The organism is Pseudonocardia sp. NPDC046786 (assembly GCF_040645415.1).
GTDB classification, from domain to species: domain Bacteria; phylum Actinomycetota; class Actinomycetes; order Mycobacteriales; family Pseudonocardiaceae; genus Pseudonocardia; species Pseudonocardia kongjuensis.
The window spans coordinates 1-57,671 of the sequence record NZ_JBEYYF010000007.1 but is presented as its reverse complement, the minus strand read 5'-3'; the positions used below and the strand labels follow the sequence as shown (position 1 = coordinate 57,671).

At 75.4% G+C, this 57,671-nt stretch carries 49 protein-coding genes and 1 pseudogene (1 of these 50 running past the window's edge); 29 read left to right on the top strand and 21 right to left on the bottom strand.

Features of this window, described 5'->3' with window-relative positions:
- Positions 1-392 carry the 5' portion of an Ig-like domain-containing protein gene (locus ABZ881_RS10885; protein ID WP_358483669.1) on the bottom strand. 865 nt of this gene lie to the left of the window's left edge, so 392 of the gene's 1,257 nt are visible here — the first part of the coding sequence; its start codon is at positions 390-392; the stop codon falls past the left edge of the window.
- A gap of 80 nt (positions 393-472) precedes the next feature.
- On the opposite strand from ABZ881_RS10885, the gene ABZ881_RS10880 reads away from it, so the two are divergent.
- From ABZ881_RS10880 to ABZ881_RS10850, 7 genes are all read left to right on the top strand, one after another.
- Positions 473-1,672 carry a cysteine desulfurase-like protein gene (locus ABZ881_RS10880; protein WP_358483668.1) on the top strand — a complete coding sequence of 400 codons (1,200 nt, stop codon included), beginning with the start codon at positions 473-475 and terminating at the stop codon, positions 1,670-1,672.
- 24 nt (positions 1,673-1,696) lie between these two features.
- Entirely contained in the window at positions 1,697-2,872 is a 1,176-nt protein-coding gene (locus tag ABZ881_RS10875; protein WP_358483666.1) for an ABC transporter substrate-binding protein, read from the top strand.
- Positions 2,869-4,008, top strand: coding sequence for an iron ABC transporter permease (locus ABZ881_RS10870; RefSeq protein WP_358483664.1), 1,140 nt, complete (start codon positions 2,869-2,871; stop codon positions 4,006-4,008). Before ABZ881_RS10875 ends, ABZ881_RS10870 begins: the two co-directional genes overlap by 4 nt.
- On the top strand, positions 4,005-4,811 hold the full coding sequence (locus ABZ881_RS10865; protein WP_358483663.1) for an ABC transporter ATP-binding protein: 807 nt from the start codon (positions 4,005-4,007) through the stop codon (positions 4,809-4,811). Before ABZ881_RS10870 ends, ABZ881_RS10865 begins: the two co-directional genes overlap by 4 nt.
- A 73-nt stretch (positions 4,812-4,884) precedes the next feature.
- Positions 4,885-5,712: a uridine kinase gene (locus tag ABZ881_RS10860; protein WP_358483661.1), complete on the top strand. Its 828-nt coding sequence runs from the start codon at positions 4,885-4,887 to the stop codon at positions 5,710-5,712.
- Positions 5,709-6,491, top strand: a complete 783-nt coding sequence (locus ABZ881_RS10855) for a molybdenum storage protein subunit alpha (protein ID WP_358483659.1) — start codon at positions 5,709-5,711, stop codon at positions 6,489-6,491. The genes ABZ881_RS10860 and ABZ881_RS10855 overlap by 4 nt, the downstream gene beginning before the upstream one ends.
- A gap of 231 nt (positions 6,492-6,722) precedes the next feature.
- The gene (locus ABZ881_RS10850) at positions 6,723-8,048 is read left to right on the top strand and encodes a solute carrier family 23 protein (protein WP_358483658.1); all 1,326 of its coding nucleotides are present in this window, start codon (positions 6,723-6,725) and stop codon (positions 8,046-8,048) included.
- A 3-nt stretch (positions 8,049-8,051) separates the two neighbouring features.
- Here the strand turns inward: ABZ881_RS10850 and ABZ881_RS10845 are convergent, their stop codons facing one another.
- The 3 genes from ABZ881_RS10845 to ABZ881_RS10835 are packed head-to-tail and all read right to left on the bottom strand — an operon-like array spanning position 8,052 to position 10,696.
- Positions 8,052-9,071, bottom strand: coding sequence for a DUF4185 domain-containing protein (locus tag ABZ881_RS10845; protein WP_358483657.1), 1,020 nt, complete (start codon positions 9,069-9,071; stop codon positions 8,052-8,054).
- A gap of 9 nt (positions 9,072-9,080) precedes the next feature.
- Positions 9,081-9,830, bottom strand: a complete 750-nt coding sequence (locus ABZ881_RS10840; RefSeq protein WP_358483656.1) for an enoyl-CoA hydratase-related protein — start codon at positions 9,828-9,830, stop codon at positions 9,081-9,083.
- The gene (locus ABZ881_RS10835; RefSeq protein ID WP_358483654.1) at positions 9,830-10,696 is read right to left on the bottom strand and encodes an alpha/beta hydrolase; all 867 of its coding nucleotides are present in this window, start codon (positions 10,694-10,696) and stop codon (positions 9,830-9,832) included. The genes ABZ881_RS10840 and ABZ881_RS10835 overlap by 1 nt, the downstream gene beginning before the upstream one ends.
- Before the next feature lie 150 nt (positions 10,697-10,846).
- On the opposite strand from ABZ881_RS10835, the gene ABZ881_RS10830 reads away from it, so the two are divergent.
- The 7 genes from ABZ881_RS10830 (at position 10,847) to ABZ881_RS10800 (ending at position 20,850) form a co-directional block, all read left to right on the top strand.
- Positions 10,847-12,139 carry an MFS transporter gene (locus ABZ881_RS10830; protein ID WP_358483652.1) on the top strand — a complete coding sequence of 431 codons (1,293 nt, stop codon included), beginning with the start codon at positions 10,847-10,849 and terminating at the stop codon, positions 12,137-12,139.
- Between the two features lie 410 nt (positions 12,140-12,549).
- Complete coding sequence (locus ABZ881_RS10825) at positions 12,550-15,048, top strand: FAD-dependent oxidoreductase (RefSeq protein WP_358483651.1); 2,499 nt, start codon at positions 12,550-12,552, stop codon at positions 15,046-15,048.
- Between the two features lie 37 nt (positions 15,049-15,085).
- A complete protein-coding gene (locus ABZ881_RS10820) occupies positions 15,086-15,643 on the top strand; it encodes a DUF4334 domain-containing protein (protein ID WP_358483650.1) in 558 nt (185 codons plus the stop codon).
- On the top strand, positions 15,640-16,248 hold the full coding sequence (locus ABZ881_RS10815) for a TetR/AcrR family transcriptional regulator (RefSeq protein WP_358483649.1): 609 nt from the start codon (positions 15,640-15,642) through the stop codon (positions 16,246-16,248). Before ABZ881_RS10820 ends, ABZ881_RS10815 begins: the two co-directional genes overlap by 4 nt.
- A 25-nt stretch (positions 16,249-16,273) precedes the next feature.
- A complete protein-coding gene (locus tag ABZ881_RS10810) occupies positions 16,274-17,473 on the top strand; it encodes a cytochrome P450 (protein WP_358483648.1) in 1,200 nt (399 codons plus the stop codon).
- Between the two features lie 145 nt (positions 17,474-17,618).
- A complete protein-coding gene (locus ABZ881_RS10805; RefSeq protein ID WP_358483647.1) occupies positions 17,619-18,320 on the top strand; it encodes a TetR/AcrR family transcriptional regulator in 702 nt (233 codons plus the stop codon).
- A gap of 55 nt (positions 18,321-18,375) precedes the next feature.
- Complete coding sequence (locus ABZ881_RS10800; RefSeq protein WP_358483646.1) at positions 18,376-20,850, top strand: Tex family protein; 2,475 nt, start codon at positions 18,376-18,378, stop codon at positions 20,848-20,850.
- A gap of 134 nt (positions 20,851-20,984) precedes the next feature.
- On the opposite strand, the gene ABZ881_RS10795 is transcribed toward ABZ881_RS10800, so the two are convergent.
- A complete protein-coding gene (locus ABZ881_RS10795; RefSeq protein WP_358483645.1) occupies positions 20,985-22,265 on the bottom strand; it encodes an MFS transporter in 1,281 nt (426 codons plus the stop codon).
- Positions 22,266-22,656: 391 nt separating this feature from the next.
- Between ABZ881_RS10795 and ABZ881_RS10790 the strand changes: the two genes are divergently transcribed.
- The gene (locus ABZ881_RS10790) at positions 22,657-24,474 is read left to right on the top strand and encodes a DEAD/DEAH box helicase (protein WP_358483643.1); all 1,818 of its coding nucleotides are present in this window, start codon (positions 22,657-22,659) and stop codon (positions 24,472-24,474) included.
- Between the two features lie 70 nt (positions 24,475-24,544).
- Here the strand turns inward: ABZ881_RS10790 and ABZ881_RS10785 are convergent, their stop codons facing one another.
- On the bottom strand, positions 24,545-25,006 hold the full coding sequence (locus ABZ881_RS10785) for a L,D-transpeptidase (RefSeq protein ID WP_358483642.1): 462 nt from the start codon (positions 25,004-25,006) through the stop codon (positions 24,545-24,547).
- A gap of 179 nt (positions 25,007-25,185) precedes the next feature.
- Here ABZ881_RS10785 and ilvD point away from each other — a divergent pair, with 179 nt between their 5' ends.
- Positions 25,186-26,862 carry a dihydroxy-acid dehydratase gene (ilvD, locus tag ABZ881_RS10780; RefSeq protein ID WP_358483640.1) on the top strand — a complete coding sequence of 559 codons (1,677 nt, stop codon included), beginning with the start codon at positions 25,186-25,188 and terminating at the stop codon, positions 26,860-26,862.
- A gap of 50 nt (positions 26,863-26,912) precedes the next feature.
- Here ilvD and ABZ881_RS10775 read toward each other — a convergent pair whose 3' ends face one another.
- A complete protein-coding gene (locus ABZ881_RS10775; RefSeq protein ID WP_358483638.1) occupies positions 26,913-27,287 on the bottom strand; it encodes a hypothetical protein in 375 nt (124 codons plus the stop codon).
- 154 nt (positions 27,288-27,441) lie between these two features.
- On the opposite strand from ABZ881_RS10775, the gene ABZ881_RS10770 reads away from it, so the two are divergent.
- The 4 genes and pseudogenes from ABZ881_RS10770 to ABZ881_RS10755 all read left to right on the top strand — a co-directional run bounded on the left by ABZ881_RS10770 (position 27,442) and on the right by ABZ881_RS10755 (position 32,658).
- On the top strand, positions 27,442-29,541 hold the full coding sequence (locus ABZ881_RS10770) for a histidine kinase (protein ID WP_358483636.1): 2,100 nt from the start codon (positions 27,442-27,444) through the stop codon (positions 29,539-29,541).
- Positions 29,529-30,176, top strand: a complete 648-nt coding sequence (locus ABZ881_RS10765; RefSeq protein ID WP_358483634.1) for a response regulator transcription factor — start codon at positions 29,529-29,531, stop codon at positions 30,174-30,176. The genes ABZ881_RS10770 and ABZ881_RS10765 overlap by 13 nt, the downstream gene beginning before the upstream one ends.
- A 189-nt stretch (positions 30,177-30,365) precedes the next feature.
- Positions 30,366-31,079: pseudogene (locus ABZ881_RS10760) on the top strand (Asp/Glu racemase); the annotation flags it as partial.
- A gap of 997 nt (positions 31,080-32,076) precedes the next feature.
- The gene (locus ABZ881_RS10755) at positions 32,077-32,658 is read left to right on the top strand and encodes a class I SAM-dependent methyltransferase (RefSeq protein WP_358483632.1); all 582 of its coding nucleotides are present in this window, start codon (positions 32,077-32,079) and stop codon (positions 32,656-32,658) included.
- A gap of 6 nt (positions 32,659-32,664) precedes the next feature.
- On the opposite strand, the gene ABZ881_RS10750 is transcribed toward ABZ881_RS10755, so the two are convergent.
- Positions 32,665-34,392 (bottom strand): serine/threonine-protein kinase, encoded by a 1,728-nt coding sequence (locus ABZ881_RS10750; RefSeq protein ID WP_358483629.1) that lies wholly within the window; start codon positions 34,390-34,392, stop codon positions 32,665-32,667.
- Between the two features lie 234 nt (positions 34,393-34,626).
- Between ABZ881_RS10750 and ABZ881_RS10745 the strand changes: the two genes are divergently transcribed.
- The 3 genes from ABZ881_RS10745 (at position 34,627) to ABZ881_RS10735 (ending at position 40,172) form a co-directional block, all read left to right on the top strand.
- A complete protein-coding gene (locus ABZ881_RS10745) occupies positions 34,627-38,325 on the top strand; it encodes an ABC transporter ATP-binding protein (RefSeq protein WP_358483628.1) in 3,699 nt (1,232 codons plus the stop codon).
- Positions 38,322-39,323, top strand: coding sequence for an ABC transporter substrate-binding protein (locus ABZ881_RS10740; protein ID WP_358483627.1), 1,002 nt, complete (start codon positions 38,322-38,324; stop codon positions 39,321-39,323). Before ABZ881_RS10745 ends, ABZ881_RS10740 begins: the two co-directional genes overlap by 4 nt.
- Before the next feature lie 129 nt (positions 39,324-39,452).
- Positions 39,453-40,172, top strand: coding sequence for a TetR/AcrR family transcriptional regulator C-terminal domain-containing protein (locus tag ABZ881_RS10735; RefSeq protein ID WP_358483626.1), 720 nt, complete (start codon positions 39,453-39,455; stop codon positions 40,170-40,172).
- Between the two features lie 3 nt (positions 40,173-40,175).
- Here the strand turns inward: ABZ881_RS10735 and ABZ881_RS10730 are convergent, their stop codons facing one another.
- Genes ABZ881_RS10730 through ABZ881_RS10715 form a run of 4 tightly spaced genes read right to left on the bottom strand, consistent with a single transcriptional unit; the run spans position 40,176 to position 42,213 of the window.
- The gene (locus ABZ881_RS10730) at positions 40,176-40,976 is read right to left on the bottom strand and encodes a methyltransferase domain-containing protein (protein ID WP_358483623.1); all 801 of its coding nucleotides are present in this window, start codon (positions 40,974-40,976) and stop codon (positions 40,176-40,178) included.
- 20 nt (positions 40,977-40,996) lie between these two features.
- Complete coding sequence (locus ABZ881_RS10725; RefSeq protein ID WP_358483621.1) at positions 40,997-41,116, bottom strand: DUF2256 domain-containing protein; 120 nt, start codon at positions 41,114-41,116, stop codon at positions 40,997-40,999.
- 43 nt (positions 41,117-41,159) lie between these two features.
- Positions 41,160-42,008, bottom strand: coding sequence for a shikimate dehydrogenase (locus tag ABZ881_RS10720; protein WP_358483620.1), 849 nt, complete (start codon positions 42,006-42,008; stop codon positions 41,160-41,162).
- A gap of 31 nt (positions 42,009-42,039) precedes the next feature.
- Entirely contained in the window at positions 42,040-42,213 is a 174-nt protein-coding gene (locus ABZ881_RS10715; RefSeq protein WP_358483618.1) for a hypothetical protein, read from the bottom strand.
- 159 nt (positions 42,214-42,372) lie between these two features.
- Here ABZ881_RS10715 and ABZ881_RS10710 point away from each other — a divergent pair, with 159 nt between their 5' ends.
- The 3 genes from ABZ881_RS10710 to ABZ881_RS10700 all read left to right on the top strand — a co-directional run bounded on the left by ABZ881_RS10710 (position 42,373) and on the right by ABZ881_RS10700 (position 45,518).
- The gene (locus ABZ881_RS10710) at positions 42,373-43,119 is read left to right on the top strand and encodes an SDR family NAD(P)-dependent oxidoreductase (RefSeq protein WP_358483616.1); all 747 of its coding nucleotides are present in this window, start codon (positions 42,373-42,375) and stop codon (positions 43,117-43,119) included.
- Positions 43,120-43,249: 130 nt separating this feature from the next.
- Complete coding sequence (locus ABZ881_RS10705; RefSeq protein WP_358483614.1) at positions 43,250-44,374, top strand: NDMA-dependent alcohol dehydrogenase; 1,125 nt, start codon at positions 43,250-43,252, stop codon at positions 44,372-44,374.
- Between the two features lie 67 nt (positions 44,375-44,441).
- Positions 44,442-45,518: a dipeptidase gene (locus ABZ881_RS10700; RefSeq protein WP_358483613.1), complete on the top strand. Its 1,077-nt coding sequence runs from the start codon at positions 44,442-44,444 to the stop codon at positions 45,516-45,518.
- A 32-nt stretch (positions 45,519-45,550) separates the two neighbouring features.
- Here ABZ881_RS10700 and ABZ881_RS10695 read toward each other — a convergent pair whose 3' ends face one another.
- Positions 45,551-47,068: a GDSL-type esterase/lipase family protein gene (locus ABZ881_RS10695; RefSeq protein WP_358483611.1), complete on the bottom strand. Its 1,518-nt coding sequence runs from the start codon at positions 47,066-47,068 to the stop codon at positions 45,551-45,553.
- Between the two features lie 62 nt (positions 47,069-47,130).
- On the bottom strand, positions 47,131-47,649 hold the full coding sequence (locus ABZ881_RS10690) for a DUF309 domain-containing protein (protein ID WP_358483610.1): 519 nt from the start codon (positions 47,647-47,649) through the stop codon (positions 47,131-47,133).
- Positions 47,650-47,793: 144 nt separating this feature from the next.
- Here ABZ881_RS10690 and ABZ881_RS10685 point away from each other — a divergent pair, with 144 nt between their 5' ends.
- A complete protein-coding gene (locus ABZ881_RS10685; protein ID WP_358483608.1) occupies positions 47,794-48,522 on the top strand; it encodes a hypothetical protein in 729 nt (242 codons plus the stop codon).
- An 8-nt stretch (positions 48,523-48,530) separates the two neighbouring features.
- Here the strand turns inward: ABZ881_RS10685 and ABZ881_RS10680 are convergent, their stop codons facing one another.
- The gene (locus ABZ881_RS10680) at positions 48,531-49,448 is read right to left on the bottom strand and encodes a TIGR03854 family LLM class F420-dependent oxidoreductase (protein ID WP_358483606.1); all 918 of its coding nucleotides are present in this window, start codon (positions 49,446-49,448) and stop codon (positions 48,531-48,533) included.
- 131 nt (positions 49,449-49,579) lie between these two features.
- On the opposite strand from ABZ881_RS10680, the gene ABZ881_RS10675 reads away from it, so the two are divergent.
- On the top strand, positions 49,580-49,915 hold the full coding sequence (locus ABZ881_RS10675) for a DUF3817 domain-containing protein (RefSeq protein ID WP_358483604.1): 336 nt from the start codon (positions 49,580-49,582) through the stop codon (positions 49,913-49,915).
- Positions 49,916-50,201: 286 nt separating this feature from the next.
- Here the strand turns inward: ABZ881_RS10675 and ABZ881_RS10670 are convergent, their stop codons facing one another.
- From ABZ881_RS10670 to ABZ881_RS10655, 4 genes are read right to left on the bottom strand one after another with little or no spacing between them, the layout of a single operon-like run.
- Complete coding sequence (locus ABZ881_RS10670) at positions 50,202-51,056, bottom strand: SWIM zinc finger family protein (protein ID WP_358483602.1); 855 nt, start codon at positions 51,054-51,056, stop codon at positions 50,202-50,204.
- Entirely contained in the window at positions 51,049-54,135 is a 3,087-nt protein-coding gene (locus ABZ881_RS10665) for an SNF2-related protein (protein ID WP_358483601.1), read from the bottom strand. The genes ABZ881_RS10670 and ABZ881_RS10665 overlap by 8 nt, the downstream gene beginning before the upstream one ends.
- Before the next feature lie 9 nt (positions 54,136-54,144).
- Positions 54,145-54,765, bottom strand: a complete 621-nt coding sequence (locus ABZ881_RS10660) for a phospholipase (protein ID WP_358483599.1) — start codon at positions 54,763-54,765, stop codon at positions 54,145-54,147.
- Positions 54,765-55,718: a VOC family protein gene (locus ABZ881_RS10655; RefSeq protein ID WP_358483598.1), complete on the bottom strand. Its 954-nt coding sequence runs from the start codon at positions 55,716-55,718 to the stop codon at positions 54,765-54,767. Before ABZ881_RS10655 ends, ABZ881_RS10660 begins: the two co-directional genes overlap by 1 nt.
- 93 nt (positions 55,719-55,811) lie before the next feature.
- Here ABZ881_RS10655 and ABZ881_RS10650 point away from each other — a divergent pair, with 93 nt between their 5' ends.
- Positions 55,812-56,864: a helix-turn-helix domain-containing protein gene (locus ABZ881_RS10650; RefSeq protein ID WP_358483596.1), complete on the top strand. Its 1,053-nt coding sequence runs from the start codon at positions 55,812-55,814 to the stop codon at positions 56,862-56,864.
- Here ABZ881_RS10650 and ABZ881_RS10645 read toward each other — a convergent pair.
- Positions 56,828-57,259 (bottom strand): SRPBCC family protein, encoded by a 432-nt coding sequence (locus tag ABZ881_RS10645; protein WP_358483594.1) that lies wholly within the window; start codon positions 57,257-57,259, stop codon positions 56,828-56,830. The two genes, ABZ881_RS10650 and ABZ881_RS10645, sit on opposite strands and share 37 nt — an antisense overlap.
- Positions 57,260-57,312: 53 nt before the next feature.
- Positions 57,313-57,671: transposase (locus ABZ881_RS10640; protein WP_358483592.1), on the bottom strand; the 359-nt coding region annotated here is incomplete at its 5' end.

Here is a 57,671-nt window from a genome sequence, read left to right as displayed (position 1 = left end):
CTGCCGAAGTCCAGCGGCGCGGACGCGGTCCAGCTTCGGCCGTCCGGCGACAGCACGCCGGGGACGGGGCCGTCGTCGCCGGTCAGCGCGACGCCCTCCAGGTGCCCGACGCTCGCCGCGACCCGCACCTGACCGCGCGGGGCGACCGGCGGGCCCGGCCGGGGGCTGGTCGTGACGAACGCGGGTACCTGCGGCTCCGGCGCCGCAGCCCCGGCGAGGTTGCGCGCGATCGACTCGCCGAAACCGCCGCCGGCGACCGCCGCGGTGGCGCCGGCGACCGAGGCGACCAACACCAGCAGCCCCGCGGTGAGCAGGGCGAGGCTGCGGCGGTGCAGCGACCGCCGCCGGCGCGGTGTGTGCCGGCCGCGCGAGCGCTCCCAGGACCTGGACATGAGGAGATGATCCCCCGTGCGTCACCCACACGGGGTCACCGACACGTCACCGTTCGATCACCGGATGCGAGGCTGGTGCCATGAGCTACGACGTCGCCGCCATCCGCAGCCGGTTCCCGGCACTGCGGGCCGGTATCGCGCACTTCGACGGCCCCGGCGGCTCCCAGGTGCCCGACGTGGTCGCCGGTGCGGTGGCCGGCGCGCTCACCTCCCCGCTGGCCAACCGGGGCACGATCACCGTCGGCGAGCGCGCCGCGGACGCGATCGTGCACGGCGCCCGGGCCGCGATCGGCGACCTGCTCGGCACCGACCCGCGCGGCGTGGTGTTCGGCCGCAGCATGACCGCGCTGACCTTCGACCTGGCCCGCACGCTCGCGGCGACCTGGGCGCCGGGGGACGAGATCGTCGTGACCCGGCTCGACCACGACGCGAACATCCGGCCCTGGGTGCTCGCGGCGGAGGCGGCGGGCGTGACCGTCCGGTGGCTGGACCTCGACCCGGACACCGCGGAGCTGGACGACGTCGCCCCGTTGCTGTCCGACCGGACCCGGCTGGTCGCGGTGACCGGCGCGTCGAACCTGGTCGGCACCCGCCCGGACGTCCCGGCGATCGCCGCGGCGGTGCACGCCGCCGGGGCACTGCTGATGGTCGACGGCGTGCACCTGACCGCGCACGAGCCGATCGACGTGCGCGCACTCGGCGCCGACCTCTACGCCTGCTCGCCGTACAAGTTCCTCGGCCCGCACTGCGGGGTGCTCGCCGCCGATCCGGCCCTGCTGGAGACGCTGCACCCGGCCAAGCTGCTGCCCTCCTCCGACGCCGTGCCGGAGCGGTTCGAGCTGGGCACCCTGCCCTACGAGCTGCTGGCCGGGACGACCGCGGCGATCGAGTTCCTGGCCGGCCTCGACACCGGCGCCCGCGGGGACCGGCGGGCCCGGCTGCAGGCGTCGATGACCGCGGTCGCCGCCCACGAGCTGGCGCTGCGGGAGCGGATCGAGGCGCACCTGGCCGGGCTGCCCGGCGTGACCGTGCGCTCGCGGGCCGCGTGCCGGACGCCGACCCTGCTGGTCACCGTCGACGGCCACCCGCCGGAGCAGGTGTACCGGTACCTGGCCGAGCGCCGGATCGCGGCCCCCGCCTCGTCGTTCTACGCGCTGGAGTGCTCGCGCCGGCTCGGCCTCGGCGACACCGGGGCGCTGCGGATCGGACTGGCCTGCTACACCGACGACTCCGATGTGGACCGCCTTCTCGACGCCCTGTCCGGGCTCGTCGGGGCCTGACCCGATGTATGTGAGACTGTTCAGGTGATTCGCCTTCGGTGGCTCGCCGCCGCGTCGCTGTCCCTGTTGCTGCTCGCCGGGTGCTCGGCACCGGCCGTCCCCCCGGAGCAGGCCGCCGGATGCGTCCCCGGGGCGGGCGACGCCCCCACCACCGGCGTGCCGTTCTCCTACGCCACCAACGTCGAGATCGCCGGCGGCGACGGCTACCGGGTGCTGACCGTCCGGCAGCCCTACCCGGGCGGCGCCCTGCAGTCGGTGGTGCTGCTCGGCTGCGAGCAGGACGCCCCGGTCCTCCCGGCCGAGCTGACCGACGCCCCGGTGCTGCGCACCCCGGTCGCGGGCATCTTCGCCTACTCCACCACCCAGCTGCCGATGATCACCGAGCTGGACGTGCTGGACCGGCTGACCGGGGTCGGCTCGCTCGACCTGATCAGCGACCCGGCGGTGCGCGCGCACGTCGAGTCCGGCGCCGCCGTCGAGTTCGGCCGGAACTTCGCGATCGACGCCGAGCGGGTCGTCGCCGAGGACCCGCCGGTGCTGCTCACCGGCGGCGAGGACGACCCGGCCCTGCCCGCGCTCGCGGCGGCCGGCATCCCGGCCGTCGGCTGGGCCGACTACCTGGAGACCGGCCCGCTCGGGCAGGCCGAGTGGATCAAGGTGATGGGCGCGCTGACCGGGCGGGACGCCGAGGCCGCCGCCGCGTTCGACGGCATCGAGCAGCGCTACACCGAGCTCGCCGCCCGGGTCCGCGGCACCGAGCCGACGTCGATCGTCGCCGGTCAGCCCTACCAGGGCAGCTGGCCGGTCGCCGCGGGCGACTCGACGGCCGGGATCCTGTTCCGGGACGCGGGCGCGTCCTGGTCGGGGGAGCGGGCGCAGAGCACCGGGCGGCTGCCGCAGACCCTGGAGTCGGTGCTCGCCGAGGACGGCGACGCCCGGATCTGGCTCGCCGACGGCCCGTGGCGGACCACCGCCGACATCGCCGCTACCGATCCCCGGCTGACCTCGATCGCGGCCGCCGGCCCGGACGGGCAGGTCTGGACCCGGGACCGGTTCCTCGGCCCGACCGGCGGCAACCAGATCTACGAGCGGGGCGTGCTGCACCCCGACGAGATCCTCGCCGACTTGGTCGCGATCCTGCACCCGGAGCTGCTGCCCGGTCACGAGTTCGTCTACTACCGGCAGGTGCCCACCGGATGACCGGTGCCGCGCCCCGGCGCCCGGTGGCCGGCGCCACGCCGTCCCCGGTACCCGAACCGGACCGCTCCGCGCAGCGCTCCGGCGGCCGCGCCGCCGTGGTGCTGGGCCTGCTCGCCGCCGGGGCGCTGCTGCTGTTCGCGCTCGCCGTGTCGACCGGCTCGGTGGTGATCGGCCCGGCCCGGACGCTGTCCGCGCTGCTCGGCGTCGGCTCCCCGGATCCACGGCTGGACCTGCTCGTCACCGACCTGCGGGTGCCGCGCGCGGTGACCGCGGCGCTGGCCGGGGCGGCGCTCGGCACGGCCGGGCTGCTCACCCAGACCCTGTTCCGCAACCCGCTCGCCGAGCCCTACGTGCTCGGCGTCAGCGCCGGCGCCGCGCTCGGCGTCGCGCTGATCACCACGCTCGGCGCGGCCGCCGGTGCCGCCGCGTTCGCCACCGGCGGGCTCGGCGCGGCGCCGGTCCCCGGCGGCCGGCTCGGCATGGTCGGGGCGGCCGCGGTCGGCGCCGGGCTGGTGCTCGGCCTGGTGCTGCTGCTGTCCCGGTTCGCCCGCTCGGTGACCGCGCTGCTGGTGATCGGCGTGATGATCGGCTCGGCGATCACCGCCGTGGTCAGCCTGCTGCTGGTGTGGACCGACCCGGACACCGCCCAGCAGTTCCTGATGTGGGGCCTGGGCAGCGTCAGCGGGGTGGCCCGCGGGGAGCTGCCGGTGCTCGCCGCGGTCGTCGGTGCCGGGCTGCTCGGGGTGCTGCTGCTCGCCAAACCGCTGGACGGCCTGCTGCTCGGCGACGACTACGCGCGCACCGCGGGCGTCGACGTCGGCCGGGTGCGGCTGAGCGTGCTGGTCGTCGCGGCCGTGCTGGCCGGGACGGTCACCGCGTTCTGCGGGCCGATCGGCTTCCTCGGGATCGCGGTGCCGCACCTGGCCCGGATGGCGGTCGGCACGTCGCGGCACCGGGTGCTGGTGCCCGCGACCGCGCTGACCGGGGCGGTCGTCGGGCTGGCCTGCGCGATCGTCGCGCACCCGCCCGGGTTCGGCACGGTGATCCCGCTGAACGTGGTGACCTCGCTGGTCGGGGCGCCGGTGGTGGTCGCGGTGCTGCTGCGCTCCCGGCGGCTGGGCGGGGGCGCCTGGTGAGCGGGCTGGTGCTGGCCGGGCTGACCGTCGGGTACCGGGCCGAGCGGGCGCTGCGCCGCGGCCGCGGCACGCCGGTGCTGTCCGGCGTCGACGCCGTCGCCGGGCGCGGCGAGCTGACCGTGCTGCTCGGCCCGAACGGCGCCGGGAAGTCCACCCTGCTGCGCACCCTCGCCGGGCTGCAGCCCGCACTCGGCGGTTCGGTGACCCTGGACGGCGACGACCTGCTCGCGCTGCGGGCGCCGGCCCGGGCCCGGCGGGTCGGCGTGGTGCTCACCGACCGGCCCGACCCGGGGTTGCTGACCGGCCGCGACGTCGTCGAGCTGGGCAGGCTGCCGCACACCGGTGCCGGTGGCGTGCTCGGCCCCGCCGACGACGCCGCCGTCGACTCCGCGATCGACGCCGTCCGCGCCGGGCCGCTCGCCGGGCGCCCGCTGGTGCGGCTCTCCGACGGCGAGCGGCAGCGGATGATGGTCGCCAGGGCGCTGGCCCAGCGGCCGTCGCTGCTGCTGCTCGACGAGCCGAGCGCCTTCCTCGACGTGGCCGCCCGGGTGGCCCTGCTCGGGCTGCTGCGCCGGCTGGCCCGCGAGCAGGACCTGTGCGTGCTGCTGTCCACCCACGACCTGGAGCTGGCGCTGCGGCTGGCCGACCGGGCCTGGCTGCTCGACGGGGCGGGCGGGATCGTCACCGGCACCCCGGGCGAGCTGGCCGCCTCCGGGGCGGTCGGTGCCGCCTTCGACACCGACGAGCTGGTCTTCGATCCGGGCTCGGGCACGTTCCGGCTGCGGTCCGGCGCCGGGGCCTGACCGCCGCTGCGGCCGCGGCCGGGCGGGCCTAGGTTCGTCGTGAAAGTGTCCCCTGATCCCGAGGAGATCCACGATGCCCGACGCCGCGACCGCGGCCGATCTCGAGGCGCTGCTGCTGACCCGGTCGCTGGACGACCCGGAGCTCGCCGCGGCCACCGAGCGGACCGCCGACACCCCCGTGCTGCCCGACGTGTCGGTGGTGAAGGTCGGCGGGCAGAGCTTCGTCGACCGCGGCCGCGCCGCGGTGTTCCCGCTGGTGGAGGAGCTGCTGCAGGCCCGCGCCGAGCACCGGCTGCTGATCGGCACCGGCGGCGGGACGCGGGCCCGGCACGCCTACGCGCTGGCCGCCGAGCTGGGCCTGCCGACCGGCGTGCTCAGCTCAATCGGCAACGCCGTCGCCGGGCAGAACGCGACCATGCTCGGCTACCTGATGGCCCGACACGGCGTGCCGGTGGTCTCCGGCGGCGGGTTCGAGGCGCTGCCGCTCTACCTGACGGAGTCCCGCGCGGCGATCTTCGCCGGGATGCCGCCATACGCCATGTGGCAGCCGCTGCCGGACGAGGGTGTCATCCCGCCGTACCGCACCGACGCGGGCTGCTACCTGGTGGCCGAGACCTACGGCTGCAAGAACATGATCTTCGTCAAGGACGAGGACGGGCTGTACACGGCGAACCCGAAGACCGACCCGTCGGCGACGCTGATCCCGGAGATCGCCGCCGACGAGCTGATCGAGCGGGACCTGCCGGACCTTGTCGTCGAGCGCCCGGTGCTGCACCTGCTGCGCCGCGCCCGGCACGTCCGGTCGATCCAGGTCGTCAACGGGCTGGTGCCCGGCAACCTGACCCGCGCCCTCGCCGGCGAGCACGTCGGCACGATCATCACCGCCGGAGGTGCGCGATGAGCGGCACGTACCCGAAGGACGTCGAGTCCGCGCTGGCCCGCCAGACCCTGCTCGACCGCGACCGGGTCCGCCCGGTGGACCAGCAGCGGCCGGTGATCCGGATGCTGCCCGCGCTGCGGGTGGTGGTGCTGGGCGGGCGCTCGATCATCGACCGGGGCCGGGACGTGTTGCTCCCGCTGGTCGAGGAGATCCGGACCGCGCTCGACGGCGATCCGCTGCTGATCTGCACCGGTGCCGGGATCCGGGCCCGGCACGTGCTCGGGGTGGGTATGGACCTGGGCCTGCCGACCGGGGCGCTGGCCGAGCTCGCCGGGCGGGAGGCCGAGCAGAACGGGCACCTGGTCGCCGCGTTGCTGGCTGACCGGGGCGTCGCCTACCTCGGCCACGACACCGTCGCCCACCAGCTGCCGGTGCACCTGGCCGCGTCCAACGCCGCCGTCACCAACGGCTACCCGCCGTTCGGGGTGCACGAGTTCCCGGCGGGCACCGGGAAGATCCCGCCGCACCGCACCGACACCGGCGCCCTGCTGCTCGCCGACGCCTGGGGCGCGGCGTCGCTGACCTACCTGCGCGACGGCGACGGCGTGCCCGCCGCCGACCGCACCGCCGCCGAGCTGCTCGCCGGTCCCGCCGGGGCGGCCCCGGTCGACGTCGAGGCGCTGCAGACGCTGCGGCGCACCAAGCACGTCCGGTCGTTCCGGGTGATCGACGGCACCACGCCGGGGAACCTCACCGGGGCGCTGGCCGGCACGCCGGTCGGCGCCCTCGTCACCGCCTGATTCCAAGGCGGGCGCCCCGTCCCTCCCGGGGTGCCCGCCGCGGCGTGGTGGGCGTGTCCGTCCGTACCTGTCCGCGCTTGTCGGTGCTTGTCCGCGCTTGTCAAGGGGCGCCGCGACGAGGTTGCGGCGCCCCGGTTGGCAGGGGATGACACGGTCCCGGCCGGATCCCGCGCTGTCACACCGTCGTCATCGGAGGCAGGGAACGTCGTCGGCTCCGGGAGAGGGGAGCCCATGACCGCCACCGCACCGAAGCCGCCACAGACCGACACCGACGCGTTCCCACCGCTGCGCGAGGCGGTGCCGCTCGGCCTGCAGCACGTCCTGGCGATGTTCGCCAGCAACCTGACCCCGGCGTTCCTGCTCGCCACCGCGGTCGAGGCGACCCCGGAGCAGCGGACCCTGCTGGTGCAGGGCGCGCTGCTGTGCGCAGGGCTCGCGACGCTGCTGCAGACGATCGGGTTCTCGGTTGTCGGCGGCCGGCTCCCGATCATGATGGGCTCCGGCTTCGTGTTCATCTCGGTCGCGGTGCCGCTCGCGGCCGAGCGGGGGCTCGCAGCCGTCTGGGGCGCGGCGCTGGTGACCGCGCTGGTGCAGGTACTGATCGCGCTGAACATCCACCGGATCGCCTGGCTGTTCCCGCCGCTGGTGACCGGGACGATCATCCTGGTGATCGGGCTCGGCCTGCTGCCCTCGGCCTTCACGCTGGCCGCCGGCGGGGCGACCGCGCCGGACTTCGGCGCCGCGGGCCATCTCGGGCTGGCCGCGTTCGTGCTGGTGCTCGCCGTCGTGCTGAACCGCTGGGGGCCCGGCCTGCTGGGGACGGCCGCGGTGCTGGTCTCGCTGGTCGCCGGCTACCTGGTCGCGCTCGCGTTCGGGATGGTCGACCTGGCCGGGGTCGGTCCGGCGGGCTGGGTGGCGGTGCCGACGCCGTTCGCGTTCGGGTTGAGCTTCGACGTGATCGCGATCTTCACGATGGCGGTGGTCGGCGTGGTGAACATGGTCGACTCGGTGGGCACCGTGAACGCCGTCACCCAGGCCGGTGCGCAGCGCCCGGCGACCCGCCGCGAGCTGCGCGGCGGGATCCTCGCCGAGGGCTGCAGCGCCGCGATCGGCGCGGTCTTCTCGGCGCTGCCGACCACGATGTTCAGTCAGAACATCGGGCTGATCGCGCTGACCCGGCAGATGAGCAGGCACGTGGTGACGATCGCGGCGGGCGTGCTGGTCGCGATGGCGCTGCTGCCGAAGGCCGCCGCGGTGATCGGCGCGACCCCGCCCGCGGTGCTCGGCGGCGGCGTCGTGCTGCTGTTCGGGATGGTGTGCGCGATCGGCATCCAGATGCTGGTCACCGACGGGATCGACCAGCGGGCGCTGGTGATCGTGGCGCTGTCGGTCGGTCTCGGGCGCGGCCTGGCCGGGGTGCCGGACCTGCTGGCGCTGCTGCCCGGCCAGTGGCGGCCGCTGCTGGAGTCCGGGGTGGTGGTCGCGGCGGTGGTCGCCGTGCTGCTCAACCTGGTGCTGCCCGGCCGCCCGCGCCGGCCGGACACGGCCCTGGCGTAGCGGTCAGCCCAGCAGCTCGGTCGCGTCGGTGCGGAACTGCATCGACCGGTACGGCCAGTTCGTGGTGGTGTTCCACTGGCTCACCACCAGGTGCAGGTCGTCCAGGGTGGACCCGGGGACGACGTAGCCGCCGTAGAGCTGCGCGACGCGGCCGCGGTCGTGGTCCTCGTCGTCCCAGCCGCAGCCGTGCAGCAGCGTGGTGCGCGGGGCGGCGTGCAGGTCGGCGGTCGGCAGGTCCAGCAGCATCGCGTCGATCCGGTAGTTGCCCGCGTCGAAGAAGGTGAGCAGCAGGTGTTCCCGGCCGTCCGGGCCGGGCACCCGGCGCAGGTTCAGCTCGCCGAACGAGCCGGGGACTGTCAGGGTCGGCGGGTTCCCCCAGTCCCAGCGCTCCCCGGCGAACCCCCACGGCTCCCAGGCGTCGCGCTCGGTGATCCGGTCGGCGGGCACCCGGTGCAGCAACAGGCCGTCGCGGCGCTGGAAGCCGGTGGTGTAGGCGTAGACGTGCCCGTCGCCGCCGTGCTCCCAGGTGAGCTGCTGGAACAGCCCCTGACAGTGCTCGCCGGGCCACTCGCAGCCGGTCCGCTCCCAGCTCACCCCGTTGTCGCGGGAGGCGAGCACTTCGCTCCACAGCACGTTGCCCAGGCCCTTGTTCGCCATCACGTGCAGGTACATCGTGTCGCCGACGGTGATGACGTCGGTGGGCAGGATCGTGGTGACCCGCCGGTGCAGCCGGAACCAGTTGGTCGACGGCTTGTTCACGAGCCGGCAGGCGTACTCGGCGGCGTCGCCGCCGGAGCCGGTCCAGCGCAGGCCGGAGCGGACGCCGTCCGGGTCGGCGAACAGCACCACCGGCGAGCGCCAGCCGGGGCCGCCGACCCCGGCCCGCTCGAAGGTGTCGCCGAACACGGCGACCAGCCGTCCGTCCGGGGCGGTCGTGACGATCCCGAGATCGGTCCCGCCGATCCCGAAGCGGTCCGTGTGCCCGGGCCCGGTCAGGTCGGCGATCTTGGTGGTGACGGCCATGGCGCGACCCTACGACCGGTACCGGCCGATCGCGTCGCGGGTCGCCGGCAGCGCGAAGACCTCGGCGAACACGTCGACGCTGAGCGCGACGGCGTCGTCGAGCGGGTGGTTGCGCCAGGTCTCGAACAGGCCCTTCTGCGCCGCGACGACCTCGCGGGTCGGCGCGCCGACCCGGGCGGCGAGATCGGGGACGGCGGCGTCCAGCCCGGCCGGCGCGCCCGGCCCGGCCGGCACCAGCCGGTTGACCAGGCCGGGCAGCGCGGTGACCGGGTACAGGTCGCCGGTCAGGATCAGCTCGTGCGCCCGCGCCGCGCCGAGATAGTGCGGCAGCAGGGCCGCGTCGACCACCGACGGGATGCCCAGCTTCACCTCCGGCAGCCCGACCCGCACCCCCTCGTGCGCGACCCGCAGGTCGCAGGCCAGCGCCAGCTCGAACGCGGCGCCGACGCAGGCCCCGTTGAGCCGGGCGATCGTCGGGACCGGCGAGCGGCGCACCGTCGCCAGGCAGTCCGCGAGCCGGGTGATGATCGCCCGGCCGTCGCCCGGGGCCGCGCCGGTGAAGACGTCGAGGTGCATCCCGGCACCGAACGCGCGCTCGCCGGTGCCTGTCAGCACGATCACCCGGGTCCGCTCCCCGGCGTCGCGGACGGCGGCGGCGATCGTGTCGATGTCGGCCAGGAGCAGCGCGTTGGCCTGCCCGGGGCGGTCCAGGGTGATCGTCCGGACCGGGCCGTCGTCGGTGACCTGCGGCAGGCCCATCAGCGGGCGGCCGCGACGATCGCGTCGGCGAACACCTGCGGCGCCTCGACCGGCACGAAGTGTCCCGCGCCGTCGACGCCGTGCACCCGCACGTCGGCGAAGAACTCGCCCAGCCGGTCCGACCAGTCCCGGGGGAACAGCGGATCGTGCCCGGGCCACAGGAAGGTGGTGGGCACGGTGATCCGGTCGGCCGGGTCCGGGGCGGTCTCGGCGAGCGAGCGGGCGACCACGCCGCCGCCGGCGCGGTACCAGCCGATCGAGGCGACGAACGCCCCGGGCGACGAGTAGGCGGCGGTCAGGTGGTCGAGCCGGTCGTCGTCCGGCGTGAAGTCCGGGCCGGACCAGTGCGTCCAGAAGTGCCGCAGGTAGGAGCGGGTGGCGCCGATCTCGCCGTCGACCAGCTCGCGAGCGAGATCGAGCTGGTGGAACGACTGGTACCAGAACTCGCGCATCGGGCCCTCGCCGAGGATCCGCCGTCCGACGCCGGGCGCGGGCGGGGTGACGACGAGTGCCCGCAGCAGGTCCGGCCGGTCCCGGGCGACCTGCTGGGCGACCCGGCTGCCGACGTCGTACCCGCCGATCACGACGCCCGTCAGGCCGAGCTCGGTCAGCAGCCCGGCGACGCTGCGCGCCTGCGCGGCGGCCCCGTAGTGCTCGGCCGGGTCCCGGTCGTGCCGGTCGGACCCGCCGAAGCCGCGCAGGTCCGGGACGACGACGTCGTACCCGGCGCCGAGCCGCTCGGCGACGGCGGTCATGTCCGTCCGGTCGCCCGGCCAGCCGTGCAGCAGCAGCACCGGCGGTGCGTCCGGTTCGCCGTGCCGGTCGTAGGCGAGACGGAAGTCGTCGATCGGGTCGGACAGCGGCATCGCGGGGCTCCTCGGGGGTCGGTTCGCCACCTCCGGGGGTACCAGCTCTGCCGCACTGCGGCGACCGGAGCAGCGCGCAACGCTGCCTTCCGCAACGCAAACATCAAGGTTACTGTTCGTCGACCGCCGGGTGACCCGTCAGGGGGAACGATGTCCCAGACACCTGCCACGTCAGCGACACCACGTCACACGCTCCCCGTCCGGACGCTCGTCGCGGCCTCGATCGGGAACGCCGTCGAGTGGTACGACTGGACGATCTACGCGACGTTCTCGATCTACTTCGCGACCCAGATCTTCCCGCCGGAGAACGCCGCGCTGGCGCTGATCTCCACCCTCGCCACCTACGCGCTGGCGTTCTTCTTCCGGCCGCTCGGCGGGATGCTGCTCGGCCGGTTCGCCGACCTGCACGGCCGCCGGACGGCGATGCTGGTGACGATCCTGATGATGGCCGGCGGATCGGTGGTGATCGGGCTGCTGCCGACCTTCGCGATGGTCGGCTGGCTGGCCCCGGTGCTGTTGCTGCTGGCCCGGATCGCGCAGGGCATGTCGCTCGGCGGCGAGGTGTCGAACGCCTCGGCCTACCTGGCCGAGATCGCCCCGGCCGAGCGCCGCGGCCGCTACTCGTCGTTCTTCTACATCTCGACCGGCACCGCGGTGCTGATCGCGTCGCTGATGGGCTTCCTGCTCGCGTCGACGCTGACCGACGAGCAGCTCGCCTCCTGGGGCTGGCGGGTCCCGTTCCTGATCGGCGGGCTGCTCGGCCTGATCGGCATGTGGATGCGCAGGCAGATGGCCGAGACCGAGCAGTTCGAGGACAACAAGGAGGCCGCGGCGAAGATCCGGAACCCGCTGCTGCTGACGCTGCGCGAGCACCCGCGGGCGGTCGCCCAGCTCGTCGGCTTCACCCTGCTGTCCACGCTCTGCTACTACACCTTCTTCTCCGCGCTCACCCCGTTCGCGACGACCTCGCGCGGCGCGGACGCGACCGAGGTGTTCCTGGCGCTGTCGATCGCGACCACGATCTTCGTGCTGCTCCAGTACCCGATGGGCGCGGCGTCGGACCGGTACGGGCGCCGGCCGCAGCTGCTGGTCTGGTCGGCGTCCACGGCGGTGCTGATCGTGCCGCTGTCGTTCCTGATCGGGCCCGGCTTCTGGAACATGCTCGTCGTGTTCACGGTCGGCCTCGGGCTGTACACGATGATGACCTCGATCGCCCCGGCGGTGATGAGCGAGCTCTTCCCGACCTCGGTCCGGGCGCTGGGCATCGGGGCCTGGTACAACCTGACGGTCGCCGTCTTCGGCGGCACCGCCCCGCTGGTCGTGCAGTCGCTGCAGCAGGCCGGGCTGGCCACCCTGTTCTTCGTCTACGTCGCGGTCGGCGCGGCGATCGCGTTCGGCGCGATCCTGACCCTGCCCGAGACGCGGGGGTCGGTCCTGCGCTGACGCTCTGCTCCTGGGCGGGCGATGTTGCGTTCTCGTGTCGATGTCGGCGGCGTGTCGGAGGCGTCCCCGGGACGCGTGTCCGGCCCGTGACCTGCTGGTCGGCGACTTGTGATCGGCCGCCGCTTACGTGCCGCAACGTGTTTCGGGCCGGAAACCGGCGGATCACCGCCGGGCGCCCGGGAATCCGCTGGTCGACGGCACTCTTGACAGGGGGATTCTCCGGGTTGCACCGTGTTGCGGTCAGTACCTCGACGTTGCGTATCAGGCAACACACGCTGTCGGATCGTCTGGTGGCCGCCGGCTCAATCCGTGTGTAGGCACCCCGCCCGGGCGGGGTGCTGCGCGCTGCGCAGCGACGAATTCGCGAGCTGCCCGCGAGGGCACACGGATTCGCACGCAGGAGAACCGCCATGGCGACCACCACCCCCCGCATCGTGATCATCGGCGCCGGTGTCGTCGGCTGCGCGCTCGCCGACGAGCTGACCGCCCGCGGCCACCGGGACGTCACGGTCCTGGACAAGGGCGGCCTGTTCCGCACCGGCGGATCCACCTCGCACGATCCCGGGACGGTGTTCCAGGTCGCACCCGACCGGACCGTCACCCGGCTGGCGGCCGCGACGGTCGCCAAGTACGCGGCGCTGCGCGCGCAGGGTTCGCCCTGCCTGCGCCGGGCCGGCGGCCTGGAGGTGGCGACGACGCCGGAGCGGCTCGCCGACCTGCAGCGCAGGAACGGCTGGGCGGCGGCGGCCGGCGTCGAGGCCCGGATGCTGGAGCCGGGGGAGTGCGCGACGCTGCATCCGCTGCTGGACAAGGAGCGGGTCCTCGGCGGGCTGCACGTCCCCGGCGACGGCATCGCCCGCCCGGTGGACGCGGCCCGCGAGCAGGCCCGGGCGGCGATCCACCGCGGCGCGGTCTTCCTGCAGGGCCGCACGGTGACCGCGGTCGAGCGGCGCGGCGACCGGGTCACCGGGGTCCGGTGCGGTGACGAGCGGTTCGCCGCCGACGTGGTGTTCTCCTGCACCGGGATGTGGGCGCCGCTGGTCGGCACGCTGGCCGGGGTCGACATCCCGCTGGTCCCGATGGTGCACCAGTACGCGCGGACGAACCCGCTGCGCGCGCTGGAGACGATCCACGCCCTGGAGTCGGCGTCCGGGCGACGTGATCCGGTGCTGCCGGTGCTGCGCCACCCGGATGCGGCGCTGCACGTCCGGCCGCACGGGCACCGGCTCGGGATCGGCGCGCACGGTCACCGCCCGATGCCGGTGGCCCCCCGCGAGCTGGACGATCCCGGTCCGGGCGCGGTCATGCCCGCGGAGCGCCGCTTCACCCCGGACGACTTCGAGCCGTCCTGGGCGGCCGCCGCCGCCCTGCTGCCGGTGCTCGGCGACGCCAAGGTCGAGGAGGGCGTCAACGGCGTCCTGCCGGTCACCCCGGACGGGCTGCCGTTGCTCGGCGAGCACCCGGACCTCGCCGGGTTCTGGACGGCCGAGGGGGTCCGGCTGACCCACTCGGCCGGGATCGCCGAGGCGCTCGCCGAGTGGCTGACCACCGGCCGCCCGATGCTCGGCGGCGAGCCGGTCGACCTGTCCCGGTTGCACGTCGACCGGTTCGACCCGGCCGAGCTCGCCCCGCCGGTCGTGCTGGCCCGGGCGGTCCGGGCGTTCGAGCAGGCCGACGACGTGCGGCATCCGCTCGACCCGCCGGACGCCGCCCGGCCGGTGCGCACCACCCCGCTGCACTCGCGGCAGGTCGAGCTGCGCGCGGTGTTCACCGAGTCCGGCTCGGTCGAGCGTCCGATGTGGTTCGGCGCGAACGCCTGGCTGCCCGAGGTCTGCGAGCTCACCCCGCGCCGCGGCTGGGCCGCGCGCAACTGGTCGCCGATCGCCGGGGCCGAGGCGCTGGTCACCCGGCGGGCGGCGGGGATGTTCGACCTGTCTCCGCTGCGCCGGGTCGAGATCACCGGCCCGGGGGCGGCGGAGCTGCTGCAGCGCAGCGTCACCGGCGACGTCGACGGTCCGGTCGGGCAGGTCCTGCCCACCCTCGTGCTGGACGCCGCCGGGGGAGTCCTCACCGAGCTGACCGTGACCCGGCTGGCCGACCGCCGGTTCCTGGCGGTCGTCCCGGACCGGCGCGGGGTCGCCGCGCTGCGCCGGTGGGGGCGCGCCGGGGTGTCGGTCACCGACGTCACCGAGGCGACCGCGGCGATCGGGCTCTGGGGGCCCCGGGTGCCGGCGATCCTGGACGGGCTGGTCCCCGGCGAGGTCGCCCGGCTCGGCCCGCTGCGGGCCGCCGCGTTCCGGCTCGGCGGGGTCCCGGTGACCGGGCTGCGCAGCCCGGCGATCGGCGAGGAGGGCTGGGAGCTGATCTGCTCCGCCGCCGACGCCGAGCGGCTCTGGGACGTCCTCCACGCGGCCGGCGCCCCGCACGGCCTGGTCGCGGCGGGCGGGCACGCCCTCGACGCGCTGCGGATGGAGGCCGGCCTGCAGGCCGCCCCCTCCGCGGAGCAGGGCCCGGACGCCGCGGGCCTCGGCGACGCCGTCGCGATGGGCAAGGGCCCGTTCGTCGGGCGGGCGGCCGTGCACGCGTCCCGGGCGGCGGGCGGGCCGGCGCAGCGGCTGGTCACCCTGGTCCTCGACGACGCCGGATCGGTGCTGCACGGCGGGGAGCCGGTCTACGACCTGCCCGCCCCGCGGCGGTACTCGCGCGATCCGGTCCTGCTGGACGGGGCACCGGACCTGTCCCGGGGCCCGGTGATCGGCCGGATCACCGTCGCCGCGACCGGCTACACCACGGGCACCTCGCTGGCCCGCGCCTGGCTGCCCGCCGAGCGGGCCGATCCCGGCACCCGGGTGTCGGTGGAGCTGTTCGGCCGCAGGCTGACCGCCGAGGTGACCGACCGGGTCCGGTAGCCTCGATCGAAACGATGCCGTTTCGATGGGAGCCAGCATGACGACGGTCGAGCCGGCCGAGACCCTCCGCCGTCTCGCGCACGGCGCCACGGTCGGGGAGGCGCTGGCGTTCTTCGACGGGCTGCCCGCGGTCGAGGTGCCCGAGCTGTTCGGCAGCTGGCGCGGCGGCGAGGTGCCGACCGGCAACCCGATGGACGGCCTGCTGGAGCGCTTCGGCTGGCACGGCAAGCGGTTCGACTCCGCCGACGACGTCCATCCGCTGGTCATGGACCGGCCCGGCGGCGGGCTGTTCAGCCTGCATCCCGGTCTGGTCCCGCTGCCGGTGCTGCTGCCGCTGCTGGCGCGCCGTCCCGGCCTGGTCCGGCATCCCGCGCTGGGCCGGGTCGCCCGCCTGCTGGGCCCGGCGCTCGGCACCCGGGCGCCCAGGGCGCGGCTGCGGCGCACCGAGTACCGCGGCGTCGTCAGCGCCACCATGTGCTACGACGACCTGCCGATCCACGACGTGTTCCGCCGGGTCGACGCGGACACCGTGCTCGGCGCGATGGACCTGCGCGGGCTCGACGCGCCGTTCGTCTTCCTCCTGCGCCGCGAGTGAGCAGCCGGTTCCCGCCGGAGCGCCGCCGGGAGGTGCTCGACGCGGCCCGCCGGCTGGTCGCCGAGCATGGCTTCGAGGGCACGACCGTGGAGGCGGTCGCCGCCGCCACCCGCACCAGCAAGGCGACGCTCTACCGGCAGTGGGGGGACAAGGCGTCGCTGGTGGTGGAGGCGGTGTCGATCGGCAGCGGGATCGCGATCGGCCGGATCGACACCGGCACGCTCGCCGGGGACCTCGGCGCGGTCGCGGACATGCTGGCCGAGCGGGCGTCGGTGAACGTGCCGATCGTGCTCGGCATCGCGCGGGCCGGGCAGCGCGATCCGGCGCTGCTGGCCGCGCTGTCGGCCCGGCTGCTGCCCGAGATCGAGGCGCTGCGCGCGATCGTGGTCCGGGCGGTGGGCCGCGGCGAGCTGTCCGCCGAGCCCCCGGCCGCCCGCTACCTGCAGCACATGCTGACCGGCGCGGTGCTCGCGCCGGCGCTGCTGGAGGGGGCCGGCGCCGCCGTGGACGCGCGGCACCTGCACGGCTATCTCGACGCCGTCGTCCTCCCGGCGCTCGGATCCGGACAACGGGTGCGCGACCGGTCGGGTCCGGTTGCCGACTAAACGATAGCTACCTATCGTTACGTAGATGATCACTGCACCCCGGCTGCCGTTCGACCGCCCGAACATTCTCGAGGTCGCGCCGCTGCACGCGGTCCTGCGCCGGGAGGCACCGGTGGTGCCGGTGCGCACCCCGGTCGGCGACCCGGCCTGGCTGGTCACCCGGCACGCCGAGGCCCGCGAGCTGTTCGCCGATCCGCGGCTCGGCCGCTCGCACCCCGATCCGGAGTCGGCGGCGATGGTCACCGAGGCGGCCGTCATGAACGGGCCGAGCGGCAGCTACGAGACCGAGCAGCACGAGCACGACCGGATGCGCAGGCTGCTCGTCCCGGCGTTCTCGGCGAAGCGGATGCGGCTGCTCGGCGACCACGTCGCCGAGCTGGTCGACGGCTGCCTGGACGATCTGGTGGCGGCCCGCGACGCCGACGGCACCGCCGACCTGCACGAGCACCTGTCGTTCCCGCTCCCGGTGCTGGTCATCTGCGAGCTGCTCGGCGTGCCGTTCGCCGACCGGGAGTACTTCAGCGGACTGTCCGAGCGGGTCGCCGCGATCCGCTCCGGCGGCGACGCCGCCGAGGCGATGGCCGAGTTCCACGCCTACACCGGCCGGCTCGCCGCCCGGAAGCGGGTGGAGCCGGGCGAGGACGTCGTCACCGACCTGGTGCGGGCCCGGGAGGCCGATCCGACCTTCGGCGAGGCCGAGCTGACCCGGCTGGCCGCCGGCCTGCTGTTCGCCGGACACGAGACCACGGTCGGCCGGATCGATCTCGGCGTGCTCCTGCTGCTGACCGACCCGGCGCGCCGGGACGCCTTCGTCGCCGACATCGACGGCCGGCTGCACGGCACCGTCGAGGAGGTGCTGCGGCTGTCCGCGCCGAGCGGACTGGGCCTGCTGCGCTACGCGCACACCGACGTCGAGATCGGCGGGACGACGATCCGGCGCGGCGACGCCGTGCTGATCTCCACGGACTCGGCGAACCGGGACGCGGGCGTGTTCGACGAACCCGAGGCGTTCGACCCGACCCGCCGGCCCAATCCGCACGTCTCGTTCGGCTACGGCGGGCACTTCTGCATCGGCGCCAGCCTGGCCCGCACCGAGCTGTCGACGGTGTTCGCCCGGCTGTTCGCCCGACTGCCCGGGCTGCGCCTCGCCGTCTCGCCGGACCGGCTCGACGTCCGGTCCGACCAGGTCACCGGGGGTGTGCGGGCGCTGCCGGTCAGCTGGTGATCCCGGGCGTGTTCGGGATCGCGTCGACGGTGCCGCCACCGGCACCTACTCTCGGACCCGCCCCGCCTGGCCTCCGCTTGAACGGACGACCGCTCCCGGCCGTAGGAGCCCGGAGCCGGCTACCGGGTGCGGGTGAGGGGGAGACGTGGCGGAGGTGCGGCGCCGGCGGGCGCGTGGTGTGGCGCGGACCAGGGCGGTCCTGCTGGAGGCGGCCGCCGAGGTGTTCGCCGAGCGCGGGTACGACGGCGCCTCGGTCGACGAGATCGCCGGCACGGCCGGGGTGTCCGTCGGCTCGATCTACAGCCGGTTCGGCAGCAAACGCGGCCTGTTCCGGGCGCTGATGACCGAGTACATGGACCGCGACCTGGCCCGGGTTCGGGACGGCTTCGCCGGCGGCCCGGCGGGCGGCCTGCGCGCCCTCGACGACCTGGTGCAGGAGACGGCGGCCTCGCGGCGGGAGACCCTGCTCGACGCCGAGACCTGGGCCTCGGCCATGCGCACCCCCGCGCTGCGCTCGCTGCTCGCTGAGCACGAGAACGGCGTGCGGTCCTCCGCGGCCGCACTGGTCCGGCGCGGCCGGGCGGCGACCGGGCACGAGCTCGGCGTGCCCGACGACGAGTTCGCCGTCGTGCTCACCTCGCTGTTCCACGGACTGTGCCGCCAGCACCGGCTCGATCCCGGATCGGTCCCGCCGGGGCTCTACGCGCGCACCGTGCTCGCGCTGTCCCGCGGGCTGGCCGAGCAGGCGGGCGCCGGGCAGGCCGGCACCGGGCACGCCGGAACCGGGCAGGGCCCCGCCGAGCAGGGCGTCGCCGGACAGGCGGCCGCCGATCGGCCCGGACGCTGAGCCGGACCACCCACCCGGCGGTGGCGGCCCGGACGCCGTTCGCGACGATGGACCTGTGACAGGCACGGCACCCCCGGACACCCGCGCGGACGTCCAGCAGCACCGTTCGATCAACCAGCGGATCGCCGACGAGCTCGGCGCCCGGCCGGACCAGGTGGGGTCGGCGGTGGCCCTGCTCGACGAGGGGGCGACGGTCCCCTTCGTGGCCCGGTACCGGAAGGAGGCCACCGGCGGGCTGGACGACGCGCAGCTGCGCACCCTCGAGGAGCGCCTGCGCTACCTGCGCGAGCTCGAGGAGCGGCGCGCGGTGATCCTCGACTCGATCCGCTCCCAGGGCAAGCTCGACGAGGCCCTGCAGGGCCGGATCGAGGCCGCCGAGTCCAAGGCCCGGCTCGAGGACATCTATCTGCCCTACAAGCCCAAGCGGCGGACCAAGGCGATGATCGCCCGCGAGCAGGGCCTGGAGCCGCTCGCCGATCTGCTGCTCGGCGATCCCACCCGCGACCCGCACACCGAGGCCGCGGCCTTCGTGACCGCCGGCAGCGGTGACGACGACCCGGGCGCAGCGGTCGCCGACGCCGGTGCCGCGCTGGAGGGCGCCCGGGCGATCCTGGTCGAGAGGATCGGCGAGAACGCCGACCTGGTCGGCGGCCTGCGCGAGCGCATGTGGTCGCGCGGCAGGCTGGTCACCCGGGCCCGCGAGGGCAAGGAGAACGACCAGGCCGCGGCCAAGTTCTCCGACTACTTCGAGTTCTCCGAGGCGTTCACCACCCTGCCGTCGCACCGGATCCTCGCCGTGTTCCGCGGGGAGACCGAGGACGCCCTCGACGTCACCCTCGATGCGGGCGAGGACGAGGAGCCGACCTCCTACGAGCGGATGATCGCCGCCGAGTACGAGATCGCCGACCGGGGCCGGGCGGCCGACGCCTGGCTGCTGGGCGTCGTGCGGTGGGCCTGGCGGACCCGGCTGCAGACCGCGCTCGGGATCGACATCCGGGTGCGGCTGCGCACCGTCGCCGAGGAGGGCGCGATCGGCGTCTTCGCGACGAACCTGCGCGACCTGCTGCTCGCCGCGCCGGCCGGCACCCGCACCACGATCGGCCTGGACCCAGGTCTGCGCACCGGGGTGAAGGTCGCGGTGGTCGACGCGACCGGCAAGGTCCTCGACACCGCGGTGATCCACCCGCACGAGCCGCGCAACGACCGGGCCGGCGCGCTGAAGACGCTGACCGCGCTGTGCACCAGGCACTCGGTCGAGTTGATCGCGATCGGCAACGGCACCGCGTCCCGGGAGACCGACGCGCTCGCCGCGGAGCTGATCAAGGCCAACCCCGGGCTGAAGCTGACCAAGGTGATGGTCTCCGAGGCCGGCGCGTCGGTGTACTCGGCGTCGGCGTACGCGTCGGCGGAGCTGCCGGACATGGACGTCTCGCTGCGCGGCGCGGTCTCGATCGCCCGTCGCCTGCAGGACCCGCTCGCCGAGCTCGTGAAGATCGACCCGAAGTCGATCGGCGTCGGCCAGTACCAGCACGACCTGCCCGAGTCGGCGCTGTCCCGGTCGCTGGACTCAGTGGTCGAGGACTGCGTGAACGCGGTCGGCGTCGACCTGAACTCCGCGTCGGCGCCGCTGCTGCGCCGGGTGTCGGGGATCTCCGAGTCGCTGGCCGGGGCGATCGTCGCGCACCGGGACGCGAACGGGCCGTTCCGCTCGCGCACTGCGCTCACCGAGGTGCCCCGGCTCGGCCCGAAGGCGTTCGAGCAGGCCGCGGGCTTCCTGCGGATCCGGGACGGCGACGAGCCGCTGGATGTGACCGGTGTGCACCCGGAGTCCTACCCGGTCGTCCGGCGGATGGTGGAGCGGACCCGGCTCGACGTGTCCGCGCTGATGGGCAACGCCGCGCGGCTGCACCAGATCAAGCCGAAGGACTACGTCGACGACACGGTCGGCATCCCGACCGTCACCGACATCCTCGCCGAGCTGGAGAAGCCCGGCCGCGACCCGCGCCCGGCGTTCCGCACCGCCACCTTCGCCGACGGCGTGCACCGGATATCCGACCTGCGGCAGGGGATGCTGCTGGAGGGCGTCGTGACGAACGTGGCCGCGTTCGGCGCGTTCGTCGACGTCGGGGTCCACCAGGACGGGCTGGTGCACGTGTCGGCGATGAGCAAGGACTTCGTGTCCGACCCGCGGGACGTGGTGAAGTCCGGCGACGTCGTCAAGGTGAAGGTGCTGGAGGTCGACGAGGCCCGCAAGCGCATCTCGCTGACGCTGCGCCTGGACGACGAGCCGGGTGCCGCGCAGCGCGGCGGGAACCGTGGCGGGCCCGGCGAGCGCGGCGGGCGGCCGGGCGGCGGCCGTGGTGGTCCGGGGGACCGCGGCGGCCGGCAGGGCGGCGGGGCGCAGGGCGGCGGCGGGAACCGCGGCGGCAAGCCTGCCGGCGGGAACCGCCGGGACGACCGCAAGCAGCCCGGCCCGTCGAACGACGCGATGGCCGAGGCGCTGCGCCGGGCCGGCTTCGGCAAGGGCTGAGCAGAACCCGGTGGGCAGAACCCGGTGATCGCCGGGGTGGTGCGTCGGGCCGCGGATTCCGCGGACCTGTGCACCATCCCGGCGATCTGCATCGGGTGGCCCCCGCCGGCCGGTGGGAGCGGACAAGTGTCCGTTCAGCGACGCTGCAGTGCAGGGGGCAGCAGCATCCGGCGCGGGTCGACCAGCGCCAGCGCGGCGATGCCGACCAGCGGCAGCAGCGCCAGCTGCACCAGCCCGGCGCCCTGCCACCCGGACGCCTCCACCAGCCGGGCGAATACCAGACCGGACACGGCCGCGGCCACGTAGTAGGTCAGGATGAACAGCCCGGCGCCGCGGCCGACGTGCTCCGGGCGTACCGCCCGCTGCAGCACGGTGCTGCAGTTGGTGAACAGCACCCCGCTGGCGAACGTGCCCATGAAGAATGCCAGCACGTACTGGGCGCCGGTCCCGGTCACCACGGTGTAGCCGAGCAGCCCGGTGATCCCGGCGCCGGCGAAGCCGATCAGCAGGAGCAGCCGCTGGTCGACCCGGTCGGCGAGGTAGCCGACGGGCAGCGCGGTCATCGCGCCGAAGCCGACCAGGGACGCGGCCAGCGCGGCCTGGCCGGGGCTGAACTCCAGCTGCTCGCGCAGGAACGTGGGGTAGAGCCCCAGGAAGCCGTAGAACACCAGGCCCGACACGGCCGAGCAGATGCTGAACGCGAGGGTGTTGCGGTTCCACGGCGTCGGGGGGACGTGGTCGTAGGCGGCGGCCCCGGCGTGGCCGGAGCGGCCGGCGAGGGCCTCGGTCATCGACCGCGGGACGGCCACGACCAGGACCGCCGCCATCAGGATGCCGGCTCCGCCGAAGACGTAGAACGGGATCCGCCAGGAGTCACCGGCGGTCGCCAGGGACTGGCCGAGCACCGGCCCGAGGAACACGCCCATCCCGAAGGCCAGGCCGACGAACCCGGCCGCGAACGCCCGCCGGTGGAAGAAGAAGGCGCCCAGGATGGCGTAGATCGCGGTCGCCTGGACGCCCTCGCCGACCCCGCTGAGCAGCCGGTAGGCGGCCATGTCGACGAACCCGGCGGAGAACGGGATGGCCACCGTCCCGAGCGAGTACACCAGCACGCTGATGATCACCACGGTCTTGCGGGACACCCGGTCCAGCAGGTAGCCGGCCGGGATGCCGGTCAGCGCGAGCCCGAGCGTGAAGCCGGTGGCGAGCAGGCCGGACTGGTCGAGGGTGAAGCCGTACTCGGCCCGGATCTCCGGGACCAGCGGGTAGAAGACCTGCCGGTCCATCGCGTTGAGCATGTACGACAGGCACAGCGCCGCGAACCCGACGACCACCGCCGCTCCGGACAGGCGGGCCGGTGCTGCGGGCGGCTCGGACGCGGGCTCTCGGTCGTCGGGAACGGTGGGCTGGGCCATCGCAACTCCTGCACGCTCGGAACGTCGTTGTCCGCCTGTCGGACATATGTCCGGATTACTGGATCCTCGGTCACGGCCCGATGGGTGTCAAGAACGTTGCGATTCAGAGGAGGGGGTCGGGGGTTCCGGGGTGTCGATCACCGGCCGGAACCGTACGAGAGCGTGACCTGCGATATCGGTGGCCTCGGTCACGTCGGACCCGCCGTACGGGAACCGACAGGACGTGGAAGAATGGACATCTGACGGCCGCCGGGTACGACGGTGGCCGCGAGCCCCGGAGGTCTGGGTTCACCGGCACAACGAGTGTCGCGCGCGGGCCTGGCGGGCTGGGAGCGGGCGAGATCCGCCCGACGACACGTGCGCATCCCCATGCGCGAGCCTTGAGGACCGAGTGAACACCCTGCTGGAACAGCCCCCCTACGCCGACGCCACCGAGAACACGATGGACGACGGCATTTCCGAGCACACCCCCGAGCAGACCCCCGAGTCGGACGCCACGCCGACGTTCGCCGAGCTGGGCCTGGCGGCGCAGCTGGTGTCCGCACTGGACGGGCTGGGCTACGAGACACCGAGCCCGATCCAGGCCGCGGCGATCGGCCCGCTGATCGCCGGCCGCGACCTGCTCGGGCAGGCCGCCACCGGCACCGGCAAGACCGCGGCGTTCGCGCTGCCGATGCTGCAGCGCCTCGCCGACGGCCGGGCGTCCCGCGACCGCGGCGCCAAGCCGTTCGGCCTGGTGCTCGCCCCGACCCGCGAGCTCGCGATGCAGGTCGGCGAGGCGATCGCGAAGTACGGCGCCGGGTTGGGCGCGACCGTCGCCACCGTCTACGGCGGCGCACCGATCGGCCCGCAGCTGGGCAGGCTGCGGCGCGGCGTCGACGTCGTCGTCGCCACCCCGGGCCGGGCGATCGACCTGATCAACCGTGGCGCGCTGGCGCTGGACGCGATCGAGGTCGCCGTCCTGGACGAGGCCGACGAGATGCTCGACATGGGCTTCGTCGAGGACATCGAGACGATCCTCGGTGCCACCCCCCGTGGCCGGCAGACCGTCCTGTTCTCGGCGACCATGCCCGGCCGGATCCAGAGCCTGGCCCGGACCCACCTGAGCGACCCGGCCGACATCCGGATCAAGAAGGAGGCCACCCCCGAGGGGGAGGCCCCGAAGGTTCGGCAGACCGCCTACCACGTGCCGCGCAGCCACGTCACCGTCGCGCTGGGCCGGGTGCTCGAGATGGAGCAGCCGACCGCGGCGATCGTGTTCTGCCGCACCCGCGCCGACGTCGACGCCGTCACCGAGACGCTGACCTCCCGCGGCCTGCGGGCCGAGGCGCTGCACGGCGGCATGGACCAGGAACACCGCACCCGGGTCGTCGAGCGGCTGCGTGCCGGTCGCACCGAGCTGCTGGTGGCGACCGACGTCGCGGCCCGCGGCCTGGACATCGACTCGCTGACCCACGTCGTCAACCACGACGTGCCGTCCTCGCCGGAGTCCTACGTGCACCGGATCGGCCGGGTCGGCCGGGCCGGGCGCGAGGGCGTCGCGATCACCCTGGTCACTCCGGGCTCGGTCCGGCACCTGCGCAACATCGAGCGGCTGATCGGCGCCCCGGTGCCGTCGGCCCCGGTGCCGACCCCGCACGACCTGCGCACCGTGCGGCTGGCCCGCACCGCGCTGGCGCTGCGTGACCAGGTCGGTGCCGACGAATCCGCCGGCGAGTCGTCGGTGGACGGTGTCGACGAGCTGGTCCTCGACCTGGCCCGCGACCACGACCTGGCCTCGATCGCCGCCGCGGCGATCCGGCTGGCCCGGGCCGACACCTCGGTGCCAGACGACGAGATCGAGATCCCGGAGGTCCGCTCCCGCGGCGGGCGTGAGCGTGGCCCGGACACCCGCGGCCCGCGCCGGGACGGCCGCCCCGGCGGCGCGCGCGGCCAGGGCGCCCGCCCGCCGAAGGCCGGCACCACCCGGCTGTTCGTCTCCGCGGGCCGCGCCTCCGGCGTGCGACCGCAGGACATCGTGGGCGCGCTGGCGAACGAGTCCCGGCTCTCCGGCCGGGACATCGGCGCCATCCAGATCCACGAGCGGCACGCGCTGGTCGAGGTACCCGAGCACGCCGCCGAGGACGTGCTGCGCTCGCTGCGCGGCGCGACCACCCTCAAGGGGCGCAAGGCGAACGTCCGCCGGGACCGGGACGGCGCCGGCGCCTGATCCGGCCACGAGAAGGGCCCTGCGACCGATCCGGTCGCAGGGCCCTTCGGCGTTGCGGGGGTGGCCGCGGTCAGCGCACCTCGACCCGGTCGTAGACGTCCAGCTCGTGGAAGAACTTCACCGCGTCGGCCCGTTCGAGCCGCACGCAGCCGGCCGACGACGTGTCCTGGTCGCCCTCGTGGAACGCGATGCCGTTCGGCGCGAAGAACACCGACCACGGCATCTTCGCGCCGTCGAACTCGACCGAGCGGTGGTCGCGCGCCTTGCGCTGCACGCCGAAGTCGCCGGTCGGCGTCTCCGTGCCCGCGCCGCCGTGGCTGACCGGGACCGGGCCGTAGGAGATCTCGCCGCCGTCGATCAGCCAGGCCCGGTCGGTCGCCAGGTCGACGCAGGCCCGGGCGGTGACCGAGCACGGCGTGCCCGGCACCAGGTCCGTACCCGGTAGCGCGACCGCCGTTCCCGCCGCGCCGAGTCCGACGGCGAGTGCGGCGGCGGCCACGGTGAGTGCGCGGCGGCGGGAGATGTGCGTCATGGCGGTCGCGGGGGTCCTCTCTCGGGGATGCTGCAGGGCTACTTGCGGTGATCAACGATCACGTCCTGCAACGGTTACGTCCGATCGGGCTACCGGCTGCGCCGTGCGGACGGCCCGCGGGACCGATCTGGGGGAGGATCGGGCGGTCCCGGACGCCGATCAGCTCAGGAGGCAGGCGCATGACCACCACCCGCAAGCCGCGCAGCCATCAGGTCACCGACGGCATCGGCGCCACCGCGGCCCGGAGCATGCTGCGCGCCGTCGGCATGCGCGACGACGACTTCGCCAAACCGCAGGTCGGGATCGCGTCGTCGTGGAACGAGATCACCCCGTGCAACCTGTCGCTGCAGCGGCTCGCGACCGCGGCCAAGGAGGGCGTGCACGCCGGTGGCGGCTACCCGCTGGAGTTCGGCACGATCTCGGTGTCCGACGCGATCTCGATGGGCCACGTCGGCATGCACTACTCGCTGGTCAGCCGGGAGATCATCGCCGACTCGGTGGAGACCGTCGTGCAGGCCGAGCGGCTCGACGGCACGGTGCTGCTGGCCGGCTGCGACAAGTCGCTGCCCGGCATGCTGATGGCCGCGGCGCGGCTGGACCTGGCCGGCGTGTTCGTCTACGCCGGATCGATCATGCCTGGCCGGGTCGGCGACCGCGAGGTCAACATCGGCGACGCCTTCGAGGCCATCGGCGCCTGCTCGCGCGGCCTGATCACGCCCGAGGAGGTCGACGTGCTGGAGCGCGCGATGTGCCCGGGGGAGGGCGCCTGTGGCGGCTTCTACACCGCGAACACGATGGCCGCCGCCGCCGAGGCGCTCGGCATGGCGCTGCCCGGATCGGCCAGCCCGCCCGCCGTCGACCGGCGCCGGGACGGCGTCGCCAGGGCGTCCGGCGAGGCGATCGTCGGGATGATCGAGAACGGGATCACCGCGCGCGACGTGCTCACCCGGGAGGCGTTCGAGAACGCGATCGCCGTCGTCATGGCGTTCGGCGGCTCGACGAACGCGGTGCTGCACCTGCTCGCGATCGCCAGGGAGGCCGAGATCGATCTCGGCCTGGACGACTTCAACACGGTCGGCGACCGGGTGCCGCACCTGGCCGACGTCAAGCCGTTCGGGCAGCACCTGATGTACGCCGTCGACCGGGTCGGCGGCATCCCGGTGGTGATGAAGGCGCTGCTCGACGCCGGGCTGCTGCACGGCGACGCGCTCACCGTCACCGGCCGGACCGTCGCCGAGAATCTGGCCGAGATCGACCCGCCCGGCCTGGACGGCTCGGTCATCCACGACCTGGCGGACCCGATCCACCCGACCGGCGGCATCACGATCCTGCGCGGGTCGCTGGCCCCCGGCGGCGCCGTCGTCAAGTCCGCCGGGTTCGACGCCACCACCTTCACCGGCACCGCCCGGGTCTTCGACGGCGAGCAGGGCGCGCTGGACGCCGTCGACGCCGGCGAGATCGGCCCGGGCACCATCGTGCTGATCCGCTACGAGGGGCCGCGCGGCGGGCCCGGGATGCGCGAGATGCTGGCCGTCACCGGGCGGATCAAGGGTGCCGGGCTCGGGAAGGACGTGCTGCTGGTGACCGACGGCCGGTTCTCCGGCGCCACCACCGGGCTGTGCGTCGGGCACGTGGCGCCGGAGGCCGCCGACGGCGGGCCGATCGCGCTGGTCCGCGACGGCGACCCGATCACCCTCGACATGGCCGCCCGGACCCTGGACATCGGCGTGGACGCCGCCGAGCTGGACCGCCGCCGGGCCGGGTGGGTGCGGCCGGAGCCGACGAACCGGCGCGGTGTCCTCGGGAAGTACGCGAAGCTCGTCTCGTCCGCGGCGGACGGCGCGGTCTGCGGCTGAGCTCGGGGTAGGGGCCGGGGCCGCGGCCCGGGTGGCGCGCGACCGGCCGGTCACACGGCCCCGGTGACGCGGGTGGACCGCGGCCGGTGCAGCGCCGGGGCGACCAGGGCGATCGCCACCACCGTCACGACCAGCGCGATCACCACGGCCGTCGCGAGCGGGGCGGCCATGCTCGACAGGTCGAGCACCGGCAGCACCGCGGTCACCGCGTTGACCACGACCACCGTCCACAGTGCGGCCCGGCTGCCGCGCCACCACCACAGCGCCAGCCCGGCCAGGGTGAGCACGCCGACGGCCGGGCCGAGGTACCAGGCGAAGGCGGGTGCGGTGGGCGGCGGCGGCAGGACCAGGTTGCCGGCCAGGCCGAGCACGCCGCCGACGACGGCGAGCAGGACGGCCCCGGTGACGACACGGTTCGAATGCATGACGGACCTCCGACGGGATGGGGGACGCCGGGCGGGTCCCGGCGTCGTCGAGGATCACGTCCGGCCGGGGCCGCGCACATCGTGGTGACCGCGGAGCCCGGCCTCCGTGCCGGCACGGATACCACGCCGGCCGCGACCGCCCTACGCTGCGACGATGCCGTGGCCGCGCGCCCTGACCCTGCTGCTCGCGGGGGCCTTCGGGGCGCTCGTCGCGGCCGACGCGCTGCTCGCCGACCGCTCCGGCGCCCCGGTCGCGGTCGCCCTGCTCACCGCGCTGCCCGCGCTGGTCCCGGTCGCGCTCGGCCTGCTGGTCGCCGCGCGCCGCCCCCGGCTCGTCGTCGGGCCGCTGCTCGCACTGGCCGGTGCGGGCGCCGCGGCGAACGGCGCCGCCGACCGCTATCTCGCCGCGGTCGCCGCGGGTTCCCCGCCGGCAGGCGCGTGGTGGGTGGTGCCGCTGCTGCTGCAGCTGAGCTGGATGCTTTTCTTCGTCCCGTTCGCGCTGCTCGCGCTGGTATTTCCGGATGGCAGGCTGCCGGGCAGGCGATGGTGGCCGGTCGCGGCGGGGCTGGTCGCCGTGCCGCCGCTGGCGGCCGTGCTGACCGCCTGGGCGCCCGGGTCCTACCGGGACCCGGTGCCGGACTTCCCGCACCCCCTGGGCACCGGGCCGGGCTGGACCGGCCCGGTGGCGCTGGTGCTCGTGCTGTGCCTGCTCCCGCTGCTCGGCGCCGCCGCGGCCGCGCCGGTGGTCCGGCGCCGGCGCAGCACCGATCCGGTGCTGCGGGCCCGGTTGCGCTGGCTGATCCTGGCCGGGCTGTGGCTGCCCGCGACGCTGCTGCTGTGCTGGGCGAGCTACCTGCTGTTCGACGGCCCCGACCTGGTCGTGGTCAGTCTGCTCGGCACCTACCTGGCGATCCCGGCGGCGACCGCGGTCGCCATCCTGCGGCACGGCCTCTACGACGTCGACCGCGCCTACGCGGCCACCCTGACCTGGTCCGCGCTGGCGGCCTGCCTGCTCGCGGTCTACAGCCTGACCGCGTTCGCGGCGGGCGCGGCGTTCGGCCAGGGATCGGCACCGGCCGCGGCCGCCGCGACCGCGATCTGCGCGGCCGCGCTGGCCCCGCTGCGGGTCCGCCTGCGCCGCCGGATCGATGCCCGGATCGACCCGGCCCGGCGGGCCGCGCTGGACGCGGTCACCGAGCTCACCGGCGCCAGCCGGGACGGCAGCGCCCGGCCCGAGCAGCTGCAGGACCGGCTGCGGGCCGCGCTCGGCGACCCGGGCCTGCTGGTCGGCTACCGCCCCCCCGGGGACGACGCCGACGCACTGGTCGACGCCGACGGGCGGCCGCTGCCGGCCGTCGCGGACCGGACCGCGGTGCCGGTCGTCCGGGACGGGCGGCGGGTCGGCGTGCTCGCCGGCGCGGCCGGGTCGCGCCCGCTGCTGCGCGAGATCGCCGCCGCCGCGGCACTGCTGGTCGAGGTCGTCTGCCTGCGCCAGGAGGCGCGGCTGGCGCAGGCCGAGGCGGAGGCGGGCCGGGCCCGGCTGCTGGAGGTCGGCGACACCGAGCGGCGGCGGCTGGAACGGGACCTGCACGACGGTGCGCAGCAGCGGCTGGTCTCGCTCGGCATGACGCTGCGGCTCGCGCAGCGCCGGGTCGCGGACGATCCGGCCGGGACCGACGTGGACGGCGTCCTCGACGCGGCGGTGGCCGAGATCGGCACCGCGGTCGCCGAGCTGCGCCGGATCGCGCACGGGCTGCGCCCCTCCGGGCTCGACGACGGCCTGCCCGCGGCGCTGCGCGGGCTGACCGCGAACCTGCCGGTGCCGGTCCGGCTGGAGGTGACCGACGGATCCGTCCGGCCGGACCCGGCCCCGGTGGCCGCGGACCCGGTCCCGGTGGCCACCGGACCGGGCGCGGCGCCGCCGGAACCGGCCCGGCTGGTGCCGGCCGGGCCGGACCCGGACTGGCTGGACGTGCCCGACGGGATCGCGCTGACCGCGTACTACGTGGTGGGGGAGGCGCTGACCAACGCCGTCCGGCACGCGGACGCCGACCGGGTCGAGGTGGTCGCGTCGCGGTCCGGCGGGACGCTCCGGGTCCGGGTCCGGGACGGGGGCCGTGGCGGCGCGACCGTCCGGCCCGGCCACGGGCTGCACGGTCTCGCCGACCGGGTCGCGGCCGCCGGGGGCGTCCTGCGGGTGCGCAGCGACGGCTCCGGGACCGAGGTGCACGCGGAGCTGCCGTGCGGATCGTGATCGGGGAGGACTCGGCGCTGTTCCGGGAGGGCCTGGCCCGGATCCTGGCCGACGACGGGCACGAGATCGTCGCGACGGCCGCCGACGCGCCCGCGACCGTCGCCGCCGTCCTCGGGCACGGCCCGGACCTGGCCGTGATCGACATCCGGATGCCGCCGGAGCACGCCGACGACGGCGCCCGGGCGGCCCGGGAGATCCGGGTCGCCCGGCCGGCCCAGCCGATCGTGCTGCTGTCCCAGCACGTGGAGTCCCGGCACTCGGTGGAGCTGGTGAGCACCGGGGCGTTCGGCTACCTGCTCAAGGACCGGGTGCTCGACGTCGGCGACTTCCTCGACGCGCTCGCCCGGGTGGCGGCCGGTGGCTCGGCGCTGGACCCGGAGGTCGTCGCCCGGCTGATCGGGCGGCGCCGGGACAGCGACCGCCTGGGTGCGCTGACCCCGCGGGAACGGGAGGTGCTGGCGCTGATGGCCGAGGGGCGGACGAACCGCGGCATCGCGCGGCGGCTGCACCTGACCGAGCGGACCGTGGAGACGCACACCGGTTCGATCATCGGCAAGCTCGGGCTGGCCGCGTCCGACGACGACCACATCCGGGTGCTCGCCGTGCTGGCGCACATCGACGCCGGATCCGGCTGACGCCGCCCCGCAGCGGATGGCACACTCGGCGGCAGGACGATCGAGAACGGGCAGCACACCTCTCCTGCGCACGGATCCGCGGCGCGGAGACGGAACCCACGGCCTCCGGCGGGCGTCCTGACCCCCGTGTAACCGCCGTGACCCCCCGCGGAAACGGCGGCCGTCGATCGTGTGCGTGTGGAGGCCGTGATGGGTGATCGTGAGTTCCCGGAGGCGGGCATCGGCGTCGTCGTGCCCTACGACTTCGCGCAGGACCGCGAGATGTGGCGGTGGGTCCCGGCGCCGACCTCGCTGCACGTCACCCGGACCCCGTACGCGGCCACCCCGGCCGACGCCGGGCAGGCACTGCTGATCTCGGCACCGGAGACCGTCCGGCAGGCGGTGCGCGACGTGCTGGTCCCGGAACCGGGCGTCGTCGCGTACTCCTGCACGTCGGGGAGCTTCGTCGCGGGCGCCGACGGCGAGCGGGCGCTGCGCGGGGTCATCCGCGACGCGGGTGCCCCGCGGGCGGTCACCACCGCCGGTGCACTGGTCGCCGCCTGCGCCGCGCTCGGCGTCGACCGGCTCGCGCTGGCCACCCCCTACATCGACGACCTCACCGCCAAGCTGGAGGCGTTCCTCGCCGCGCACGGGATCGGCACGGTCGCCCGGTACGGCCTGGGCCTGCTCGGCCGGATCTGGGACGTGCGGCCGGACCAGGTGGTGCGCGCGGTCCGCGCGGCCGACCACCCGGACGCCGAGGCGGTGTTCGTGTCCTGCACGAACCTGCCCACCTACGACGTCATCGCCGGGCTGGAGGCCGAGCTCGGCAAGCCGGTGCTGACCGCGAACCAGGTCACCATGTGGGCGGCGCTGGGTGCGGTCGGCCGCTCGGCCGTCGGGCCCGGCCAGGCGCTCGTCGAGTGCCGGGCGCCGGGGGACCGGGCCGTGCTGCGGGTGGTACACGAGGCGAGCACCGACCTGGCCGCGGTGCCGTCGGTCCGCGGCTCCGGCGACGACGGGCTTCCGGCGCTCTACAAGGTGCGGGTCCGGCTGCCCGACGAGTCCGGCGCGCTGGCCCGGCTGACCGCCGCCGTCGCCGAGGTAGACGGCAACATCCTGGCGCTGTCGGTGCACGGCAGGGACTCCCGCTCGGTCGTCGACGAGATGCTGGTCGGCGGCCGGATGAGCGCGGCCCGGCTGTCCCGGGTGATCCGGCGCAGGCTCCGCGCGGCCGGGCCGGACGCGGTGCAGGTCGTCGTCGCCGACCCGCACGAGCTGGTCGACCCGCCGACCCGGGCGCTGGACCTGCTCACCCGCAGCCGCACGGCGGGCGACGTGGCCCGTGGGCTCGGCGAGCTGCTGCACGCCGACGACGTGGCGGCCGGGCCGGACGGGCCCGACGGGACGGAGCCCGCCGACGGGCACGTCCTGGTTCTGCCGTCCCCGCACGGCGGCCGGCTGATCGCCCGCCGGTCGTGGGCACCGTTCACCGTCACCGAACGGGCGCGGGCCGAGGCGTTCCTGCGGGCCGCCACCGCGCAGCCGGTCCGGGCCGGGCACGACGTCCTGCTGCCCGGCGGCGAGGAACTGACCGCGCTGCCCGCGGCCGGCGACGAGACGATCGAGCTGGACGTCCTGCTGCGCACCTGCCTGGCCGGGCTGCCGGACGGCGGCCCGGCGGTCGACGAGTGGACGGCCGCCGATCTGCGCTCGGTGCTGGCCCCGCCCGGCGGGATCTGCCTGCTGGTGCGCACCGCGGACGGCACGCTCGTCGCGGCCGGCTCGCTGCTGGACGCCGACGGCCCCGCGCCGGAGCCGGTCGTCCTGGTGCACCCGCTCTACCGCGGCCACGGCCTGGCCGGATGGCTGCGCCGCAGGCTCGGGGCGCCGGTCACCGTGTGGCACTAGGCTCGCCGGCGTGCCGACCGAGCTTCCCGACGACTGGTCGTCCTGGCGGGACCGGGTCGACCTGGACACCTACGACGCCCGCTGGGCGGCGATGGCCGAGGCCGGCCATGACCCGCACGGCGAGGCCAGCCTGGTGCAGGCCCTGCTGGAGGGCGGTGCCGTGCTCGACGGCGGCTGCGGCACCGGCCGGGTCGCGATCGAGCTGGACCGGCGCGGCATCCCGGTGACCGGCGTCGATCCCGATCCGGACATGATCGCCGCCGCCCGCGCCAAGGCGCCCGGCCTGCGCTGGGAGCCGGTCGGACTGGAGGATCTCGACCTGCCCGATCGGTTCGGGCTGGTGGTGCTGGCGGGCAACGTGATCCCCTACGCGGGTGACCGGGCCGGCGTCGTCGGCGGCTGCGCCCGGCACCTGCGGTCCGGTGGTCTGCTGCTCGCCGGGTTCACCCTGCGGCCGGGCTGGCCCACCGTCGACGAGTACGACGCCTGGTGCGCCGCGGCGGGCCTCGTGCCGGAGCTGCGCTGGGCCACCTGGGGCCGGGCGCCCTACCGGGGCGGTGACTACGTCGTCGCGCTGCACCGGCTGCGCTGAGCCGGATCAGCAGCCAGGGCTGCCCGGCTGCAGCGGGGCGACGCCGAGCGGCTGGATGTAGGAGTCCCCGCCGGCCCCGGCCAGCGCCTCGCACGCCCGGCCGCGGTCGGTGAACGGGCCGAGGTACACGACGTAGATCAGCTCACCAGTCGGGGTGCGCGGGCGGAACGAGGTGCAGCTGCCCAGCGCCCGCAGGTAGTTCGAGCCGGGATGACGGTCGAGGTGCTCCTGCACGTCCTGCGGGTAGCGAAGCGGATCGACGCCGGCACCGACGATCACCACGTCGGCGCCGGTGCAGCCGAGGCGGGTCACCGGCCGGGCCAGCCCCAGGTCGCCGTCGTCCGCGGCCGGATCGATCGTCGCGGCCGGCGGTGCCGTGGTGGTCCCCGAGCCGGCCGGCTGCAGTGGCCCCGGCGTGCCGGCCGGCGTCGGATCCGGGTCCAGGGTCGGCACCGCGATCGCGGGGTCGCCGTCGCCGCCGGGCCCGCGATCGGGCAGCACCGCCCAGACCAGGCCGACCAGCACGGCCGCGGCGACCAGGGCGGCGCCGATCGCCAGGACCAGGCCGCGGGGACGGTTCGGTGGCGCCGGTGCGGGGGTGTCGTGGTCGGGGAGGATCCAGGTCGGGCCGGGCCGGGCCGCGGTGCCGGGGTGCGCGGGCGCGGGGTGGCCCGCTGCGGGTACTCCGGCTGGGGGGTGGCCGGCACCGGCGGCAGCGCCCCCGGGGGCATCGGGTGCGGGGTGGCCTGCCGCGGGTGCACCGGGGGCAGGATGACCGGCGGCAGCGTGATCGGCGGCGGCGTGGCCGGGCGTGGGTGCGCCGCCGGCGGCCGGGCCTGCGGGGACCTCGCCCAGGTTCTGCGCCCGGGTCGTCCGCGGTGCGCTCCCGGCCAGCCGGGTCACCGCGGCGGCGAGCGCCCCCGCGGTCGGGTACCGCTCGTCGGGTGCCTTCGCCATCCCGCGGGCGACGATGTCGTCCCACCCGGGATCGAGCTCGGGCCGCAGCGCGGTGACCCGCGGCGGCGGCGTCATCAGGTGCGCGGAGAGCACGGTCGCCGGCTCCGACCCGGGGAACGGCGGCCGCCCGGTCAGCATCTCGACGAGCACGCAGGCCAGCGAGTAGACGTCGGCCCGGCCGTCGACCGGGCCGAGGGAGTCGGAGAGGCGTTCCGGGGCGAGATAGCCGAGCGTCCCGACGGTGGCGCCGGTGGCGGTGAGCGCGGTGTCCGGGTCCGGTCCGACGGCGCGGGCGATCCCGAAGTCGACGAGATAGGTGAAGTCGTCCCGGGCCTCGACGACGAGCAGGTTCGCCGGTTTGACGTCGCGGTGCACCATGCCCGCGGTGTGCGCCGCGTCCAGCGCGTGCGCGGCCTGCCGCACGATCCCGGCCGCCCGCGCCGGGGGCAGCGGGGCCTTGCGGGACAGCAGCCGGGCGAGGTCCTCGCCGTCGATCAGGCGCATCGACAGGTACAGCCGGCCGTCGACCTCGCCGTAGCCGTGCACCGGGACGACGTGCGGGTCACGCAGCTCGAACGCCGCCCGGGCCTCGCGCCGGAACCGCTCGACGGTGACCCGGTCGGTCGCCAGGTGCGCGGGCAGCACCTTCAGCGCGACCTCGCCGCCGTGCCGCCGGTCGTAGGCCCGGAAGACGACACCCATCCCGCCGGCCCCGAGCCGTCCGCGGATCTCGAAGTCACCGAAGTCCGCGCCCACCGGCAGATCGCCGACATCCATGAGCCCCCCAGCTGCTGTTCGGACGAAGCGTTCATACCAGGCGGGCCGCGCGGCCGGGCCGGTTCCACAAGGTTCTTGAATCGGCAGGACGGCCGGCTAACTAAGTACACACTGGTTGACTTTATCCGGATCGCCGTCGACAGTGGCCACATGACAACCGGATCACCACCGGCGGCCGCGCCGCGAGCAGTACCGGCAGCCGGACCTGCATCGCCTCCGTCGGTCGGTGCCGTGGTGCGCAGGCGGCGCACGGCGCTGATCCTGTCCGCGGCGCTCGCCGTCGTGTCCGCCGCCGCCGGCCTCGCCCCGTACGTCGCGGTCCACCTGGTCGCCGTCGAGCTGTTCAGCGGGGACCCCCCGGATTCCGGGCGGGTGCTCGCGATCGCCGGTGCGACCGCGGCCGCGCTGCTGGTGAAGGCGGCCGCGGGAGCGCTGTCCGGGCACGTCGCGCACCTCGCGGCCTACGGCGCGCTGGCCGACCTGCGGCTGGCGCTGGTGGCCCGGCTGGACCGGATCCCACTGGCCCGGGCGACCGCCCGGCCGTCGGGAGAGCTGAAGAAGATCCTGCACGACGACGTCGAGCAGCTGGAGGAGGCGCTCGCGCACGGGGTGCCCGACGTGGCGGCGGCCGCCGCGGTGCCGGTCGCGACCACCGCCCTGCTGCTCGCGGTGGACTGGCGGCTCGGCCTGCTCGCGTTCCTGGCGCTGGTCCTGCTGCTGCTGGTCGGCGGGATCGCCTCGGCACTGGCGCGCCGGTCCGGCGCCGAGCAGATGGCCTCGCTGACCGAGCTCAACCGCACGGTCGTCGGGTTCCTGGACGGGATGAAGGTGGTGCGGGCGTTCCGCCGGGTCGACGGCGACGACCGGCTGACCGGCGCGCTGGACCGTGCGGTGCACGCCGGTGACGCACCGCTGCGCAGCCCGGTCCGCTGGCTGGCGTCGGCGCTGATGGTGGCGACCGGCCTGCCGGTCGCGCTGCTGCTCCCGGTGGCCGGGACCGGCTTCGTCGAGGGCCGGGTCGATCTCGCCACGCTGGCCCTGTTCCTGCTCATCGGCCTGGGCTACGCCACGCCGCTGATCGCCTTCGTCGGCACGCTGGCCACCCTGGGCTACCGGGTGCAGATGGCGACGGCCGGGATCGGCGCGCTGCTGGCGGAGCCCGAGCTGCCCGCCCCGGACCGGCCGCGCAGCCCGCGCTCCGGCCCGGACGGCCCGGATGTCGAGCTGGACGGCGTCACCTTCGGCTACCACCCGGACCGGCCGGTGCTGTCCGACGTCGACCTGCTGGTGCCGGCCGGCCGGGTCACCGCGCTGGTCGGCCCGACCGGCGCCGGGAAGTCCACACTGGCGCGGCTGGTCGCCCGGTTCGCCGACGTCACCGCGGGAGCCGTGCGGATCGGTGGCGTCGACGTCCGGGAGATCGCGCCCGACGAGCTGGCCCGGATCGTGTCCGTGGTCGGCCAGGACGATCACGTCTTCGACGCCTCGGTGCTGGAGAACATCCGGATCGGCCGCCCGGACGCCACCGACGACGAGGTCCGCGCGGCCGGCCGGGCGGCCCGGGTCGACGAGTTCGCCGATGCGCTGCCGCAGGGCTGGGACACCGCACCGGGATCCGGCGGGGTACGGCTCTCCGGCGGCCAGCGGCAGCGGATCTCGGTGGCCCGCGCGCTGCTGAAGGCGTCACCGGTGGTGGTGCTCGACGAGGCGACCGCGTTCCTGGACGCCGAGAACGAGCGCGCGACGGTCGCCGCGGTGCGCGAGCTGGCCCGCGGACGGACCGTCCTGGTGGTCGCGCACCGGCTGCAGACCGTGATCGACGCCGACACGGTCGTCGTGGTGGACGGCGGCCGGATCGTCGCCGCCGGGCCGCACGCCGAGCTCGTCGGGAGCTCGCCGCGGTACCGGGCGCTCTGGACCGCCTACACCGACGGCGCGGGCTGGCGGCTGGACGCGGCGGGGGCCGGCCCCGGCGGCGACCCGGTCGGACCGGATGGCGCGGCGGGGCCGGGTGGCGTGCCGGGGCCGGGCGACATGCCTGCGCCGGGGGGTGCGGCTGCGCCGGGGGGTGCGGCCGGGCCTGTCGTGACGGCCGGGAGGGCGGTACCCGCACCGCTGAACTCCGGCGACCCCGACGGCCGCGCCTGGTCGTCGGCGGTGGCCGGCATCGTCCGCCCCGGACTGGCCGGGCTGTCGTTCCCGCGCCAGTGGGTGGCGTTGCTCGGCCGCTGGTGGCCCCGGCTGCGCGGCCCGGGCTCCGGCCGGCTGCTGCTGGAGGGCCTGTTCCGCGGGGCGCCGGTCGTGGCGGTCTACCTGGTGCTGCTGGCAGCGGTGCAGGGCACGCTGACGACGGGCACGGTGGCCGCGGTGTCGGCGGCGCTGGTGCTGCTGCTGGCGGTCCGGCTGCTCGCCAACAACGCGGCGAACCAGCTCGTCTGGCGGATCGCCACCCGGGCCAAGGTCGATCTGCAGCTGTCCATGCTGGACCGGCTGCGGTCGGTGCCGCTGGGCACGCTGAGCCGGCTCGACAACGGCCGGATCACCACCACCGTCGCCAACGACACCGTGATGCTGGACTTCCAGAACACCCCGCAGCAGATCGCCGGGGCGGTGATCACGCCGCTGTACGCGACCGTCGTGCTGCTGCTGGTGGACTGGCGCCTGGCGCTCGCGACGCTCGCCGGGGTGCCGCTGTTCGTGGCCTGCACGGTGCTGTCGGACCGGGTGTACCGGCAGGTCATGGGGCCGGTCGGGGAGGCCCGGTCGGTGGCCACCAGCCGGTTGCTCGATCACGTGCGCGGCACCGCGGTGCTGCGCGCCCACCCGGGCTCGGCGGTCGCGCTGCGGTACCGGGACGCGGTCGAGGAGCTGCGCCGGACCAGCGTCGCGATGTCGGTCCGGGCCGTCCCGGCGGTTGCGCTCGGCTCGGTCGCCCTGGAGCTGGGTCTGGTGGCGCTGATCGTCACCGGTGCCGCGCTGCACACCGCGGGCACGGTCGGCTCCGGGACGCTGCTGCTGTTCCTCGTGCTGTCGCTGGTGCTCCACCAGCCGCTCGGCGAGATCGCGGCGCTCGCCGGCTACCGGCGCACCCAGCAGCAGATCGCCCGCCGGATCGCCGAGATCTGGGAGCAGCCGGTGCTGCCGGAGCCGGCCGAACCGGCGGAGCCGGCCGGCGCCGACGTGGAGCTGCACGACGTCGGCTTCCGCTACGACGGCTCCGGCGGCGGCCTGCACGGGGTGTCGCTGCGCGCTGCGGCCGGGACCGTCACGGCACTGGTCGGGCCGTCCGGCGCCGGCAAGAGCACGGTCGCGAACCTGGTCGCCCGGTTCTGGGACGTCGACTCGGGCTCGATCCGGATCGGTGGCACCGACCTGCGCGAGCTCGGATCGGCCGGGACCACCGCGCTGGTCACCACGGTGTTCCAGGACGTCTACCTGTTCCACGGCACCGTCCGGGAGAACCTGACACCGGCCCGGCCCGGGGCGACCGACGACGAGATCGCCGCCGCGCTCGCCGCCGCCGACTGCACCGACGTCGTCGAGGCGCTCCCGGCGGGCCTGGACTCGGTGATCGGCGAGGGCGGCGCCGACCTGTCCGGCGGCCAGCGCCAGCGGCTCTCGATCGCCCGCGCGCTGCTCAAGGACGCCCCGGTACTGGTGCTCGACGAGGCGGTGGCCTCGGTCGACGCCGAGACCGAGGTCCGCATCCAGCGGGCACTGTCCCGGCTGGCGCGCGGGCGCACCGTGATCGTCGTCGCACACCGGCTGTCCACGGTCCGCGATGCCGACCACATCGTGGTCCTCGACGGCGGCCGGGTCGATGCCGCAGGCACCCACGACGAGCTCGTCGAGCGCAGCACCGTCTACCGGCGGCTGCTCGCGGCGTCCGTACCCGCGGCGTCGCTGACCACGATCGAGGGAGGTACCCGGTGAACCGGGTGATCCGCGCGGCAGCACCGGCCGCCCTGCTGCTGACCGTCCTGCTGTCGACCGCCTGCGGTGCGCCGGAACCGGCGGCCGGGCCGGATCCCGGCCCGGCCGCCGGGCCGGGGTTCCCGGTGACCGTGCCGCACGCGTTCGGCGTCGTGGACGTCCCGGCGCAGCCGGTCCGGGTGGTTGCGCTGAGCGTCGCCGACGCCGACGCCGCGCTCGCCGTCGGGGTCACCCCGGTTGCCGTGGTGACGCCGTTCTACGCACCCGACGGCGACCTGCCCTGGCTCGCCGGGCGGCTCGGCCCGGACGTCACGCGCATCCCCGGCGCACCCGACTTCACGATCGACACCGAGGCGGTCGCCGCGGCCCGCCCGGATCTCGTGCTGGGCACCGGGGCGGCACTCACCCCGCAGGCCCACGATGCCCTGACCCGGATCGGGGCACCGGTCCTGGCGCACCTGGCCGACCCGGTCACCGACCGCTGGGAGGACCGCACCGCCGCCGTCGGGGCGGCGCTCGGTCGGCCCGGCGAGGCGGCCGCCGCCGTCGCCGGGACCGCCGGGGCGATCACCGCCCTGCGCGACCGGTATCCCGGGCTCGACGGGCGCACGTTCAGCTTCTCGGTGATCCAGTCGCCGTCCGCGCTGGGCACCCTGGTCGCCGACGACGACTTCCTGAGCGTCGTCCTCGGCGAGCTCGGCATGCGGCTGCCCGACGCCCTCGCCGGGCGGAGCGAGTCGGCACCCGGTTCGGGGGTCGTCGCACTCGGCCCGGAGCAGCTCACCGAGCTGGCCGCCGACCTGGTGATCGTGGTCGCGCCGGATCCGGCGGCCGCCGACGCGCTGCTCGCCGACCCCCGCGCCGCCACCCTGTCCCCGGACGGTCAGCTGCACACGATGGACATGGTCACCGCGACCGCGCTGCGGACGCCGTCGGTGCTGAGCCTGCGCTGGGGGCTGGAGCAGCTCGACGCGCCGCTGGCCGCCGTGGCGGGCTGAACCGTGCCGAGACCTGCCCGGGCCGGCGCGCCCGCCGGGGTGGGGCACCGGTGGCGGGTCGCCGGACGGCGCGGGCGGGCCCGCGGTGGCACCGGCCGGGGCCGCCCGGTGCACCGTTACCGTGACCCGGTGACCGATGTCCCGACGTCCGGACCGCCACCGGGCATCGCCCGGCGGATCGGCAGGCCACCGAAGGGCGAGCCGACGCTGACCCGGGAGCGGATCGGCCGGGCCGTGCTCGACGAGGCCGCCGACCGGGGCGCCGACCGGGTGACCATGCGCTCGCTCGCCGACCGGCTCGCGGTGACCCCGCGGGCGCTGTACAAGATCGTCCGGGACCGGGACGACGCATTCGCCGCCGCCGTCGCGGTCGCCGAACGGGAATGGCCCGACGGACCGCACGACCCGGACCGCTGGGCGGATGAGCTCGCCCGGTTCTGTCGCGAGCTGCGGGCCTGGTACCGGCGGCATCCGGTACTGCTGCGGATCGTCGCGTCCACCCCGATGGACGACGAGGTGCGCGACGCCGCGCTGCGCAACATGGACGCGCTCGCCGGGTTCCTGCTCGCGATCGGGCTCCGGCCCGCGGACGTGGCCCGCGGCTGTGACCTGGTCGTCGGCACCGTCGCCGGGTTCGCCGAGATCGAGGAGTGGGAGTCCAGGGCGGCCGCGGCGGACCCCCGCAACGGCCCGCCGGAGGAGATGACCCCGGTCACCCAGGCGGCTCGCAGCGATGACGGGCTGCCGCACCTGCGTTCGCTCGCGCACGTCCCGCCGGCCACCGCCGACGAGCGTTTCGAGAGCCACGTCGAGATGCTGCTGCTCTGGTTGGGCGCCCGGATCGGCTGAGGCTCAGGCCCGGCAGAGCAGCTCGCCGTGCGGGACGACGAACCAGCCGTCCGGGTGCGCGGCCCAGGCCCGCCAGGCGTCCGAGATCGCGGCCAGCTCGGCCGGCTCGGCGAGGCCGCGGTCGAGGGCCATCCGCCCGACGCCGGTGTGGATCCGGTCCGCCCACATCCCGCCCCAGGCGGCGCGCTCGTCAGCGGTGGCGTAGCACCAGACCGCGGCCGACGGGACCACCTCGGTGAACCCGGCGGCGTGCGCCCAGCCGAGCAGCCGCCGTCCGGCGTCGGGTTCGGCGTCGTTGCCGCGGGCGACCGCCCGGTAGAGCTCCAGCCAGCGGTCCAGCAGCGGATCGGCGGGCCACCAGTGGAAGCCGGCGTAGTCGGCGTCCCGCACCGCGACCAGCCCGCCGGGGCGGGCCACCCGGCGCATCTCGCGCAGCACCGCGACCGGATCGGAGACGTGCTGCAGCACCTGGTGGGCGTGCACGACGTCCCAGCTGTCGTCCGGCTCGGACAGCGCGTAGGCGTCGTCGACCGCGAACTCGGCGGTGACGCCGCGCTCGGCGGCGGCAGCCCTGGCCTGCTCCAGCGGCTCCGGGACCAGCTCGACGCCGCGGACCCGGCCGGGCGCGACCCGCGCCGCCAGGTCGGCGGTGATGCTGCCCGGCCCGCAGCCGACGTCGAGCAGCGACGTGCCCGGCGCGAGATGGTCCAGCAGGTACCCGCAGGAGCTCTCGGCGGTGCGGGCGGCGTGCGAGCGGACGACGACCTCGGGATGGCCGTGGGTGTAGGTGTCGTGCGGCGGCATACCGGCCACCCTGCCCGACATCACCGCGCGCGGCGGATCCGGATCGGCCCCTTCGCCGTCGACGGGTCGACGACGTCGTCCGCCCACCTGCGGCGCCACTCGATCCGCCGCCCGCAGACCGCGCAGCTCTTCTCCTCCACCCGGCCATCGTCGGGCAGGCGCGCCCGGTGCGCCCGGCGACGGTCAGCTCCGGGCCAGCACCGCGGCCTCCAGGGCCTCCCGCATCGCCGGTTCCGGCCCCGGCCGCCCGGTCATCAGCTCGACCTGCGCGACGGCCTGCTGCAGCAGCATCTCCAGGCCGGAGACGATCGTCGCGCCGGCCGCGGCGGCACCGGCGGCGACCACCGTCGGCCACGGCGCGTACACCGCGTCGAGCAGCACGGTGCCCGGCCGCCAGCGGGCCCCGGCGAGCTCGTCGGCGGCGCCCGCGGGCAGCGTGGACACGACGACGTCGGCGCCGTCCAGCACGGTCGCGGCGGCCACCGGGTCCCCGAGCACGGCGTGCACCCGGGCCTCGGAGCCGAGCCGGGCCGCGGTGGCCTGCAGGTCGCCGGTGCGGCCCGCGTCCCGGACCAACACGTCGATCCCGTCGACCTCCAGGTCGTGCAGCCCGGCGAGCGCGGCCTGCGCGGTCCCGCCCGCGCCGAGGATCACCGCGCGCCCGGCGCCCGCCCCGGCGGCGCGCAGCGACTCGGCGATCCCGGTGACGTCGGTGTTGTGCACGGTGCTGCCCTCGTCGGTGAACACCAGCGTGTTGCCCGCCCCGATCGCGGCCGCACCGGGGGAGACGGTGTCGGCGACGTCGAGCACGACCCGCTTGAGCGGCATGGTCAGCGACAGCCCGACCCACTCCGGGCCCAGCCCCGCGACGAACCCGGCCAGGCCGGCCTCGTCGACCTCGAACCGGTCGTAGTGCCAGCCCGCCAGGCCGAGCGCGGCGTAGGCCGCGTTGTGCAGGGCGGGGGACAGCGTGTGCGCGATCGGCGAGCCGAGCACCGCGGCGCGGCGCCCGGATGGGGCGGAGGTGGTCACCCCCGGAGTATCCCTGCCCCCCGGCGCGGGGTCAGCCCAGCCCGGTTCGTCCGGTTGCCCAGTAGGTTCGGCCGGTCACCCGCCGGGGCGGGACCGCCCACTGCCGGGCGTTGCGGCGCAGCATGTGCAGGATCGCGGCGTCCTGCACCGGCACGACGACCGGCACGTCGTCGCGGACCTCGCGGGCCGCCGTGGCCCATCTCACCGCGTTCGCCGGGGCGTTCCGCCGGGTCACCGGCGCCGGGCCGGCTACCTGCCGGCCCCCGGTGAGCGGGCCGGTCGGTGGCGGGGCCACCGGGTCCCGCCGGGGCGCGCACCCAGCCCACCGCACCGGGCCGGCCGGCCGCGGTGGGAGGCTGCCCGGGTGGGCGGAACGGTGCTGGTGTTCGGCGGTCGGAGCGAGATCGGGGTGGCGGTCGCGCAGCGGCTCGCCGGCCGGGAGGCGGACACGGTGGTGCTCGCCGCCCGCCGGGCGGGGGAGCTGGCCGCCGAGACGGCCCGGGTGGCGGCGGCCGGCGCCCGGGTGGAGACCGCCGAGTTCGACGCCGACGACCTCGCCGCGCACCGCCCGCTGATCGACCGGGTGCGGCACCGGCACGGCCGGATCGACGTCGCGGTGGTGGCCTTCGGCATCCTCGGCGACCAGGCCCGCGCCGAGACCGACGCGGCGCACGCGGCCGCGATCGTGCACACCGACTATCTCGCCCAGGTGCACCTGCTGACCGAGCTGGCGCAGGTGCTGCGCGCGCAGGGGAGCGGCACGCTGGTCGTCTACTCCTCGGTCGCCGGGGTGCGGGTGCGCCGGGCGAACTTCGTCTACGGCAGCGCGAAGGCCGGGCTCGACGGCTTCGCGTCCGGCCTGGCCGACGCGCTGCACGGCTCCGGCGTGCGGCTGGTGCTGATCCGGCCCGGCTTCGTGATCGGCCGGATGACCGAGGGGATGAGCCCGGCCCCGCTGTCGTCGACCCCCGACCAGGTCGCCGACGCGACCGTCGCGGCCCTGCGCCGCGGGCGCGGCAACGCCGACGTGTGGGTGCCCGGCACGCTGCGGCTGCTGTTCGCGGTGCTGCGGCTGCTACCGCGGCCGGTGTGGCGCCGGATGCCCCGCTGAGGATGTTCCACGGACCAACGATGTCCCGCGATCGGTGTGTGGCACTTCCACTCGGGTGAGCCGGGTCATATCGTCACGTGCGCATCGACCAGAGACCGAAGTGACGACGACGACGTCGGAGGAGAGCACAGTGGCACACACCCGTGGGGCCGTGGTCCGGAGCGCACCGGGCAAGTTCGAGGTCGTGGATCTCGAGATCGACGACCCGCGCCCGGGCGAGATCGAGGTGAAGATGGTGGCGTCGGGGCTCTGTCACTCCGACGACCACATCGCCACCGGCGACATCCCGGTCGGGACCTACCCGTTCGCCGGCGGCCACGAGGGCTCCGGCATCGTGACCAGGGCCGGCGCGAACAAGAAGGGCCTCAAGGAGGGCGACCACGTCGTCTTCTCCTTCCTGCCCTCCTGCGGGCACTGCCGCTGGTGCGCCAGCGGCATGCAGAACCTCTGCGACCTGGGCGCCGGGCTGCTGGCCGGCACCCGGTGGGAGGAGAACACCACCCGGCTGCGGCTGGCCGAGGACGGCACCCCGGTCGGCCAGATGTGCGGCATCTCCACGTTCTGCGAGACCACCCTGGTCTCCGAGGACTCCTGCGTGAAGGTGCCCGACGACGTCCCGCTCGAGGTCGCCTGCCTGGTCGGCTGCGGCGTCGGCACCGGCTGGGGCTCCGCGGTGAACGCCGGCGGCGTCCAGCCCGGCCACACCACGATCGTGATGGGCATCGGCGGCATCGGCATCAACGCCGTGCAGGGCGCCGCGCACGCCGGGGCGTCCAACATCATCGCGGTCGACCCGGTCGCGCTGAAGCGGGAGTCCGCCCAGCAGCTCGGTGCCACGCACGCCGTGGAGACCATGGAGGAGGCCACCGAGCTGGCCAAGCAGTTCACCAACGGGCAGGGCGCCGACCAGGCGATCATCACCGTCGGCGTGCTGAAGCCGGACCACGTCGGACAGGCGATGGCCTCGATCCGCAAGGCGGGCACGGTCGTCGTGACGGCGCTGGGCGACATCAACTCGACCGAGCCGCTGCCGGTCTCGCTGGCCGACGTCACGCTGTTCCAGAAGCGGATCCAGGGCGCGATGTTCGGCATGTCCAACCCGAACTGGGACATCCTGCGCCAGCTGGAGCTCTACCGCGCCGGTGCGCTGAAGCTCGACGAGCTGGTCACCGCCACCTACACCCTCGACCAGGTCGCCGCGGCCTACGAGGACATGCACGCCGGCAAGAACGTCCGCGGCGTCATCCGCTACTGACACCACCGGCCCAGCGCCCGCCGGGCCCCGGTCCCACCGGACCGGGGTCCGACGCATACTCGGGCCCGTGGACGATCTGCTGCTGCTGGACGGGCACAACGACCTCCCCTGGGCGCTGCGCGAGCTCGGCGGGCCGGAGCCGGACCTGGCCGCGGGCGATCCGCGGCTGCACACCGACCTGCCCCGGCTGCGGGCGGGCGGGGTCGCGGCCCAGTTCTGGTCGGTCTACGTGCCGGGCTCGTTCACCGGTGACCGCGCGGTGACCGCGGTGCTGGAGCAGATCGACCGGGTGCGCGGGCTGGCGGCCCGGCATCCCGACGCGCTCGGCCTGGCCGACGGCGCCGACGACGCCGAGCGGGTGGCCGCCGGCGGCCGGATCGCCTCGCTGATGGGTGCCGAGGGCGGGCACTGCATCGCCAACTCGACGGCCGTGCTGCGCATCCTGCGGGCGCTCGGCGTGCGCTACCTGACGCTGACCCACAACCTGAACAACGACTGGGCCGACTCGGCGACCGACGAGCCCCGGCACGGCGGTCTGACGTCGTTCGGCCGCGAGGTGGTCGCCGAGATGAACCGGCTCGGCATGATCGTCGACCTCTCGCACGTGGCGGCGACGACGATGCACGACGCGCTGGCGGTGTCGTCGGCTCCGGTGCTGTTCACCCATTCCGGGGCCCGCGAGGTCACCGACCATCCGCGCAACGTGCCCGACGACGTGCTGGCCACGATGGCCCGGGGCGGCGGGGTCTGCATGGCGACGTTCGTGCCGCGGTTCGTGTCCGCCCGGGTCGCCGACCGGGACCGGGAGCTGGTGGCCGCGATGGCCGCCGCCGGCGTCGACCACCGCGATCTCGCCGCCCGCAACCGGTTCGCCGGCAGCTGGGACGGACCGCCGGAGCCGCGCGCCGACCTGCACGACGTGGTCGCGCACGTCGAGCACCTGCGGGAGGCGGCGGGCATCGACCACGTCGGGATCGGCGGCGACTTCGACGGCACCGCCGAGCTCCCGGACGGCCTGGCCGACGTGTCCGCCTACCCCCGGCTGTTCGACGCGCTCGCCGACCGCGGCTGGAGCCGCGCCGACCTGGCGAAGCTGGCCGGCCGCAACGCGCTGCGGGTGCTGCGCGCCGCCGACCGCGCCTGACCGGCCGCGCTCCCGCTCGGCCCGATCGGGCGTCAGGGCACGTCCCGCGGCTCGTCGCGGGGGATCGCCAGCGCCGCCGCCGTCGACGCGGCCATCCGCAGCGACCCGACCGCCGTCGGGTGGAACGGATCGGGCCGGTCCAAGCCCTGCAGGTCCGGGCCCATCCGGTCGGCGGACGGCGCGCACAGCGGGGTCAGGATCGGGGCCGCGGTGGTGAAGCCGAACCGGGCGGCACCGTCGGCCAGGACGTCGTTGAGCCTGCGGTTCCGCTCGGCCAGCAGGTCGACCTTGTCCTGGTCCAGGCCCGCGGTGCCGGGCGGGCCCTGCATGTCGGTGCACGCCGGGTCGAACGTGGCCGGGAACGGGTCGTAGGACAGCGTGACGACGACCCGCGGATCGCCGGGCAGCGCGTCCAGGTCGTTGAACAGCGCGCCCACGTCCCGGGCGAACACGGCCAGCCGGGACACGAACTCTCCCTCGGAGAGCCGGTCGTCGCAGGTCTCGGAGCCATAGCAGTACAGCAGGAAGTCCGACCACGCCAGGTCGTTCGGGCCGATCGCGACGACCACCCACTGCAGTCCCTGCACCTGCTTGAGCCGCCCGACCTGCGGATCGACGGTGACCCCGTCGCGCAGCTGCGGCCCGCGCAGCCCGGCGGCGACGCTGGCCCCGGCACAGGCCAGGTTCAGCACCTCCTCGCCGCGCAGCAGCGACAGCTCGGCGGCGGTCGAGTCGGAGCTGCGGGCGCAGGCGGCGTCGTCCGGGGTGATGGTGCCGTCCGGCTGCTCGACCGGCGGGCCGCCGATCCGGGCGGCCCGGGAGTCGCCGATCACCGCGCCGGTGACGCCGGTGACCGGCGGCCCGGCCGGTGACGGGGTCACCGTCGACGCGCCGACCAGGTCGGTCACCGAGGTGACCGAGGCCAGCCCGGACGTGGTGCCGTGCAGGGCGGCGACGCCGGCACCACCCCACAGCAGCACCGACACGGCCACCGCGATCGTCGTCATCCGGCCGATCGGGCCGGCGTGGTCGTCCCAGTGCACGGGTTCGCTGTCGTGGCGCCGGGCCCGGCGTAGCGCGACCAGCAGCCGCGCGCAGCCCATCAGGCCGCTGGCGAGCAGCGCGGTGACGACCATCCCGGCGGCACCCCACAGGTACCAGGTGACGAAGCCGTCGGTGAGCGTGCGGACCGCGTCACCGGCGCCGTCGACGGTGTGCGGGCCGAGCACCGGCCCGTTGTCCTCGGGGCGCTTGAGCGGGCCGATCGAGAGCCGCGGCCGGATCGGGCCGTACACCTGGACGCTGCTGAGATCGAACTCGGCGTTGCCGATCTGCACGATCTGGGCCGGGCCGGACAGCGTCAGCGGCGGCACCCGGGCGCCGACGCCGACATCCTGGCCGAACACCTCGACCTGCTTCTCCGGCGTCGCCATGATCACCAGCGGCACGCCGACGACCGCGATCAGGGCGAGCAGCAGCAGGGTCGGGAGCGACCGGGCCTCGCGCAGCAGGCTGCGGAACCAGGGCGTGCGGGCGGAGCGGACGGGCACCGTCAGCGGGGGTCACCGGGGAGCTGCATGCCCCACATCGTGCCCGGAGGACCGCCCCCGCGTCACGGACGTCGGTCGCCGGGGTGGCGGACGGCACCACCGCGCAGCCGGGGCCGCAGCCGGTCCGGGCCTGCGTTGCGGCCGGCCTCGATGTCGTCGGCGAGCGTGTCGGCGTGCGCGGTCACGCCGTCCAGGTCCAGACCGGCCGGGGCGGGCCGGCCGAGCACCCGCCAGACCCGGATGCCCTCGGCGCCGCGGCGCAGCAGGGCGACCGCGCCGCGGGCGTTGCCGCGCTGGGTGTGGGTCAGCCCGACGGCGAGCTGGGCGAGCGCCCGCCAGAGCTCGCGGCCGTCGTCGGTGCAGTCCTTCCAGGTGCCCTCCAGCACCTCGTGCGCCTGGAACGGCAGGCCCTCGTCGAGCAGCCGCTGTGCTTCGGCGACCGCCTCGTCCGGTGCCAGCACCAGATCCTCGGGCACCCGCTCGACACCGGCTGCGCCGCGGCGGAGCGGCCGGCCGGCGGCGTCCCGGGGGCGGGCGTTGCGGGCACGGCCACGCTCGTCGCGGTCGCGGGTCGCTGTCATGGCCCCGACCCTGCCATCCGGACGGGCACCGGGCACACCGGTGCGGCCCGGTGATGATGTTGCGACACAATCCTGCAGGTGGTCGTCGCCGAGAGTCCGGTCCGGCACGCGGCGGAACCGGGTCGTCCTGCCGGCCGGGGTGCCGTGGCCGCCCGGGTGGCAGCCTGGGTGGTCGCCGTCGGGATCCCCACCGTGGTGCTCGCCTGCCACATGGCGCTCTACGGCCGGTGGCTGGTCGACGACGCCGGGATCACCTTCGCCTACGCCCGGTCGATCGCGGCCGGTGCCGGTCCGGTCCTGCAGCCCGGCGCGGTCCCGGTGGAGGGTTGGTCGAACCCGTCCTGGCTGGCCCTGCTGGTGCTCGCCTCGGCGGCCGGGCTGTTCGACGGCGACAGCTGGTTCGGGGTGTCCGACCTGGTGCTGTTCCCGAAGGCGGCGGCGCCGGCCTGCGGTGCCGGGGTCGCGGTCGCGTTCCACCTGATCGCGCGCGAGATCGTCCCGCGGCGGTGGCGGGCCGCGGTGGTGTCGGCGGTCGCCGGGTCGCAGGTGGCGGCGCTCCCGTCATACGCGGTGTGGATGGCGTCCGGACCGGAGAACCCGCTGCTGGTCCTCGTGACGTCGGTACTGGCGGCGACGCTGGTGCTGTCGGCGTCGTCGTGGTGGCAGATCACCCGCAGCTTCCGGGACGGCCCGACGGTGCCGCTGTGCGCGATCGCCGTCGGGATGGGGGCGGCGCCGAACGCCCGGCCCGGCTCGTCGCGGCGACCACCTACGCCGAGCAGGTCACCCAGCCGCGCCGGGCAGCCGCGAGCGCGGCGCCCCGCTCGGGCTGCGGGAGCCTGCGGCCCGGCTCGACGGAGGCGCTGTCGGTGACCCGGTGATCAGCCGGACTCCAGCGGGCCGAGCTCGGCGGTGAACTCGTCGAGGTAGGCGGCCCAGTCGTCGACCGGGGCGGACGGCCGCACGACGAACTTGGTGATCCCGCCGTCGAGATGCCGGCGGATCAGCTCGGCGGTCCCGTCCCAGCCGATCCCGACCAGCTCGCGGGGATCGGTGTCCGGGCGCTGCAGTGCGGCGCGGGCCAGCGCTGCGTCGGTGTCGGTGCCGGGCTCGGCCAGCCAGATGTTGGTGCCGTAGTGGTCGTCGTCGATCGTGCGGCCGGCGTCCCGGGCGGCCTGCTCGATCACGGCGCGGCCGCGGGCGGTCTCCGCGGGGGTGAGGAAGCTGGCCAGCCAGCCGTCGGCGAGCCGCCCGGCGCGGCGCAGCCCGGCGTCGGCCCGGCCGCCGAACCACAGGTCCAGCGGGCGTGCCGGGCGCGGCACGATCGAGGCGTCGTCGAGGGTGAAGAACTCGCCGTGGTGGGTGACCGAGTCCTCGGTGAGCAGCCTGCGCAGCACGGTGACCGACTCCTCGAACACGGCGGCGAGCCGGCCCGGCACCGGATAGAGCTGGCGGTCGTGCGGGGACGCGGCGCGGATCCCGAACACCGGCAGGATCCGTTTCGGTGCGAGCACCGCCAGCGACGCGAGCTCGGCGGCGAGCAGCATCGGGTTGCGCCCGGGGAGCACCGTGACACCGGTGCCGATCTTCAGCCGCCGGGTGCGGGCGGCGGCCCAGGTGCTCCCGACGGTCGCCTCGATCACCCCGGTGGAGGGCAGATCGGCGAGCCAGAGGGAGTCCACGGCGGACTTGTCGAGGGCATCGAGCAGGTCGTCGAACTCGGTGCCCAGGTCCGGGAGCGAGCGCGCCCCGAGCAGTCCGACGCCGATCCGTACCTTGCCGTGCGGGGAATCGACCACTCACTCCACGTTACGCCCCGACCACTGTCCGGTCACCCCCGTGCGCGGTTCGACGCCGAGTAGAAGATCGTGTCCCGGATGCGGCACAGTGGAGCCCGCCCGTCCCGACGATCCGCCCGGAGGCCGCCCGCATGAACGACCCGACCCTCGTCGCCCGGATCTTCCGGATCGTCGCGATCGCCGAGGCGCTGTCCTGGACCGGGCTGCTCGCCGGGATGTTCGTCAAGTGGGTGCTGGGCGCCAGCGAGCTCGGGGTGCAGGTGTTCGGCCCGGTCCACGGCGCGCTGTTCGTCGTGTACGTGCTGGTCACGCTGTGGACCGCGCGGCTGTTCCGGTGGGACCTGTGGACGACCGCCGTCGGCCTGCTGGCGAGCGTCCCGCCGCTGACCACGATCTGGTTCGAGCGGCACGTCGCGCGGACCGGCCGGCTCGACGCGGGGCCGGCCCGGATGAGGCTCGCCTCTTGACGCCATAGGTAAGCCTCGGCTAACTTCTGTCCGTCGCTTCGTGGTGGGAGCGGCGCGTCAGTTCGGGAATCACGGCCCGGCCGCCATGACCACAGCGGCCGGGTCGTCCCGCGTTCCGGGGCGGGTGCGCGCCTCGGCCGCGGCCGGCCAGGTCCGGCCCCGGTTCCGGCCCGGCACTTGACGTTGAGGTAAGCCTTGGCTAAGTTCAGGCGTGTCGCTTCGTGGTGGGAGCGGCGCGTCAGTTCGGGACGAGGGCCCGGCCGTGGTGATCACAGCGGCCGGGCCCTCACACGTTCCCGGGCTTCCCGGCGCCCGGATCCGGATCGGCCAGCACCTCGTACACCGGCCGCAGCGCCCCGGTCAGCGGCTCCCCACCGGCCCGCAGCCCCGGATCCGGCACCTGGGCGAGCACCGCCCCCGGCTCGGTCTCCGGCGGCCGCGGCGGCACGGCGGCCGCGGCCGGTGCCGACCAGAAGTCCGCCAGCCGGTCGGCGAGCGCCACCGGGGCGGCCGCCCCGGCCGTGCCTGCGGCCCGGTCGCGCTCCTCGCGCAACCGGCCCAGCAGCGTCGCCCGGTCCCGGCCGCGCAGCTCCAGCAGGGTGAACGGATCGGTGTCGCAGCGCTCCGCGAGCAGGTAGAACACCGCGGCCAGGTGCTTGCAGGGCACCATCGCGTCCGGGCACGAGCAGTCCTGCGACAGGTCGTTGCCGACCGCCGGGAACAGCGACATCCCCAGCCCGCCGAGCAGCTCCTCGATCTCGGTCGGCACCGTCCCGGCGAGCAGCGCCGCCGCGTACCAGGCGTCGGCGGCCAGCGCCTCCTCGACCCGGCGCCACTCCGGCTTGTCCCAGACCCGCAACCCGATCCGCACCCGGTAGGGCTGCGGCCGGGTGCCCTGGACCAGCGCGACGGCGGCGCCCGCGTCGACCTCGAACGACACCACCTGGCCGGAGCGGGCGTAGGTCCGCCCGCGGGACAGCCGCCCGCCGACGCCGAGCTGCTCGAGCACCGACAGGAACCGCCCCGACCACCAGGTGCGGGCCACCGGCCCCTTCGGGGCGTGGATCCGGATGCCGCCCTCGACCCGGATCGGGCGGCCGCCCGGGTAGTCCTCCTGCGCCCAGAAAGGCCGGTCACTCATCGGGACCCTCCTGGTCCTCGGCGTCCGCCACCGCGTCCGCGCCGAGCGCGAAGACCTCGCGCAGCTCGGTGACCGACAGCGACGTCAGCCAGTCCTCGCCGTCGGTGACGACCATGTCCGACAGTGACCGCTTCGACGCCACCAGCGTGTCGATCCGCTCCTCGACGGTGCCCGGGCAGACGAACTTGCGGACCTGCACCGACCGCTTCTGCCCGATTCGGAACGCCCGGTCGGTGGCCTGGTCCTCGACGGCCGGGTTCCACCAGCGGTCCAGGTGGATCACGTGGTTCGCCGCGGTCAGCGTCAGCCCGGTGCCGCCCGCCTTGAGCGAGAGCAGGAACACCGACGGCCCGTCCGGCCCCTGGAACCGGGCGACCATCTCGTCGCGCCGCTTCTTCGGCGTGCCGCCGTGCAGGTAGAGCACCTCGGTGTCGAACCGCGCCGACAGGTGCGGGCGCAGCATCGCCGCGAACTCGGTGTACTGGGTGAACAGCAGCGCCTTGTCACCGGCGGCGAGCACCGCCTCCAGGATCTCCTCCAGCCGGGCGACCTTGCCGGAGCGGTGCCGCCCGCCGGCCCGGTGGATCGGCGACCCGTCGTGCAGCAGCTGCGCGGGATGGTTGCAGACCTGCTTGAGCTTGCTCATCGCCGCCAGCACGTTGCCGCGGCGCTCGATGCCGTCGCTGCCCTCGATCCGCTCCATCATGTCGTCGACGACCGTGCGGTACAGCGACGCCTGCTCGCGGGTGAGCCGGTGGTCCTGCACGATCTCGATCTTCTCCGGCAGGTCGTCGATCACCGTCGGATCGGTCTTGACCCGGCGCAGCAGGTAGGGGCGGGTGATCCGGCGCAGCGTGCGCGCCGCGCCGGCGTCGCCGTGCCGCTCGATCGGCACCGCGAACCGCTGCCGGAACACCTCGGGCACGCCGAGCATGCCCGGGTTCAGGAAGTCCAGCACCGACCACAGCTCGGCCAGCCGGTTCTCCATCGGGGTGCCGGTCAGCGCGATCCGGTGCGCCGCGTCGAGCGAGCGCATCGTGCGGGACACCGCGGCGTACGAGTTCTTGATCATCTGGGCCTCGTCGAGGACGAGCCGGTGGAACCGCCACGATCGCAGGTCCTCGGCGTCCCGGGTGGCGGTCGCGTAGGTGGTGACGACGACGTCGACCTCGCCGAACCGCTCGTGCAGCCGGTCGCCGCGGGGCCGGTCCGCGCCGTGGTGGGCGTGCACCCGCAGCGCCGGGGCGAACCGGGCCGCCTCGCGCTGCCAGGTGCCGACCATCGACATCGGGCAGACGATCAGCGTCGGCGCCCCGGCCGCGCCGTCCCCGGGCGCCCGGTCGTGCGCCTCCAGGGCGAGCAGCTGCACGGTCTTGCCCAGGCCCATGTCGTCGGCCAGGCAGGCGCCCAGCCCGAGCGAGGACAGGAACGCCAGCCAGGCGACGCCCCGCTCCTGGTAGGGGCGCAGCGTCGCGGTGAACCCCGGCGGCGAGGGCAGCGGCTCCAGGTCGCGGTCCGCGGTCCCGTCGAGCAGCTCGCCGAGCCGCCCGTGCGCCTGCACGTCGGTCACCGGCAGCGGCGCGTCGACGTCGCCCCGGGCGGCGGCCAGCACGTCGTGCACGGTCGGCGTGCGGTCCCGGGACCGGCGCAGGAAATCCAGGCCGCGGGCCAGCGCGTCCGCGTCGACCGCGACCCAGCGCCCGCGCAGCCGGACCAGCGGCGCCTTCGCGGCGACCAGCGCGGCGATCTCCGTCTCGCCCAGCTCGTCGTCGCCGACCGCGATCGACCAGCGGAAGGTGGCCAGCTCGTCGCGGCCCAGACCGCCCCGGGTGACCACGCCGGGCGCCGCCGACGACGACGCCGACAGCTTCAGCCCGAGCGTGCGCGCGCCGTCCCAGCCGCGCGGCAGGGCGACCCCGAACCCGGCGGCCAGCAGCGCGGGCGCGTCCCGGGTGAGGAACCGGTGCGCGCCATCGACGTCGAGCGCCAGCTCGGCGGGCCGGGGGCTGCGCAGGGCCCTGACCAGCGCCGGCAGCACCTGCGCGGCCCGGCCCAGCTCGGCGAGCAGCACCTCCTGCGCGCCGGTGACCAGGTCGTCGGCGGTGCCCGCCCAGACGTCGGCGGCGTCGATCTGCAGGCTCGGGTCCTCGGTGGACTGCAGCACGAACTGCAGCTCCCAGCGGGTGCCGTCGCCGGTCTGGTCCAGCTGGTCCGGCCCGGGATCGGCCGGATCGTGCATCGACGAGACCTCCGCCAGCCGGAACAGCGCGGTGCCCGCGCCGGGCTGCTCGCGGCCGACCCCGGCCCACTCGTCGAGCGCGTCGCGCAGCGCGCCGAGCCCGGCCGATCCGGCGGCGACCACCGGGTCCGGGCCGGTGAGTGCGTGCAGCAGCGCGGCCGCCGAGTCCGGCCGCGCGGGCAGCAGCACCGGCATCGACGGCGACCGGCCCAGCCGCTCGCGGACCGCGGCGTCGGTGAACCTGGACAGCGCCGAGTCCACCAGCTCCTCCGGGTCGGCACCGGCGGCGTCGCCCGGGCGCCGCTGCTCGGCGCGGGCCACCGGCGGCAGCCTGCGCACCAGATCGGCCCGGGCCACCGCGTCGAGCCCCTGGACCACCGGCCGCCAGCGGGCCACCGGCCGGCCGGCCTCGGTGCGCAGCACCGGTAGCACCCGCCCGCGGGCGGCCAGCTCCGCGGCGAACGCCGCCAGCTCCGCAAGATGGGCGACGTCGTCGCCGTAGCGCACGTCGGCCGACAGGTCGGTCAGCTCGGACGGGTCGACCAGCACCGCCGGGACCGTCCACGGTGCCAGCGTGAGGGCGCTGCGGGAGCGGGCCCTGGCGGTGGACCGGACCAGGCCGGGGGAGTCCTGCGGGCCGCCCGGGTGGGAGGGCAGCAGCACCGTGACCGAGGCGTTGCGGCCCGGGTGCACCGCGGCCAGCTCGTCGGACGGCACCGCGAACGGGTGCGGGCGGGCGGTGCGCAGCGACCGCCGGGTGGTGCGGGCCGGGCGTTCGCCGTCCTCCGCCCAGAGCAGCACACCGCGGCCGGGGGAGTGGAGGGCGTGGACGACGAGCACACCCCCACGCTAGAGGCCACCCCCGACAGCGAGCGCACGCAGGAGCGCCGCGGCCGCCGAGCACGCCTCGTCGGTGATCACGTGCTCGTCGCCGGGCTCGATCCGCAGGTCCACCGCGGCGCCGCCGGCGGTGAGCAGCGCGGCGGTCTGCTCGACCCGGCGGCGCGGCACCCACGGGTCGTCCGCGATCGACCGCAGCACCGCCGGGGTGCCGGCCAGCGATCCCGGCGGCGGCGCGGGCAGCGGGTCCGGGCCGACGAAGCCGCCGGTGAACAGCACCAGCCCGGCGAGCGGGGCGGTGCGGCGGGCGAGCACGTGGTGCGCGGCCAGGCAGGCGCCCTGGGAGAAGCCCCAGAGCACCACCCGGTCCCGGTCGTGGCCCTCGGCGGCGAGCCGGTCCAGCCGGTCGTCGACCACGTCGAGCGCGGCCTGCAGGGCGGCCCGGTTCTCCTCGAACGGCTCCAGGAACGGCTTCGGGTACCAGGAGCCGCCGGGCGCGCGCGGTGCGGCGAACCGCGCCGGGACCGGCCCGAACCGGCTCGCCGTCGCCCGCATGTCCGCCGGGTCGCGGTCCCGCCCGTGCAGGGCGAGCACCGTGACCGGGGCGGCCGGGTCGCCCCAGCGGAGCATCAGATCTCGATCGGCTCGAGCCTGCCGAAGATCTCCTCGCGGCGGTGCTCGAACTGCTCGGGGAGCTGGAACCGGGTGCCGAGCTCCTGCGGGGACTCGTCGCAGGTCCAGCCGCCTTCGGGATGGGTGACGGCGAGCTCGAACAGCGCCCCGCCGGGCGTCCGGACGTAGACGCTCTTGAAGTACTTGCGGTCCTTCAGCTCGGAGATGTCGGTGTAGCCGGCCCCCTCGATCGCGAACTTCACCTCGTCCTGGTTGCGCAGGTCCGACACGTTCCACGCGAAGTGGTGGTGGGTGCCCGCGCCGTAGCGCCAGGTGCCCTGGTCGTCGCGCCGGTTGACGGTGATCTCCAGGTGGTTGCCGAACTTCGCGTCGCCGATCTGCAGGGCGGCGACGTCGCCCTCCTCGACCGGGGCGCCCTGGGCGAAGAACGACTCGTCGGCGAACTCGACCATCCGGTCCGGGGTGGTGACGTGCAGCCCGACGCCGTGGATGCCGTGGATCGCGTGCTCCGGCGGGACGCCGTGGCCGGGATGGCCGGTCCGCGGGTCGCCCGCGTTCGGCACGAACACGTACTCGATGCCGGACGGGTGCCGGAACGCCAGCCGCCTGCGGCCGAACCGCTCGGTGTCGGCGACCTCGACGTCGTGCGCGGTCAGCCGGCGGGACCAGAACTCCAGCGAGCCCTCCGGGACCGACAGCAGCACCTCGCGGGCCTGGTTGGTGCCGCGGGTGCCGAACTGGCCCGCCTGCGCCCACGGGAACGTGGTGACCACACTGGACGGGTCGCCGTCGGCGTTGGAGTAGTAGAGGTGGTAGATCGGCAGTGACCCGTCGAAGAGCACGGTGCGCTTGATGAAGCGCATCCCCAGGATCCGGACGTGGAAGTCGACGTCCTCCTGGGCGTGCCCCACGGACAGGGTCACGTGGTGCGAGCCCTCGACATGGGCCATGGCTGAGCCTCCGCTGCGTCGCCGGATCGGTCGGTCCCGACGGTAGGAACCGGGCCGCCCGGTGCGCATCGGCGGGCAGCGCAGGAACCTGTCGTGTCCGTGCACGGCGGGCTACCGTGGGCGATCGTGGGCCACCGGGTGACGACGACCGATCTCGCCGACGCCGTCCCGGCGGCCGGGGCCGTGCAGCGGTTCGTGCCGTGGACGGCCGCGGTCCGCGAGGGCATCGCCGGGTTCGGCTTCGAGTGCGAGCGGCCGCAGCTGTTCACCGGGTCGGTCGGGACCCGCTCGGCGGACGGCGTCGATCTGGTGACGCTCAGCGGCGCCGGGCACGCCGCCGACCGGGACGCCGGTGAGATCGCCGTCGCCGACACCGGCTGCTACGTGCTGAGCCTGCAGCTCGCCGGCGGTTCCCGGGTGACCCAGGACGGGCGGACGGCGGTGCTCGGGCCCGGCCGGTACGCGCTCTACGACGCGTCCCGCCCGGTCCGGGTGGTCGCCGCCGACGGGTACCGGGCGCTGTGCGTACGGTTCGCGCACGACCGGGTCGAGCCGCGCGGCGGCGAGCCGCTGACCGGGATCACCGCGACCGCGTTCGACTACCGGCCGGGGCTGGCGGCCACCGTGTGGGACACCGTGATCAGCCTCAACCGGAACCTGCCCGCGCTGGGCCCGCACGGGGCGCTCGCCATGCGCGGCGCGATGGACCTGGTCGGGGTGCTGCTGCGGACGGCCGCCGGGGCCGAGCCGCAGCCGCGGTGCGACCTGCTGGACCGGATCAAGGCGCACGTCGACGTCCATCTCGGCGATCCCGATCTCAGCCCGGCCGGGATCGCCGCCGCGCACTACGTCTCGCCCCGGCACCTGCACAACCTGTTCGCCGGGACCGGCACCAGTGCCGCGGCGTGGATCCGGTCCCGGCGGGTGGAGATGTGCCGCCGCGACCTGGCCGACCCCTCGGCGGCCGCGGTGCCCGCGGCGGCGATCGGGGCCCGCTGGGGCTTCCGCGGGCCGTCGCACTTCGGCCAGGTGTTCAAGCGGGAGACCGGACTGACCCCGGCCGCCTACCGGGAACGCGCCACCGCCCAGCCGGCTGCCCAGCCGGCTGCTCAGCCCGCGGCGAGCAGTTCGTCGAGCTGCTCGTAGCCCTCCCGCACCCCGACCTCCATGCCGGAGGCGAGCATCCCGTCGCGGGCCTCGAAGGAGTCGAACAGCGACGTGCCGACCAGCCGGCTGCGGCCGCCGTCGAGCGGGGTGACGGTGAGCGTCTCCAGGCAGACGCCGTCCGGGAAGCCCTCGAAGGTGAACGTCTGCACGATCCGTTCCGGCGCCCTGACCTCGTGGAACGATCCGTAGAAGCGGTACTCGCCGTCGGCGTCGGCGTGCGTGTAGCGGTAGCCGCCGCCGGTCTCGGCGTCCCAGCGCTGCACGGTCATCGTCAGGTTGCGCGGGCCGAGCCAGCGCCGCACCTTCTCGACGTCGACGTGCGCGTCGAAGACCCGGTCCGGCGGGGCGTCGAACTCGCGGGTGACGCGGACCATCGGAAGGTCCGGGCTCTGGCGCACTTTGCGTGATGGGGCGCGTGGGCCTGGACTCAGCGGGCGTGGAGGACGCGGGTGCGGAGCAGCTCGAAGCCGGCTCGGCCGAACATCTGACGCTTCAGCATTTTGATCTTGTTGACGGTGCCCTCGACCCGTCCGGAGCTGTGGTCGAGGGTCAGCCCGGCTTGGACGGCGTCGTGGTCGCGACGCAGGTTGCGGGCGAACCCGGCGATCGGGGTGAGGTCGTCGACCTCGACCGTGTCGATCCAGCCGTCGAGCTGGTGACCGGTGCGGCCAGTCATCATCGTGGCGAACTCTCGGACGTGGCCGGTCAGCCTGTCCAGGTTGGGGTCGGCTCTGCGGAGCCGGGCGAGCCGGATGGCGTCGTCAGTGGCCAGCCGGTCGGGGTGAG

Bases quoted from the DNA above. Each gene is read 5' to 3' on its own strand.
- ABZ881_RS10880 (WP_358483668.1), top strand. From the start codon at position 473: ATGAGCTACGACGTCGCCGCCATCCGCAGCCGGTTCCCGGCACTGCGG.
- ABZ881_RS10870 (WP_358483664.1), top strand. From the start codon at position 2,869: ATGACCGGTGCCGCGCCCCGGCGCCCGGTGGCCGGCGCCACGCCGTCC.
- ABZ881_RS10860 (WP_358483661.1), top strand. From the start codon at position 4,885: ATGCCCGACGCCGCGACCGCGGCCGATCTCGAGGCGCTGCTGCTGACC.
- ABZ881_RS10855 (WP_358483659.1), top strand. From the start codon at position 5,709: ATGAGCGGCACGTACCCGAAGGACGTCGAGTCCGCGCTGGCCCGCCAG.
- ABZ881_RS10850 (WP_358483658.1), top strand. From the start codon at position 6,723: ATGACCGCCACCGCACCGAAGCCGCCACAGACCGACACCGACGCGTTC.
- ABZ881_RS10845 (WP_358483657.1), bottom strand. From the start codon at position 9,071: ATGGCCGTCACCACCAAGATCGCCGACCTGACCGGGCCCGGGCACACG.
- ABZ881_RS10840 (WP_358483656.1), bottom strand. From the start codon at position 9,830: ATGGGCCTGCCGCAGGTCACCGACGACGGCCCGGTCCGGACGATCACC.
- ABZ881_RS10835 (WP_358483654.1), bottom strand. From the start codon at position 10,696: ATGCCGCTGTCCGACCCGATCGACGACTTCCGTCTCGCCTACGACCGG.
- ABZ881_RS10830 (WP_358483652.1), top strand. From the start codon at position 10,847: ATGTCCCAGACACCTGCCACGTCAGCGACACCACGTCACACGCTCCCC.
- ABZ881_RS10825 (WP_358483651.1), top strand. From the start codon at position 12,550: ATGGCGACCACCACCCCCCGCATCGTGATCATCGGCGCCGGTGTCGTC.
- ABZ881_RS10820 (WP_358483650.1), top strand. From the start codon at position 15,086: ATGACGACGGTCGAGCCGGCCGAGACCCTCCGCCGTCTCGCGCACGGC.
- ABZ881_RS10810 (WP_358483648.1), top strand. From the start codon at position 16,274: ATGATCACTGCACCCCGGCTGCCGTTCGACCGCCCGAACATTCTCGAG.
- ABZ881_RS10795 (WP_358483645.1), bottom strand. From the start codon at position 22,265: ATGGCCCAGCCCACCGTTCCCGACGACCGAGAGCCCGCGTCCGAGCCG.
- ABZ881_RS10785 (WP_358483642.1), bottom strand. From the start codon at position 25,006: ATGACGCACATCTCCCGCCGCCGCGCACTCACCGTGGCCGCCGCCGCA.
- ilvD (WP_358483640.1), top strand. From the start codon at position 25,186: ATGACCACCACCCGCAAGCCGCGCAGCCATCAGGTCACCGACGGCATC.
- ABZ881_RS10775 (WP_358483638.1), bottom strand. From the start codon at position 27,287: ATGCATTCGAACCGTGTCGTCACCGGGGCCGTCCTGCTCGCCGTCGTC.
- ABZ881_RS10770 (WP_358483636.1), top strand. From the start codon at position 27,442: ATGCCGTGGCCGCGCGCCCTGACCCTGCTGCTCGCGGGGGCCTTCGGG.
- ABZ881_RS10750 (WP_358483629.1), bottom strand. From the start codon at position 34,392: ATGGATGTCGGCGATCTGCCGGTGGGCGCGGACTTCGGTGACTTCGAG.
- ABZ881_RS10730 (WP_358483623.1), bottom strand. From the start codon at position 40,976: ATGCCGCCGCACGACACCTACACCCACGGCCATCCCGAGGTCGTCGTC.
- ABZ881_RS10690 (WP_358483610.1), bottom strand. From the start codon at position 47,649: ATGACAGCGACCCGCGACCGCGACGAGCGTGGCCGTGCCCGCAACGCC.
- ABZ881_RS10675 (WP_358483604.1), top strand. From the start codon at position 49,580: ATGAACGACCCGACCCTCGTCGCCCGGATCTTCCGGATCGTCGCGATC.
- ABZ881_RS10670 (WP_358483602.1), bottom strand. From the start codon at position 51,056: ATGAGTGACCGGCCTTTCTGGGCGCAGGAGGACTACCCGGGCGGCCGC.
- ABZ881_RS10660 (WP_358483599.1), bottom strand. From the start codon at position 54,765: ATGCTCCGCTGGGGCGACCCGGCCGCCCCGGTCACGGTGCTCGCCCTG.
- ABZ881_RS10655 (WP_358483598.1), bottom strand. From the start codon at position 55,718: ATGGCCCATGTCGAGGGCTCGCACCACGTGACCCTGTCCGTGGGGCAC.
- ABZ881_RS10645 (WP_358483594.1), bottom strand. From the start codon at position 57,259: ATGGTCCGCGTCACCCGCGAGTTCGACGCCCCGCCGGACCGGGTCTTC.